The sequence below is a fragment of the Roseiconus lacunae genome, assembly GCF_008312935.1.
Lineage (GTDB): Bacteria > Planctomycetota > Planctomycetia > Pirellulales > Pirellulaceae > Stieleria > Stieleria lacunae.
In genome coordinates, this window is the sequence record NZ_VSZO01000079.1 from 115,344 (window position 1) to 173,014 (window position 57,671).

The 57,671-nt window shown below is 54.4% G+C and carries 47 protein-coding genes (2 of these 47 cut by a window edge); 23 read left to right on the forward strand and 24 right to left on the reverse strand.

Annotated elements, in window-relative coordinates; genetic code table 11:
- Together FYC48_RS26055 and FYC48_RS26060 are read right to left on the reverse strand one after the other, a co-directional pair.
- On the reverse strand, positions 1-219 hold the start of the coding sequence (locus FYC48_RS26055; protein ID WP_149499735.1) for a flavodoxin/ferredoxin-dependent (E)-4-hydroxy-3-methylbut-2-enyl-diphosphate synthase. It extends 927 nt beyond the left edge of the window; the window shows 219 of its 1,146 coding nt (coding positions 1-219); its start codon is at positions 217-219; its stop codon lies off the left edge, out of view.
- 194 nt (positions 220-413) lie between these two features.
- Positions 414-1,625 carry a glycosyltransferase gene (locus FYC48_RS26060; RefSeq protein WP_160149774.1) on the reverse strand — a complete coding sequence of 404 codons (1,212 nt, stop codon included), beginning with the start codon at positions 1,623-1,625 and terminating at the stop codon, positions 414-416.
- 659 nt (positions 1,626-2,284) lie between these two features.
- Here FYC48_RS26060 and FYC48_RS26065 point away from each other — a divergent pair.
- On the forward strand, positions 2,285-3,028 hold the full coding sequence (locus FYC48_RS26065; RefSeq protein ID WP_149499737.1) for a class I SAM-dependent methyltransferase: 744 nt from the start codon (positions 2,285-2,287) through the stop codon (positions 3,026-3,028).
- Positions 3,029-3,058: 30 nt separating this feature from the next.
- Here the strand turns inward: FYC48_RS26065 and FYC48_RS26070 are convergent, their stop codons facing one another.
- The 4 genes from FYC48_RS26070 to FYC48_RS26085 form a co-directional block, all read right to left on the reverse strand.
- Positions 3,059-4,834, reverse strand: a complete 1,776-nt coding sequence (locus tag FYC48_RS26070; protein WP_235034443.1) for a hypothetical protein — start codon at positions 4,832-4,834, stop codon at positions 3,059-3,061.
- Positions 4,821-5,666: a 3-deoxy-8-phosphooctulonate synthase gene (gene kdsA, locus FYC48_RS26075; protein ID WP_149499952.1), complete on the reverse strand. Its 846-nt coding sequence runs from the start codon at positions 5,664-5,666 to the stop codon at positions 4,821-4,823. The genes FYC48_RS26070 and kdsA overlap by 14 nt, the downstream gene beginning before the upstream one ends.
- Before the next feature lie 187 nt (positions 5,667-5,853).
- Positions 5,854-6,459, reverse strand: coding sequence for a lysophospholipid acyltransferase family protein (locus FYC48_RS26080; protein WP_149499738.1), 606 nt, complete (start codon positions 6,457-6,459; stop codon positions 5,854-5,856).
- A 91-nt stretch (positions 6,460-6,550) separates the two neighbouring features.
- Complete coding sequence (locus FYC48_RS26085; RefSeq protein ID WP_230775986.1) at positions 6,551-7,705, reverse strand: glycosyltransferase; 1,155 nt, start codon at positions 7,703-7,705, stop codon at positions 6,551-6,553.
- A gap of 624 nt (positions 7,706-8,329) precedes the next feature.
- On the opposite strand from FYC48_RS26085, the gene FYC48_RS26090 reads away from it, so the two are divergent.
- A complete protein-coding gene (locus FYC48_RS26090) occupies positions 8,330-9,259 on the forward strand; it encodes a hypothetical protein (RefSeq protein WP_149499740.1) in 930 nt (309 codons plus the stop codon).
- Between the two features lie 164 nt (positions 9,260-9,423).
- On the opposite strand, the gene FYC48_RS26095 is transcribed toward FYC48_RS26090, so the two are convergent.
- Together FYC48_RS26095 and FYC48_RS26100 are read right to left on the reverse strand one after the other, a co-directional pair.
- Entirely contained in the window at positions 9,424-10,452 is a 1,029-nt protein-coding gene (locus tag FYC48_RS26095) for a VanZ family protein (RefSeq protein WP_149499741.1), read from the reverse strand.
- A complete protein-coding gene (locus tag FYC48_RS26100; RefSeq protein WP_149499742.1) occupies positions 10,422-13,151 on the reverse strand; it encodes a protein kinase domain-containing protein in 2,730 nt (909 codons plus the stop codon). The genes FYC48_RS26095 and FYC48_RS26100 overlap by 31 nt, the downstream gene beginning before the upstream one ends.
- 277 nt (positions 13,152-13,428) lie before the next feature.
- On the opposite strand from FYC48_RS26100, the gene hemC reads away from it, so the two are divergent.
- The 3 genes from hemC to FYC48_RS26115 all read left to right on the forward strand — a co-directional run bounded on the left by hemC (position 13,429) and on the right by FYC48_RS26115 (position 16,678).
- On the forward strand, positions 13,429-14,418 hold the full coding sequence (hemC, locus tag FYC48_RS26105) for a hydroxymethylbilane synthase (RefSeq protein ID WP_261363495.1): 990 nt from the start codon (positions 13,429-13,431) through the stop codon (positions 14,416-14,418).
- 449 nt (positions 14,419-14,867) lie between these two features.
- The gene (locus FYC48_RS26110) at positions 14,868-15,821 is read left to right on the forward strand and encodes a sugar phosphate isomerase/epimerase family protein (RefSeq protein WP_235034444.1); all 954 of its coding nucleotides are present in this window, start codon (positions 14,868-14,870) and stop codon (positions 15,819-15,821) included.
- A 548-nt stretch (positions 15,822-16,369) separates the two neighbouring features.
- A complete protein-coding gene (locus FYC48_RS26115; protein ID WP_230775960.1) occupies positions 16,370-16,678 on the forward strand; it encodes a WYL domain-containing protein in 309 nt (102 codons plus the stop codon).
- A gap of 44 nt (positions 16,679-16,722) precedes the next feature.
- Here FYC48_RS26115 and FYC48_RS26120 read toward each other — a convergent pair whose 3' ends face one another.
- Positions 16,723-18,060, reverse strand: a complete 1,338-nt coding sequence (locus tag FYC48_RS26120) for an NAD(P)/FAD-dependent oxidoreductase (RefSeq protein ID WP_235034445.1) — start codon at positions 18,058-18,060, stop codon at positions 16,723-16,725.
- A 264-nt stretch (positions 18,061-18,324) separates the two neighbouring features.
- Here FYC48_RS26120 and FYC48_RS26125 point away from each other — a divergent pair, with 264 nt between their 5' ends.
- The 4 genes from FYC48_RS26125 (at position 18,325) to FYC48_RS26140 (ending at position 22,241) form a co-directional block, all read left to right on the forward strand.
- Complete coding sequence (locus tag FYC48_RS26125) at positions 18,325-19,458, forward strand: site-2 protease family protein (RefSeq protein ID WP_149499744.1); 1,134 nt, start codon at positions 18,325-18,327, stop codon at positions 19,456-19,458.
- A 183-nt stretch (positions 19,459-19,641) separates the two neighbouring features.
- Positions 19,642-20,034 carry a VOC family protein gene (locus FYC48_RS26130; RefSeq protein ID WP_149499745.1) on the forward strand — a complete coding sequence of 131 codons (393 nt, stop codon included), beginning with the start codon at positions 19,642-19,644 and terminating at the stop codon, positions 20,032-20,034.
- Between the two features lie 357 nt (positions 20,035-20,391).
- Positions 20,392-21,870 carry a sulfatase family protein gene (locus FYC48_RS26135; RefSeq protein WP_149499746.1) on the forward strand — a complete coding sequence of 493 codons (1,479 nt, stop codon included), beginning with the start codon at positions 20,392-20,394 and terminating at the stop codon, positions 21,868-21,870.
- Positions 21,871-21,878: 8 nt separating this feature from the next.
- A complete protein-coding gene (locus FYC48_RS26140) occupies positions 21,879-22,241 on the forward strand; it encodes a DUF952 domain-containing protein (protein ID WP_200836706.1) in 363 nt (120 codons plus the stop codon).
- A 140-nt stretch (positions 22,242-22,381) separates the two neighbouring features.
- Here FYC48_RS26140 and FYC48_RS26145 read toward each other — a convergent pair whose 3' ends face one another.
- From FYC48_RS26145 to FYC48_RS26160, 4 genes are all read right to left on the reverse strand, one after another.
- The gene (locus FYC48_RS26145; RefSeq protein WP_149499747.1) at positions 22,382-22,960 is read right to left on the reverse strand and encodes a flavin reductase family protein; all 579 of its coding nucleotides are present in this window, start codon (positions 22,958-22,960) and stop codon (positions 22,382-22,384) included.
- Between the two features lie 3 nt (positions 22,961-22,963).
- Complete coding sequence (locus FYC48_RS26150; RefSeq protein WP_149499748.1) at positions 22,964-23,764, reverse strand: inositol monophosphatase family protein; 801 nt, start codon at positions 23,762-23,764, stop codon at positions 22,964-22,966.
- Positions 23,761-24,882, reverse strand: a complete 1,122-nt coding sequence (locus FYC48_RS26155; RefSeq protein WP_149499749.1) for a serine/threonine protein kinase — start codon at positions 24,880-24,882, stop codon at positions 23,761-23,763. Before FYC48_RS26155 ends, FYC48_RS26150 begins: the two co-directional genes overlap by 4 nt.
- Positions 24,883-25,205: 323 nt before the next feature.
- A complete protein-coding gene (locus FYC48_RS26160) occupies positions 25,206-26,642 on the reverse strand; it encodes a DUF6513 domain-containing protein (protein ID WP_149499750.1) in 1,437 nt (478 codons plus the stop codon).
- An 852-nt stretch (positions 26,643-27,494) separates the two neighbouring features.
- Between FYC48_RS26160 and FYC48_RS26165 the strand changes: the two genes are divergently transcribed.
- From FYC48_RS26165 to FYC48_RS26195, 7 genes are all read left to right on the forward strand, one after another.
- Positions 27,495-28,208, forward strand: a complete 714-nt coding sequence (locus FYC48_RS26165) for an RluA family pseudouridine synthase (protein ID WP_235034446.1) — start codon at positions 27,495-27,497, stop codon at positions 28,206-28,208.
- 174 nt (positions 28,209-28,382) lie between these two features.
- Positions 28,383-29,183, forward strand: coding sequence for a menaquinone biosynthetic enzyme MqnA/MqnD family protein (locus FYC48_RS26170; RefSeq protein WP_149499751.1), 801 nt, complete (start codon positions 28,383-28,385; stop codon positions 29,181-29,183).
- 126 nt (positions 29,184-29,309) lie between these two features.
- Positions 29,310-30,467 (forward strand): cyclic dehypoxanthinyl futalosine synthase, encoded by a 1,158-nt coding sequence (gene mqnC / locus FYC48_RS26175; RefSeq protein ID WP_149499752.1) that lies wholly within the window; start codon positions 29,310-29,312, stop codon positions 30,465-30,467.
- Between the two features lie 267 nt (positions 30,468-30,734).
- Positions 30,735-31,544 (forward strand): segregation and condensation protein A, encoded by an 810-nt coding sequence (locus FYC48_RS26180; protein ID WP_149499753.1) that lies wholly within the window; start codon positions 30,735-30,737, stop codon positions 31,542-31,544.
- Between the two features lie 43 nt (positions 31,545-31,587).
- A complete protein-coding gene (locus FYC48_RS26185) occupies positions 31,588-33,231 on the forward strand; it encodes a glycosyltransferase family protein (protein ID WP_149499754.1) in 1,644 nt (547 codons plus the stop codon).
- Positions 33,231-34,097 carry an HAD family hydrolase gene (locus FYC48_RS26190; RefSeq protein ID WP_149499755.1) on the forward strand — a complete coding sequence of 289 codons (867 nt, stop codon included), beginning with the start codon at positions 33,231-33,233 and terminating at the stop codon, positions 34,095-34,097. Before FYC48_RS26185 ends, FYC48_RS26190 begins: the two co-directional genes overlap by 1 nt.
- 67 nt (positions 34,098-34,164) lie before the next feature.
- Positions 34,165-35,430 carry a glycosyltransferase family 4 protein gene (locus FYC48_RS26195; protein ID WP_149499756.1) on the forward strand — a complete coding sequence of 422 codons (1,266 nt, stop codon included), beginning with the start codon at positions 34,165-34,167 and terminating at the stop codon, positions 35,428-35,430.
- Positions 35,431-35,517: 87 nt separating this feature from the next.
- Here FYC48_RS26195 and FYC48_RS26200 read toward each other — a convergent pair whose 3' ends face one another.
- A complete protein-coding gene (locus FYC48_RS26200) occupies positions 35,518-36,210 on the reverse strand; it encodes a peroxiredoxin-like family protein (RefSeq protein WP_235034447.1) in 693 nt (230 codons plus the stop codon).
- A gap of 473 nt (positions 36,211-36,683) precedes the next feature.
- Here FYC48_RS26200 and FYC48_RS26205 point away from each other — a divergent pair, with 473 nt between their 5' ends.
- The 3 genes from FYC48_RS26205 (at position 36,684) to FYC48_RS26215 (ending at position 41,639) form a co-directional block, all read left to right on the forward strand.
- The gene (locus FYC48_RS26205; RefSeq protein ID WP_149499758.1) at positions 36,684-37,862 is read left to right on the forward strand and encodes a M12 family metallopeptidase; all 1,179 of its coding nucleotides are present in this window, start codon (positions 36,684-36,686) and stop codon (positions 37,860-37,862) included.
- 113 nt (positions 37,863-37,975) lie between these two features.
- Positions 37,976-39,532 (forward strand): ArnT family glycosyltransferase, encoded by a 1,557-nt coding sequence (locus tag FYC48_RS26210; protein ID WP_149499759.1) that lies wholly within the window; start codon positions 37,976-37,978, stop codon positions 39,530-39,532.
- 157 nt (positions 39,533-39,689) lie between these two features.
- Positions 39,690-41,639, forward strand: a complete 1,950-nt coding sequence (locus FYC48_RS26215; RefSeq protein ID WP_149499760.1) for an SHD1 domain-containing protein — start codon at positions 39,690-39,692, stop codon at positions 41,637-41,639.
- A gap of 73 nt (positions 41,640-41,712) precedes the next feature.
- Here FYC48_RS26215 and FYC48_RS26220 read toward each other — a convergent pair whose 3' ends face one another.
- From FYC48_RS26220 to FYC48_RS26230, 3 genes are read right to left on the reverse strand one after another with little or no spacing between them, the layout of a single operon-like run.
- Positions 41,713-42,888 carry a hypothetical protein gene (locus tag FYC48_RS26220; RefSeq protein WP_149499761.1) on the reverse strand — a complete coding sequence of 392 codons (1,176 nt, stop codon included), beginning with the start codon at positions 42,886-42,888 and terminating at the stop codon, positions 41,713-41,715.
- Positions 42,885-44,276, reverse strand: a complete 1,392-nt coding sequence (locus FYC48_RS26225) for an outer membrane protein assembly factor BamB family protein (RefSeq protein WP_160149775.1) — start codon at positions 44,274-44,276, stop codon at positions 42,885-42,887. Before FYC48_RS26225 ends, FYC48_RS26220 begins: the two co-directional genes overlap by 4 nt.
- Positions 44,273-46,336 carry an outer membrane protein assembly factor BamB family protein gene (locus FYC48_RS26230; protein WP_160149776.1) on the reverse strand — a complete coding sequence of 688 codons (2,064 nt, stop codon included), beginning with the start codon at positions 46,334-46,336 and terminating at the stop codon, positions 44,273-44,275. Before FYC48_RS26230 ends, FYC48_RS26225 begins: the two co-directional genes overlap by 4 nt.
- 616 nt (positions 46,337-46,952) lie before the next feature.
- On the opposite strand from FYC48_RS26230, the gene FYC48_RS26235 reads away from it, so the two are divergent.
- Complete coding sequence (locus tag FYC48_RS26235; protein WP_149499764.1) at positions 46,953-48,173, forward strand: substrate-binding domain-containing protein; 1,221 nt, start codon at positions 46,953-46,955, stop codon at positions 48,171-48,173.
- A gap of 71 nt (positions 48,174-48,244) precedes the next feature.
- Here the strand turns inward: FYC48_RS26235 and FYC48_RS26240 are convergent, their stop codons facing one another.
- The 4 genes from FYC48_RS26240 to FYC48_RS26255 form a co-directional block, all read right to left on the reverse strand.
- Entirely contained in the window at positions 48,245-48,868 is a 624-nt protein-coding gene (locus FYC48_RS26240) for a PEP-CTERM sorting domain-containing protein (protein WP_149499765.1), read from the reverse strand.
- A gap of 29 nt (positions 48,869-48,897) precedes the next feature.
- Positions 48,898-50,667 (reverse strand): hypothetical protein, encoded by a 1,770-nt coding sequence (locus FYC48_RS26245; protein WP_160149777.1) that lies wholly within the window; start codon positions 50,665-50,667, stop codon positions 48,898-48,900.
- Between the two features lie 90 nt (positions 50,668-50,757).
- A complete protein-coding gene (locus tag FYC48_RS26250) occupies positions 50,758-51,855 on the reverse strand; it encodes a DUF1559 domain-containing protein (protein ID WP_149499767.1) in 1,098 nt (365 codons plus the stop codon).
- Positions 51,856-51,926: 71 nt separating this feature from the next.
- Entirely contained in the window at positions 51,927-52,376 is a 450-nt protein-coding gene (locus FYC48_RS26255) for a hypothetical protein (RefSeq protein ID WP_149499768.1), read from the reverse strand.
- 504 nt (positions 52,377-52,880) lie between these two features.
- Here FYC48_RS26255 and FYC48_RS26260 point away from each other — a divergent pair.
- A complete protein-coding gene (locus FYC48_RS26260; RefSeq protein ID WP_149499769.1) occupies positions 52,881-53,450 on the forward strand; it encodes an HD domain-containing protein in 570 nt (189 codons plus the stop codon).
- On the opposite strand, the gene FYC48_RS28885 is transcribed toward FYC48_RS26260, so the two are convergent.
- Positions 53,451-53,726 (reverse strand): CZB domain-containing protein, encoded by a 276-nt coding sequence (locus tag FYC48_RS28885; RefSeq protein ID WP_149499958.1) that lies wholly within the window; start codon positions 53,724-53,726, stop codon positions 53,451-53,453.
- A complete protein-coding gene (locus tag FYC48_RS28030) occupies positions 53,727-53,900 on the reverse strand; it encodes a hypothetical protein (protein WP_160149778.1) in 174 nt (57 codons plus the stop codon).
- Between the two features lie 469 nt (positions 53,901-54,369).
- Here FYC48_RS28030 and FYC48_RS26270 point away from each other — a divergent pair, with 469 nt between their 5' ends.
- Both FYC48_RS26270 and FYC48_RS26275 read left to right on the forward strand, forming a co-directional pair.
- A complete protein-coding gene (locus tag FYC48_RS26270) occupies positions 54,370-55,041 on the forward strand; it encodes a nitroreductase family protein (protein ID WP_149499770.1) in 672 nt (223 codons plus the stop codon).
- 120 nt (positions 55,042-55,161) lie between these two features.
- Entirely contained in the window at positions 55,162-55,572 is a 411-nt protein-coding gene (locus FYC48_RS26275) for a DUF2784 domain-containing protein (protein WP_149499771.1), read from the forward strand.
- Between the two features lie 194 nt (positions 55,573-55,766).
- On the opposite strand, the gene FYC48_RS26280 is transcribed toward FYC48_RS26275, so the two are convergent.
- Positions 55,767-57,671: the 3' portion of a mechanosensitive ion channel domain-containing protein gene (locus FYC48_RS26280; RefSeq protein ID WP_149499772.1), read on the reverse strand. 1,542 nt of this gene lie beyond the right edge of the window; only the last 1,905 of its 3,447 coding nucleotides appear in the window; the start codon falls outside the window, past its right edge; it ends in the stop codon at positions 55,767-55,769.

Consider the following 57,671-nt stretch of genomic DNA (forward strand, 5'->3'; position numbering starts at 1 on the left):
GCTGCGGATTTCGGCGAGCGCGGCCGCGTCTTTGGGGCTATCGACCGCGATGCGAACCACGCCAGCACCGGCACCGCGATAGGCTTCCGCCTGTGCGACCGTTGCGTCGATGTCTTGCGTTTTCGTTGCCGTCATGCTCTGGACCGCAATCGGATTGAAGTCGCCGACGATGATGTCGCCGATCGATACCGGTCGGGTCGCGTTTCGTTTAATTTCCATGGATCGTTTGTATCGGTGGTCCACAAGGTTGGTGCGGTCGCAGTATTGTAGGGCGAAGGGCGAACATCGCCATCGGTCGAATTTGGGCAGTCATTGAACGCCGAATCACAGCGCCATTGAGCCGGGATTGCCAAGTTCCGTCGAATTGCCGACCCGTCAACTCGGCGTAAAACCAGCGTCAATTCGGGGCTGATTCATTGCCTCACCCCGCGAACGAGTGAGGCGTAAAGCGTTTCGTAGCGGTCGACCATAGTCTCAACAGTGAAAAAACGTTCGACGTAACGACGATTCGCCTGTCCAAATGATTCACGCAGTGAATCGTCACGCAGCAAATCGAGTAAACGCGCTGACATCGCGTCGCCATCACCCCGTTCGAAAGTCTGATATTGGCGACGCTGGAGGTCGATCGAATCCTGTGGTACGTCCGATATACCCTCGGGAATGCCGGCTGTCTGCGTAGCCGCCGAGGGAACTGGGGGAAACAGTTCTGCGGTCCCTTCGATACGGCTGCAAACGACTGCCTTCTCCATCGCCATCGCCTCCAAAATCACGTTTGGCATCCCCTCGTAGTGGCTGGGAAGCACCAGGACTTCGCATGCGGCATAAAACGGTCGCAAATCCGTTTGAAACGGCAGCAACCGAACTCGGTCGTCGGGGAGATTTTGGATCCAGGTTTCCAGATCCGACTTCAGCGGTCCTTGGCCGATCAGAACCAACCGAGTCCGGGGATCACTCGCAACGATCGATGTGATCTGCTGCTGTAATAATTCCAAGCCTTTTTGCGGGTGCAGACGTCCGACGAACAGAATGACGCGGCTATCGCTAGGGAGTCCGATCGTCGACCACTCGAAACGGGCCTGATGGCCGCGATCGTCAATCTCGATACCATTGGGAATCACACTCAACCGATCCGGCGAAACACGCATGTCACGTTCGCTGAAGGAGCGAACAGCCTCGCTCACGCAGACGACGTGACTCATCCGCTTCAGCGCGATCGATTCCAGCTTGCATCGAAGCGGGCGATGCTCCGCGACACGAATTCCGCCGACCAAGGGCACCGGACCCGAGGAATCTGAACTTACCCGACCGAGTGCCGCCGCAGCGGTGAGGCAGTTGGCGTGGAATAAGAACGACTGGCGAATGTCGGCGGGGTGCCGTTTGAATTGCTTGTGGAGCCAACGGCGGGCTTGCAAGAACTGACGCGCCGAATCGCAATCGCCGAACGCAATCGGAATCTCTGCTGATCGCAATTGATCGACCAAGGCGTGGTGTTCTTCTTTTGGCTCCGATCCGATCGACAGAACTCGCACCGAATGATCGCGTTTTGTTAAGCCGATGGCGAGGCGCGTGAGTGCTTTCTCGGCACCGCCGACATTCAGCTCCGTGATGATCAGATCGACATTCATAATCACCGCTACGTCGATTGCAGACGTTTGGTTTTCCCTCAACCTACTGGCGTGCTCGATGCGACCGGCGCAACCGATCATCCTGGAGGTTTGATCAAGTTGTTTGATGTTGGCCGATTCCAGCCCACCAATCGGATGTAGGCGAAACTGAAGTGTTCGCCCAAGCGATGCATTCGCCGGAACGAACCGTTGCCTTTTGATCCTAGCTTTCCCCCTTATCGGCTCAGCAACTGAATCTCATGATCACCGCACCTTGCACGACCTCTACGCCAGTGATGACGATCGAATCCGTTCACGGAATCAAGGAGACCATCTGGGTCGGACCGGAGGACTGTAGCCAGATAACCCGGACTGAGGGTGGGGAGCGGCCGCGGGTTGATCGTGACCCCGGCGATTCGTTGCGTCCAACCGTCGCAGGAACGTCACGATAATTCTCTGAATTGTATCGTAAACGTAATAAATCGCTCGATTTGGCCCCGTCAAGCCGGGCCAGAAACGGTCGTAACTCCTTTGTCAGAAACAGCTTTGGTGTAGTGAACGCTTGATTCACGCATGTTTGACGGCGCTGCGATTTTTGCAATGCTTGTCTGGTGTGATCGTCCGAAGAGAACGTTAGGCGAAACGTTTTCAGACGTTCCCCATCGAATGAGCGATTGTTGATGAGCACGGTTACGCCAAGCGATAACGATTCTAAACACAGCGATTCCGAACGAAATGGCGCAAGCCGTCGCGGCCCCGACCGCAACGGCAGCAGCGTTCGGTCACCGAAACGCCGCCGGCTAGGCGTCCCGCACGCGGCAAAGCTGTACCATAATTTGGTCCCGGCTTACCAAGCGGTTTGGCCAGCGGTCGCGGGTAAGAATATCCGCACGGCGATTGGGCGAATGCAGATGATGTCGGGCTCAAAGGTGCTCGAAGTCGGCGTTGGCACCGGTTTATCACTGCCTAATTACCCACGGCACGTCGAGTTAACCGGCATCGATCTTTCGGAATCCATGTTGGCCGAAGCGGAGGCCTTGATCCATCGCAATGGTTGGGATCACATTGGCGTTCGAGCGATGAACGCGGAGAATCTGGACTTCGAAGATAACCAGTTCGACGTGGTGACTTCGTTTCACACCGTGAGTGTAGTTTCAAACCCGGCTCGTATGATGCGCGAGATTGTTCGGGTTTGCCGGCCCGGCGGGCAAATCTTGATCATCAATCACTTCCGCAGCGAGAACCCTCTGATAGCCAAGGTCGTCGACTCGGCGGGCAACGTGACCCGTCGTTTGGGCTGGCGCACCGACCTGGAGCTGCAGGAAATCATGAAAGAACTGCCGATTCAGATCGAGGAACGCTACAAACCCAATCCGTTTTCGTTCTTTACGATCATGCGGGCGACTTGCAAGCCTGCGGCATAAATAACGCGACGATCAACTAACCGGCTGTAATCAATCGTCAGTTTGCTTGGCGACCAGCCGTGCCCGAATACGGCTGCCGTGCTCTTGTGGTGCGTTCTCGCGTTTATAGATTTCGATGGCCCGGTCGGTGTCTCCTAGGGCCTCTGCCAACCGGCCTAAGTTGTAGCGGGCCGGCTCGACCCAGATTGAGGCTTGCGATTCATCGAGAACTCGGTCATCGATCCAGTTTTGCGCCGTTTCGGTGCGGTCATCATCGGCTTGCAGCAAGCTTAGCCAGTAGGTGGCCGTTCGCTTTCCCAGCCGCATCATCGTTTGGATTTCCGCGATCCGTTGGTCAAACTGTTCGGAGCTAACATCCAAGTCGGCGCGTCTGATTCCGTAGGCAGCCTGCAAGTCGACATCGATTCGCAAATCCTCGATTTCGAATTCTGGCGCCCGTTGTTCAAGGTACAGCGTTCGGGCACCCTTGATGTTTTCTTCCTCAACATCAGAAAATTGCCCGAGCAGGTGAAGCCAACGACCGTGGGCAAGATTCTTGGCGCTATCGAAATCCGCTTCCAGCATTGCCCAGCGTGCGACGTACCAGAAGTTAAAGATCGGGTCACGCTCGGCGTGCTGCTCGCAGATCGCTCGGTACATCTCGGCAAGGACGGGCACATTCCAAAGCCGGGTACTCGCAACGCCTGTGACCGCATCAAATCGTTTGGCCAGTTCATCGGCGTCGGCGTAAACGCTCATCCGCCGATTTCCCGTGAGCCCGTTTTGCAGCAGCTCCATTCGGGGGCTAACCGTGACAGGCGAGAAATTGAACAGCGCCACGCATTGCTGGACATCCGACTTTGAAATGGGGTATGTGAACTCGTCCAAACCGGCGATGCTTAGCCGACGCAGTACTAGTTCATCGCGACGCGCCTGTGCGAGGGTTGCGATTCCGACTTGACCAGGGCCGGGAACAAAGATGCCCAATCGCGGCTCGAACAAATAAATCTCTTCGCCGACCAGGACACCGACAAAATAGGGTGTCACCGCCCCGGAGGTTCCATCGATCGTTCCGATCACGGCGGCTGCGATGTTGGCTTGGCGGCAGAGTTGTGTGAACACCCCGGCACGTTGCAGCCCGTCACCGGTTCCGCGCATCAGTGTTTGGTAATCGGTTTGTCGGTAACCGGGGCCTCGAAACGTCATACCGGCCGGAAATTGAGGCCCGGGTGGGGCCCCGGTCGTCGGCACATCTGGCTCGAAGGCGACGTTTCGAACCGTCCAATCAAAAAGGCGGGTTGCCGTCTTTAATTGATCGATTTGGTCTTCAGGAATTGTCTTGGCAAGATCAGTGAACCAGTCGGCGAGCAGCCTTTCGTCGAGGTGCTCGGCATCGATCCACGAGTAAAGCGAATGGAATAGAAAGCAGTCGCGGAGGTGTTCGGCATCACCGGGCTGGTACGTGGAGTCGTCGACTAATTTTTCAAGCTCCTGCGGCGGAAACAGGTCTTCGATGGTCTTCACCAAGTCGGCGCGTTCGGTCGCGGTCGCGGGCTGACTTTCACTCCACCGGTTCAGATGGTATGCGATTTGACGCCGCGCCTTTTTTGGCTCGAGTTCGACATACTGTTCCAGCAACGCAAACACATCGCCCAGATGATCTTGTTGTGATTGCGACTGTTGCTCGACCTGCCGTTTGTATTGGATTTTCCGGACCAATGCGGTGTCGTCTTGGCATCCGGTCAACGACAGAAGTGACACGAACAAAGCGATCGCGGGGATCGCGAATGGGAGCGATCGAGGCAAGGTTAATTTACGATGTGCCATGAATGGGACGGATAGATTGAATCGTCTCTCGGATTGCAAGCAGTCGCCGAACCAACGCGCCGAATTGATCGAGAGGGACCATGTTGGCCCCATCGCTGGGGGAGGTTTCCGGGGCGGGATGGGTTTCGAAAAAGACTGCGTCGATACCCACTGCTACGGCAGCACGGGCCAATGGTTCGACCATTTCTCGGTTTCCCCCCGTACTGCCTTGGCCGGATCCGGGCCGCTGGACACTGTGGGTGGCATCGAACACGACGGGGACGCCGAATTGCCGCATGATCGGCAGCGACTGCATGTCATTGACCAACCTTCCGTAGCCAAAGAACGTGCCTCGTTCGCAGAGCAACACCCCGCCCTCGCCGGCGGCACGAGCTTTTTCGACGACATAACGCATGTCCTCCGGTGCCATGAACTGGCCCTTCTTGATATTCACCGGTTTGCCCGTCTGGGCGGCGGCGACGACCAGGTCCGTCTGGCGGGCCAGAAACGCCGGGATCTGCAATAGGTCACACGCTTCCCCAACCGGCGCCGCTTGTTCGGGCAAGTGAATATCGGTGGTCGTCGGCAGTCCAAACTCTTTCCCGATTTGAGAAAGCATCTCCAAGCCTTCGTGCAGTCCCGGACCACGGATTGCTGTCGCGCTCGTTCGATTCGCTTTATCAAACGATGCCTTAAACACCACGTTAATATCGAGAGAGTCGTTCAAGCCAGCGAGTGTTTCGGCGATTTGCGACGAGATCTCATGGTTCTGCAGCACGCACGGGCCGGCGATCAACAACAGCGGCTGATCGTCGCCACAGCGATAAGGCCCGATCTTGACCGGCCGAACCATCGCAGGGCCCCCGGGCTGATGAAGATCGCTCCCTTGAAGATCAGCGGAGTTGACTGAGGCAGACGCCGTTTCGGAAGATTGATTGTTTTGGCTCATTCGTGCAGTTTCGGCGATCGATCGGTCCAACGCAATCGGACGCCCGGCGCAACAGTCAGAGCGTAGCGGCGGAATGATCCCGGCAGTTCTGTCAATGTTCTTTTAGATCGGCGACGGCTTGCCGTGCTCGTTTAAGAAACGCCTGCTTAGGTTCGCCCGTTTCCAAAAAGATTGGAGCGCCGATCGTAATGCAGCTAAGCAGCGGCACGGGCAAGACTTCTCCCCGCGGCAGGATCCGATTGACGTTGTCAATATAAACCGGCACCAATTCCAGATCGGGACGTTTCTTGCTCATGTAGTACAGCCCGCTTTTGAACTGTCCCATTTCTTCGCCAGAACTTCGCCCTCCTTCGGGGAAGACGATCAGCGAGTAGATGTCGCTCATTTCTTCGAGCATCACATCGATCGGGCTGCGATGGACCTTGATTTCCTTTCGGTCGATCAGTAACGCGTTAAAGCTGGCCGCCATATGAGGCTTGATCCAACCCGAGCTCCAATAGTCCTTCGCCGCGACCGGGCGAGTGACCGCGCGGATTTCTCGGGGCAGCGCGGACCACAACACCACCGCGTCGAGGTGACTGGTGTGATTGGCGAAATAAATTCGTTGGCACGTGTCCGGCTGGCAATCAACCCACCGCACCGTGAACCCACTGAATAGCTTCGCAAGCAGAACGATTACATGACTCGTCAATGTCATGGCGTCAGTCTACTCAGACAAGTTTGACTATGGCAGTGGGGGCAAGTCGAATGATTCTGCGAACCAAATCACGCGTGACGGCAACGTGGTGTTACCGGTTCAGCGGTGGCTGTGAGTGCATTTCGAAACCAGGCAACTCCGACGGTGCGGTTTCCTTCATGCGTTTGGCCTTGGCTGACGCGCGGTCGTAGATCGTTAACATCAAATTTTGATATCCGGTCACCATCGACTGAAGCGATCCGGTCTCTAGCACCAAACGACGCCCTTCCTGTCCCATCACTTTGCAGGCTTGTGGATCGCCGAGCATTTGATCGATCGCCCGGGTCATCGCTTCCAGGTCTTCGGATGGGAACAGCAATCCGGTTTGATTGGGGATAATGGATTCGCTGATCGATCCGACATCACTCGATGCAACGGGCACTTGGCAAGCCAAAGCTTCCAGGATCGAGACTGGTGAAGCTTCATTCAACGAACAAAGGGTAAAAATATCGAGGGCCGAAACCAAACGCGGTGTGTCATGCCGGGTGCCAAGCAAATGAATCCGATCCCGGATCTTTAGCTCATCCGCCAACGATTCGATCGCGGTTCGTTCGGGGCCGTCACCGACAATCAACCAGTGCAAGTCGGGATGACGTTGCCGAAGTTTGGCGGCAGCCTTGACCAACAGCAAATGATTCTTTTCTTCACGGAGGGCGGCAACGATGCCGACCAGCGGGGTGTTACTCGCCAGACCCAACTCTTGACGCACGCCCTCGCGAGCTTCCGGATCGGCCCTAAAACGCTGGCAGTCAACGCCATTGCGAATCACGTGGACTTTAGATTCCGGAAACCGTTCAAAGTCGTGGAGAAACTTGCCGTGCGAGTCGGCGACGGCGATGAACGCGTCAGTGATCGGAGTCAACAAACGATTCAGCCGCCCGACACCATCAGGCCATCCCGTGCTGTGCAATGCGGATGCGATGACCGGAACGCCGGCAATGTAGGCAGCCAATCGTCCCCAAAACATCTTGTCGCCGGCACCGACCGTGATCACCGCGTCGGCAGAACGCATCCGTTTTGCCAATCGAATCACGACGCCGGCATCCCATTTTCCACCGATCAGGTGACTGTGAACGGGAAACTCATCGGCGATTTGCTCTCCAAGTGGTCCAGGTTCCTTCAAGCAGACGACCTCCGGTTGAACCAACGCAGGGTCCAATCGTCGCAGCAAATTTACCAAGAGTGTTTCGGCCCCACCAACGGGCATGCTGGTGATCACGAACTGGCAACGAAGCGGTCCACGCTCGCGTCGTGGTGGAACAGAACGCCAAAGTTTTCGGAGGATCATCGAAGTCGACTAAGAGGGAATCGCGGTAGACGTTGAGGCTGGGGCGAATGATGGTCCAGCTGACGAAATCACGGTTTTGTGACAGGCACAAGGTCGAAGCAATCACCGTGCCGGCATAGTCGGCTAGTGCATCGTTCCATCTGAAGATACGGGGTCGAGTCATCAGCCGACGGGTATTAGTCCGGTTGTTTCACCGAAACCGTGGCTAAGGCCATGCGGCTAATCCTGGTCTCAAACGTTGACGAAGCGCTAGGTTCTGCACCGAGAATGTCGGCGGACTCGGAAGCCTAGCTCACGTCTTGCGGGGTGGCTGGGGCATTGAAGTGACGGAATGAATTCGGGCAAGCACACGCTTCAATGTTGGTCTGTTCAGATCCGAATGAGGGGGGAGAGAAGAGCATTTGCTGGCGGTATTTTGGGCTACTTAAGCCAATCTTGCGAATTGAAGTCGAATTGTCCGCTTTTTCTTGAGGTTGCACTTTCCGCAAAATGACAGCTTTTGTTAAAGCCAGCCTGAACCCTCTTCCTCAGCAGGCTTTCAAAATGCGTCGACTCCACAGCCGAACCTCACCTTCCGCCGCCGTGATCGCGATTGCGACCGCGACAATCATGGCCGGTGGATGCAGAAACACGACCACCGCTCCGGTCGGTCCGCTGGGCCAATCGACAACGCTCGCACCGGTTCAGGGAGGCGTACCACTCTCACCGATCCAGCCGACTTCGGGAATCAGCGCGTTTGGTGCACCGACCCGTGTGCCACCTCCTTCGACCGGGTCATACACCGTCCCAGGCGGATACGGCTCGCCATCAGGATCGACTTACGCCCCGAATCCATCGACGTCATCGGTACCTTCGGGGGCACATTACGGCCAAGCTGGGTTCACTAGCGGTGTGACGAATCTATCGCCGACGGGAAATTTGAGCAGTCCCGTTCGACAAACCGGTTGGGTGGCCGATGATCCACAAGGGTTGCCGGTGCAGCCGGCATATCAAGCACCGCCGGCGACGCCCGCAAGTGCCATTCGATCAGGCGGAATGCAAGTGATCGACTTGACCGGGTCGCCTTATCCGCCTGGTTACGTCCCGCCTCAAAACCGACCGGGGGTGAGCTTTGATAGCACCGGGGCTTCGTTACCGCAGACGGCACCTTACCCGAATGCGACGGGCAGCAATTTTACCCAGACGCAGTACACACAAACACAATACAGCGCCCCTCCACAATACAACCTGCAGAGTCAATGGAGCGGACCGGACCAAACTCAAAACGCGATCTCATCCGGAAACGCAGCCTTAGGTCAACCTCAGAATTCGACCTTCGTGTCATCGTCGAATTCGTTTTCCGACCAAAGTGCAGAACACACCGCATCACTTCCACCAGCGAATCTGCCTTCGGCAAACCTGCCGACAACCGATCCATTGGTCCCTGCCGACGATTCTTCGTTGCAGTGGCGCCGTCCCTCCCCACGGTTCTAGTGATTCGTCAACATTTGAAATCAGAATTAACCGATTGGCGTCAGTCACGGTTGTCACGTAATCATCGGAAATTAAATCTCGATCGGCAGATCACCGCGAGTTCTCAATCTTGATGCTGCATTTGATCGCCGTCGATTCAATCAAACCGACCTGCCTTCGAATGGTCATCGCGGAAGCAAGCGAACGTTGTCGATCCATAGACGCGTTGGCTGCTTCGGAGCGACGATGCCGATGTCGACGAAACGAAGCTGTTTCAAATTGATTCCTTGTTTTGCCATCGAGTCGAACGCCGCAGGAGAGATGTCCACCGTTTGTCGGACGCCAGGCGTTAGGTGTACTTCGCGTTGATAATTGCCGCTTTCTCCATGGACGTCGATCAGCTTGACAACCATCAGCACGGGCTGCGCGCTGTCATCTGGTTTGGCTAAGTAGACATCGGCAGTGAACGATTGGTAGCCACTCCAGTCACCGGCGAAATCGATCAGGGTGATCGCCGGAAAGTCCGTCGCCGCGAAATCGATCTCGCCGCTAAATCGTCCTTCGGTCACCCGCGATCGGGAACGCCGCAGTTCGCAATCTCGGCAGTACCAGCGTGTGAGTTCGACGTCGGACTCGAAAGAAGCCAGTTGTGGGAATTGCGTGTAAATCGCTGCTCCGTCGAGCAGAATGCGAACAGGTGCGGCCCAGGAAAAGCCCACCGCGGTCATGGCGACTGCCAAACAGAACAGTGCGAGTGAACGTTGCTGTTGTCGAAAGCAGCACCAGCCCGTATACGCGACCAAAGCCGCCGCCGCCCCCAGTGAATTGGAGATCGCATCGTGCCGTGACATGCTGCGTCCCATCACGTCTTGGGCGAATTCCATCGCCACGCCGAATCCGCTTAGGCACACCCAGACAGTCATGCTACGCCAAGCGAGGATACCCAAGGGCCGCCAGTGCTGTGCGGTCGTGGTCGGCCAAAGCCGTTGCCAAACGGCAATCCAAACAAGGGCTAACGATCCGAACAACGGTGCGTGAACGAGGTCTCCCAATGCGCTCGCCGAACGGCCGGTGAACGGGATCGGAATCAATAGCGCCAGGACAACCAACAGAATCACGCATCCGGTCCAGGTCACGACTTTTTCCAGCGAGGCGACCGAATGGTAATTTCGCGTGTTGTTCTCTACTCGTTCGCCGCCATCCATCGGGTCCATTCCGTTTCGTCTTTCAACGGTAGTGTCGGTTCGGGGATCACGGTCAAACGTTTACTGTTGGGTGAACCGGGGGTTTGAGCGCGGACGGTCAGTAACCCATCCACGTTTAGCTCAAAAGCAACCATCCAGGTCCGTTTGACTTGACCGTCAGCTTGTCGCTCGACTTCGAAAGTGTAACGTCCGAGTGAATGCCAACTTTCAGAACGGATTCCTGACGATTCCACCACCGACAACGTCATCGATTCGCGTTCTTTGGCGATCGAAAGTTTCCGGTTTGTTCGTGCCGGTAGTCGTTCGCCTCGCTTGATAATCGGCAAAATCCTGCGTCGACGATTGGAATCTTCGATGACGATCCCGATCGATTGACCCGCGACTGATTTCGGCGGCACAAGCACTTGCGTTCGTTGCGGTAACTCGGCTTCCAGGCTTGCCGCCGCACCGCGAGCGATGTCACTACGATCGGTGACACGAACCGGCATCTCGTTTGGCAATCGGTTAAACAGTCGCTTGCGAAGCGGGACGATTTTCAAAAGCGACCCCAGGGTAACGGCCGTGTCAATTTTCTTGGGATGAACTCCGGACGCTTTACAAACCTGGTGCATGTCTTGTCTGATCCCGTGAATGAGATCCGAGCAGTGTTCGAGCCATCGATCCCGAGATACAGAGATTGAGTAAAGCTGTTCTTCAAATTCGATACTGACATTCACGTCAGGAAGCAACAACAGTGACTGGAGCGCGCGTTCACACGACATCTGCAATCGCGACGCAGTAATCGATTTTCGTCGTGGATCAAAGCCGTGTTGATTGCGAAAAGCTTCGGATGCTAACTCAACCAACCGGTGTTGCCAGGTGAGCATTCCGTTGTGCCAGTGCCCCGCGGTGGCAAGCTGACGCAATTGAGTTCCGTCGCGGTCGATCAAAGCCACTTCGGTCGCCTGCCCCGACAGTCCGACGAATAGAATTGTTTCTTTGGCATTCAGATCTAGCGGCGGGTCTTCATCGGAAACCCCCATGTCGACCGCGGAAAGCAACGATTGCACGGCGGCTAGATTTCGATCGACGAGGCGGACAGAGTCTAGTCCCGCCAAACGACAGGCTTGTTTGATACTGCGTCGGTGAAACTGGTCGTAGCTTGCGGGGACACTGACCGCGGTTAATTTCGGTAGATCATCGTTGGGATAGCTATTGGCAATCGCGCGGCGAATCGACATCGCGATCAAGACTTCCGGTGGGCATTTCCTGCCGGCGACCTCGCGCTCGACAACGTCTTTGCCGATGTACATAGGCAAACAATGCACCACGCGACGAGGCATTGCCATTCGTGTTTGATTGGCATCAACGTCATAGAGAATGCCGTAATCGCCGTTGGCAATCGAAAGTCGATAGAGCGGTTGCCCGTCCGCCCCGGCGCTCAAGTTATGGATTCCCATTCCCGGGATCGCTTCGGCAGTTGCGATGTAGGTCATGCCAAGATCCATCCCGAAGATCGGCAGATTCGCGATCGCCGTTGAGCTCCCCGAAAGCGTTGACGCATCGATGGAAGATTGACGCTGGACGAATTCAGAAAGCCACGCTGGGCTGTGCGATTCTTCGGCATAGTTGGCGAGGTCTTCGATCACTTCGTCAAGCGAACCGTAACGTTCGCTTAACTTTTTCGCCATCATTCGCCGCAAGATGTTGGCAAACCCAAGGTCCACATCGTCGCGCAACTGCATCAGGTCAGGCACGTCACCGTGGCGATGTCCGTAGACTTGATCGAGGTATTCGCCTTGATAAGGTGGTTTACCGATCAGCAAGAAATACATCACCGCGCCGAGCGAATAAATGTCGCTTCGTGGGTCAACCTCGTCGGGACGTTCGAGCTGTTCGGGAGACATGTAGGCCAATGTCCCAACGAGCTTGCCTTTGCGTTTGTGGAACGATCCGGGATCTTGAATGCGGCCGATTTCACGGCCGTCGTCGGACCACAGGACATTACTTATTTGAGCCAGTCCCAGGTCAAGCAGCTTGATCGTGCCGTCGTTGGCGCGGATCAGGTTGCCGGGTTTGACATCTCGGTGAACGATGCCGGTTCGATGAGCATGCAGTAGTCCGAGTGCGGCTTGACGGATCATCGCGGCGGCCATGCCGGGGGTGAGCGGTCCGTTTTTGGAAACAAACCGAGTCAACGTCATCCCTTCGACGTATTCCATCACAAGGTAATGAATCGATTCATGCTCTCCGGCGTCAAACGCCGTGACGACGTTGGGATGCATCACACGCGAAGCGGCACGGACCTCGTCATAAAATCGCTCAACCGATGCCGAATCACGGATCCGATCGCCACGCAGCATTTTGACCGCGACCAGTCGTTGCATGCGGACGTGTTCGGCAAGATAAACTTGGCCCATACCGCCGGCGCCGATCAATTTCTTAATGCGATAGTCACCGATTTGTTCCGGTAGATCCGGATTCGGCGTGTGCTTGCTGCTCGCGTTTGCACCCTTTGCCTGGTGTTGTGGGGCTGAGCCCGATTCCATCACCGAAAGCGAAGCGATCGAATCGGCAGCGTCATCGAACTCCCGGGTCGCTCCGTCAGGCAACATCGCCGATTCGGGTAAGTCTTCCGAAGAGAGTCGCCACAGCGCCGACGAATCGCTCGCCGGTCGATCTTCAATCGCGTCGTCGTCGGAGGCTGGTTGGGATGATTCGGGGGACAACGTTCAGTTCCCGTCCGTAAGGATTTAATCCGAGGGATGATGACTAAAATTTCGCCGGCGGGCACATCGTCCTATTCTATTTCTTTCCCGTCCAGGGATGCACGCCGAATCTCGGCAGAGTTGCGTTAGGTGTTGCCACCAAGGTTGCTTCCCCTGGTGTCGGAGAGCGTGAGGGGACGGTAAGTTGGGAAGGTTTCAGAACGTACGCTTTGCGTAAGCATTTTGCCGCGTCGGGCGGTAGCGTCCCCTCCAAAACTCTTTCCCCCCTTCCGACGTTTTGCCAAAGCCGGACCAATCGTCATTATCGTCACCTCAGCCCGCAACGTCTGAGCGTCGAGTTTTACGAATCGCGACCCGTGAAAGTCCACTCGCGATGTGGCAAGCCGAACACGTCGCCGGCCTTCTGGCCGAATTGACCGAACGGCCGATAATCGTGCCGATGGTCAGCAGCGGGGATGTCGATATGCGTCCGATCGATGGCAAACGGTCTGTCGGCGTGTTTACCAAACGCATCCAGCAAGGATTGATCGACGACGAGGGTGATGTTGCCGTCCATTCGATGAAAGACCTGCCGACGGAACCTCATCCTGATTTGATCATGGTCGCATCACCCGACCGGGAGACGGTCGCGGATTGCCTTGTCTCGCCGACCGGATTAAAACTCGACGAACTGCGCCAAACGGCACGCGTCGGTACGGGAAGCCGTCGTCGCGCCGCCCAACTCAAGCGTCTCCGTCCCGATTTGGATGTCCAGTCGATCCGTGGGAACGTCCAGACACGCTTGCAAAAAATGCGGGACGGTGAGTTCGACGCGATTGTCTTGGCCGCCGCGGGGATCGAACGTTTGGAGATGCATGATCTTCCACGGGTCGAACTGCCACTTGAGATGATGTTGCCAGCCCCCGGTCAAGGTGCGCTAGCGATCGAAGTGCGAAGAAATGATTCCTGGGCCAGTCAGATTGTTTCGCAAATCAATCAACCACGTTCACACGCCTGCACGCTCGCCGAACGAACGATGCTTGCCGATCTGCACGGCGGTTGCTTGGCACCAATCGCCGCGTTGGCGACGATCGACCGATCGGACAAACTGACACTCAAAGCGCGTGTGCTTTCGTTGGACGGAAAAGTTTGCCTGGAACAGTCAGCAAGCTGCGCGATTGAATTGGATAGCAGCGATTGGTTCGATTCGGCGCAGGAACTGGGCAAGCGAGTCAGCGAAACACTGATCGAACAGGGGGCGCGGGAATTGATCGAAGCGGCCCGCTAGAGCTTCGTTCCAACGCGGTAGAAGGGCTAGCCGAATGGCGTTAGCCACGCTTCCCGAGCTATCACCGGGGCAAACGCCCGTCGGCCGAAGACTCGCACTCGTACCTTCAAATGGAACGAGGCGGTCGAGACAAATTCCGCGCGTCTCGGTTTTCGCCAATGTGCCGAAGACTTCGCACCGATGTGAACCGGTGATGCTCGTTTGACGTTCACCTTCGGCTCTCGATTCGGCAAGTTTACATGGTAGCTAGCCTTGGGGACGGCGCAGTGTGACATCGTGTCCGGTCCGCAGAGATCGATCGCCGACGGTGCCGTTTTCCTCCTGGCGCGGCAGTCGATCAGGTGGAAGTGAGTACAATAGCGGCCACGATTGGTTTCAGCTTGCCAACATGATTGGTGTTCTGTCATCTGCGTCCCACGATTTCCTTCCCCTTCGACCGCGTTTGACCCATGCCTCAACAAACTTCCACGTCGCGTCGTCAGTTCATTTCCTCCGCAGCCTTTTCGTCAACAGCGATGATTGCCGGAGCCGGCGGACTCGCTTCGACGCAGTCTTCACTCGATGCGGCCGAAGCGTTCGCACGAAAGGGAGGTCCGCGATTTCAAATCGGATTGGCGGCCTATTCGCTGCGCAATTACTTTTCGTTCATGAAGGGCAAGGAGAAGAAGCCGGCTGATTTGGAAAAGGCGATCGACATGATTGGATTCCTCGACTATTGCGTCGCTCAGGGTTTCCAAGCGGCCGAGCTGACCAGCTACTTCTTTAAGCCTGATGCCGACGACGCTTACTTTTTGGAACTCAAGCGACAAGCATTTCTCAAGGGCGTCACGATTTCAGGGACCGCAATTGGAAACAACTTCACCCGCGGGGCTGGCGACAAGCTGGACCAAGAAATCGATTCGGCTATCAAGTGGATCGATCACGCGGCGGTGTTGGGGGCTCCTCATATTCGCTTTTTCGCGGGAACAGGCAAGGAACTTGACGAGCACCCAGAGCGATTTGATGAAGCCGTCGAGGCGATGAAACGCTGTGCCGATCATGCCGCTAAACGAGGTGTCTTTTTGGGAATCGAAAATCACGGTAATCTTCGTGCCGAGCAATTGCTTTCGCTAATCGAGGCGATTGACCACCCGTGGGTCGGTATCAATCTCGATACCGGCAACTTCTTTACGGACGATCCCTACGGCGATCTTCAGCGGTGTGTTCCGTATGCGGTCAACGTCCAGGTGAAAGTCAGCATGCGGCGTCCCGATCGCTCGAAATACCCGGCGGATCTGACGCGGGTCGGAAAAATCCTCAAGGACGCGGGCTACCAAGGGTTTGTCGTCTTGGAATACGAAGACGAGGCTCCGTACGAAAACATTCCCGACGCCCACCGAAAGCTTCGCGAGGCACTCGTGTAGGCGACCTGGCGGGAAGCGATGAGCAGCGTGTCCCCACGCAGCGTGTTCCCAGGTAACGCTGCGTCTCCAACGCAATCGATGCGATCGCTACAGACCGCAAGGATTCTGAGAGCGGAATTCGAAATCCAACCCATTTATTCAAGTTGACGCCTCGTCCGGGACAGACTCGGACTAGTTTCTTGATGTGCGAGGGACGTGTCTCACCGCGACTGCCACAACAAGATATTAAGCGTCCCCCCGTGCGAGGCGTGGTCGGTTCTTCGGAACTGGCCTCGCCTTTTTTTGTGCGCCCGCCCCTGATCTGGCCCGCCCCACCGCAGCCTTGGGATTTGGCTTCTAAGTTAGCATCTCCGGCGGAGTGTCGATCTCGCCTGCGGTCGAAAGAAAGGCGTATTGCGGCGGTCAGGTGGCGTAAATCGTCGAGTTCTTCTCGGAGTGACCGGATGTGTCCGGGGCCCGCTGATACTTCTCCTGCAGGCGAAAACGAGTCCCGCGATAAAACTCGAACAAGTCGCCTGAGTCCCGATTTTGATTCGAAGGAGACAGAGATGAAAGAAATTCTACGACGAGCAATGATCGACTCGGAAACATTTGTAGTCGAACTTGAGTATGCCGATGCGAAAGGCAATCGGACGCGCCGGGTCGTCAGCCCGATTCGTTTTGTCGGAAACGACCGTGTGTTGGCGTTGTGCCTCTGCCGCGAAGAGCCGCGTCAGTTCTATCTGTCGCGTTGTTCAAACTTGCGATTAATTCCTGCCGCCGAAGTCATCATGCCTGTTCCGATGCAGCCGGTCGAAGCGGTTGCGGCGGTGGCGGCATCATCAGCGTCGACGGGAATGCAGGCCTGTTTGGCGTAAACGAACGGGATACGTGACGGTAACCAATGTTGACACCTCGCTGATCACGCCGAACGGGCTTGCTCCGAAGGAGACGTTTGAGAATGGATTCGACTTGGTCCCGTGATCAATCTCGCTGATCTATCGCGAGTGAAAAACGCCCATCCCCATTGAACCAAAACCAACACGCGATTTCGAAAGCGGGTGATGTACATCAGGTGTATCATCAGCCAAATGGACCAGGCAACGAACCCGTGCAATTTGAATCGCCCAATGCTGCCGACCGCATGCAAGCGGCCGATTACCGCCAAGCTTCCTTTGTCGAAGTAACGGAATGGCTTTCGAGGTTTCCCTTTAAGATCCGCCTGAACGCACTTAGCGGCGTGGCGTCCCATTTGACTTGCGACCGGAGCAAGTCCTGGCAAGTCACCTTTCTCGGGGTCATCAAACTTTGCCAAGTCGCCGCAAACAAACACGCGTTCATTTCCTTCGATGCTACAGTCGGATTGAACCGGAACACGCCCGCCACGGGCAGGCGACAATTCCGCTTGCTGACAGAGTTGTTCACCCAGTGGCGAGGCCTTGACTCCCGCTGCCCAAATCACCGTCCGTGTCTGAATCGTTCGAGTCGATGCGTCGTGGGATGCCTTCAACGTCACGCTACAGTCGTCAACGTCAGTGACGTGGTAACCAGTGACGACGTCGACCCCAAGTCCACTAAGTGCTTCGGCAGCTTTTGTCGGCAATGGGCTGGGATAAAAATGCAACGGAGCCGCGGAGGGTTCAACCAGCATGACTTTCGCTTGTGCGGGATCGATTTTCCGAAACTCATGCTTCAAAGTTCGATGGGCGACTTCGGCGAGTGCCCCGGCGAGCTCGCAACCCGTTGGACCGCCTCCGACGATCACAAACGTCAGCAATGCGTTGATCACGTTCGGGTCATCTTCCAACTCCGCCGCTTCAAATGCCTCCAGGATCTTGGCTCGAATCTCTGTCGCATCCTCTACCGTTTTCAAGCCGGGCGCGAATTGCCGCCAATGCTCATTGCCGAAGTAATGATGCGTCGATCCGGTCGCAACCACCAAATAGTCGAACGAGAGTTCGGCGTCACTCAAACACACCCGCCGGTTCTCCAGATCCAGCCGCTCGATTTCGCTCAGCAGTACCTCCACGTTTTTGTTTCGTTCCAAAATCGCCCGCAACGGACTGGCGATATTCGCGGGCGAAAGCTCGCCGGTTGCAACTTGATAGAGCAGCGGTTGAAAAAGGTGAAAGTTACGCCGATCGACCAGGGTAATCCTTACATCGGTCCGCTTGAGCTGTTGGGCGACCGCAAGCCCGGCAAATCCGCCACCGAGTATCACGACATGAGGCAGGGATTCGCTTTCGTGGGTGTCGTTCATTTTTCAGAAGTGGGGTACGTAAATCGATGACCGTGTGTGGTTTTCCGAACGTTAGTTTCGAGGCCGAAAGCCGGTTGATCAATCGGCAGGCATGGACGCTGTGCGCCGAGGATATCGTTGGCGATTAAATCAACTTGAACGTTTTTCGCCCAAGGGTTCACCGTACGGTACGAATGTGCTGAAACAAGCATTCGTTCGGCACATTATCTGCATTGAGGAACCCGTGACGTTTTTGACTGACAAAAGTGAAGAAGGTTTGGTCTGATGAATGGTTCATATCGCCTGGGGAAATTTGCCGAAATCGACGTGTATGTCCACTGGACATTCCTGTTGTTGCTCGCCTGGGTCGGCGGCTCAGCGGTCTGGGGTGGTGCAACGCTGGCGGCCGCAATCGCTAATATCGTGCTGGTCATTTGCGTCTTCGCGTGCGTGCTCGCACACGAATACGGCCATGCGCTAGCGGCGCGTTTTTATGGGATTCCGACGCATGACATCACACTGCTTCCGATTGGTGGTGTCGCCCGACTTCGCGAAATTCCCGAACGCCCACGCGAAGAGTTGGTGGTCGCCATTGCCGGTCCGGCTGTCAATGTCGTTATCGCAGGTGCGCTCGCTATTGTCCTCGCGGTCTTGGGCAGCCCGCTGATCCCCGCCGCCATTCTTGAAGGGGCGGGCGGCTTTGTGCCGTTCTTACAAAGCTTGATGGTGATCAACGTGATGTTGGTCGCGTTCAACTTGATACCCGCATTTCCGATGGATGGCGGTAGGATGCTTCGTGCTGCCCTGGCGATGAAGCTAAACCGGATTCGGGCGACAGATATCGCCGCGAGCGTCGGCCAAGTCCTGGCGTTTGGCTTGGGATTCTTAGGGCTATTCGGAAATCCCTTTCTTATCTTGATCGCGGTCTTTGTATTCTTCGGTGCTCGCGCCGAAGCCCAGCACGTGCGGTCGACCACTTTAGTTCGAGACCTTCCCGTTCGGGCAGCGATGATTGCACACATGCAGACAGCCCAGGGCGACGATCATTTGTTGCACCTGCGTGATTTGTTGCTCGATGGTTCGCAACAGGATTTCCCGGTGCTCGACGAGCACGGTCAAGTGATCGGATTGATTTACCGCAGCGACATTGTTTCAGGTCTTCAAAGAGGGATGTTGCATGCCTGCGTTCACACCATGATGCGGCCGGCCGAAGATGTGGCTGCCGCTCCTTCAGACTCATTGAGATCTGCGATGGTTCGTCTGCAGGAATCGGATGTCCCCGCCTTGTTGGTGATTAACGACGGGCGACTCGTAGGGCTACTAACCCGGGAAAACATCGCAGAGCTTTTGATCTTTCGTGAAACCGATCCCGAATTCGTTCCCCCGGTCACTTTTCAGCGGGACTACGTGACCCACTGATCTTATCCTCATCGATTTCGTGCTGGGCGAAGCTATTGTTGGCGTCCGAAGAAACAACCCCACGGCCGCACTGTACGCCAGTCACACCGACAGCTCTCAGGGATCGAATCGGTTAAGTTTAGAACTCGTGTTCTAAACCCTCATCTTCTGAAACTCGAATACTCTCGGTTTACGGTGGCAACGATGGGCTCAAATTCTCTGGAAAGCTTTCCGGCCGGGTGCACTCGAATTCGGCCATTCCTTGGTGCGGCCGACTTCGAACTTTCGCGGTCGTTTTATCGTGAACTCGGATTTGTAGAGCGAACGATCTCAGACCAGATGTCGGCGTTTCATTCTCAGTCGGTCTGGTTCTATCTCCAGCGATACTACGTCAAGGATTGGGTTGATAACACGATGGTGTTCCTGGAGGTCGATGATGTCGCGCGGCGGCGTTCGGAAATCGTCGCCCTGGGGATCGTCGATCGGTTTCCCAGCGTGCGTCTGAGTGAGATTCAAGAGAACGATTGGGGACGGGAATTCTTCTTGCACGACCCTTCGGGGAATCTTTGGCACATTGGGTCATTCAAAGTCGGCTAATGTGATCGTGTTGGACTACCGCCGCAGCGATCATCGAAGGAGCAAACGGCGGCAACTTCGATTCTCCGTGATGAATTGTTCCGTCGCCCAAGCCATGCTAATTTCAAATGGCTAGACTGAAGCTTTGCCCATTTGGTCATTCGGTTTTGATTGGTCTGCTGGCGAGCGTACACCCACGGTGATGGCCACGCCGCTGTGCCAAACGCCATGCGGCTCAACCGCCAATTCTTTTTTGAACAAAATACTAGAACCGGCGTCCTGTACCGTCTGAGTGATTCGTCCGTTTCGAGTTTTGACGAATGCTGCTTTCGAGCGGACAGACGCGATTGTCGTTCTCTAATCCAGGATAAAACATCGATGAAAGTCGTCACTCTTGTTCTTCTCGTCAGCGCAACATTCGGGGCCGTGCGGTTTTCATGTGCGGAGTCAACGAAGCCGAACGTCTTGCTCTTAATCACAGACGAACACAACTTTCGCACTCTCGGCTGCTATCGCGAGTTAATGTCGCGTCCCCAAGCGGAAATGTGGGGTGAGGGGGCGATCGTCGAAACTCCCAATTTAGATCGTATCGCGAAGGAGGGAGTCATCGGTACACGGGCATACGCGACGGCGCCGGTATGTACGCCATGCCGGGCGGCAATGATCACGGGGCGGTATCCGCATCATACCGGTGCACCGCAAAACAACATGGTACTTGACCGACGGGTTCCGACACTTGCAGACCGGCTCGGAGACGCCGGCTATCGAACCGCGTTCATCGGAAAGTGGCATCTCGGTGGCCCCGGAAAGCCGGAATGGAAGCCCAAGGTTGATGGTGGCTTTCAATCCACCGAGTACATGTTTAACCGTGGACATTGGAAGAAGTTTGAAATCGTCGACGGGAAGCCACGAGTCGGTGCGAGAAAGAATGGCAAGCCGACTTATGGTGTCGATGATGCCAACGAGAAAACGTTCGCAACCGACTGGCTTACCGATCGTGCGATTGAATTTATCGAGCAACCCCAAGACACACCGTTTTTGACTGTCATAAGTTACCCAGACCCGCACGGGCCCAATACCGTTCGCGCCCCATACGATCACCGGTTCGATGATCTGCCCTTCGCGCCACCACGCACTTATCAAACGGGTGTCGCGCCACCGAAATGGCTCGGTGGCGAAACGAAACATCCCGTTTTTCGTGGCAGCGATATGTCACGCTACTTTGGAATGGTTCAGTGTATCGATGACAACATCGGACGATTGCTCGATCGCTTGGAACAGTCTGGCCAATTGGATAATACATTGATCGTGATGACCAGTGACCACGGTGACTTGTGCTACGAACATGACCGACAGAACAAAGGCAACTCCTATGAAGGTTCTGCCCGTGTACCAATGCTGATGCGTTTCCCCGGTACAATCCCTGCCGGTACGGTGTACCGCAAACCGATGGGAACCGTTGATGTTACCCCGACAGTGATCGGCCTGCTGGGACTCTCTGGAAATCCTGACGACGAGGGGCGTGATCTGTCCCAAGAACTGAAATCAGCCGATTCGGAAAACACAAGCTCCATCACTTTCCTGCGCAACGCCGGAACGAAAGCAGGCTGGGTCGCAGCCGTCGACGAACGTTACAAGCTGATTATCTCGATCAATGACCGCCCGTGGTTGTTTGATGCCGAACAAGACCCCGATGAACTGTTGAATTTTTACAATCGGCCCGGCACCGATGGCGTCGCCGAACGTTTGGCGACCGCGTTGCTAGAATATTCCAGGCGAACCGATGATCCGTATTTCGCTAACCAGCGAATCAGTGATTCGCTGGACATGATCCTGCAAGCCGATGGAGAGCAATGATGTCGGGGGTGATCTACAAAATATTGCCGCGATCGGTTTGGGAGTTGGCGAAACAGGATGGTGTTTTTTCGGGGCATGGGATCGATCTTGATGATGGATTCATTCATCTATCGGATGTGTCGCAGGTCGCCGGAACGTTGGAACGCTACTTTATGGGGCATGGCGATTTGCTCCTGTTGGAAGTCCTTACGCAACCACTGGGGGCGTCACTTCGCTGGGAAGCTTCACGCAACGGAGAAAAGTTTCCGCATGTGTACGGCGACATCCCAATCGAAGCGATCGTCACTGTGCATCAGTTGCCCCTGGACGACCAGGGACACCATCGATTGCCAGGTGGCTTGAACCGTGTCGACAAGGGGCACGGGAATTAGCGATCGATCACAGCTTTCTTGGAATAGCCAGAGCCCTGTCATCGGAAGGGGCTCCTGCGTTTAGGCTGGCGCCGCCACGTGAATTGCCTGATTGCCAACTTCTGATGCAAGGCAAACGCGAACCGCCCAAGAGGCGTCTTTCAAAGCTGAAACGTTTGGTCGACTTTCGTGTAGTGTCGTCGCCCGACACGGCCGATGGTTTTTAGGACTTTTTCGTCGGCCAAGGCATCATCGAGATGAAAGTAGACGACATTTCCGATGACCAAGTTGGCACCGCCCGGACCGGTTCCAAGTCCAATCGTTGAGTGAAGTGTGCATTCCATCGTCGCGATTGCTTGTTCGACACGGGGGACCGCAATCTTAACGCACCGAATTCCGCCGACCCCGACGAGTTCGAACTCGTCGACTTCGGGGGCAACAGGATCGGCGGACTGATGCATCGCCTCCGCCGTCGCTTCACTGACGATGTTAACGGCAAATTGGCCGGTCTGACGGATGTTCTCCAACGTGTCCTTCGGAGATCCGTCGGGATTATTAGCCGGTGCGAAGCACAGCGTCGGGGGATTCGCACCGATACCACTAAAGAATGAAAACGGGGCAAGGTTGGCGACGCCGTCTTTTGATTCAGTCGACACCCACGCGATCGGTCGCGGCGTGATCATCTGAACCATTCGCAGGTACGTTTCCTGGACCGAAAGTTCTGAAACGTCAAGTTCCATCGATCAGTCCTCGCCAAGCAAATCGACCATCGTCTGTTGAATTGGCTTCGACGCGGTGACGCAAAAACGTGGCAACCAGTCATCGAATTCCGAGCCGTCGTAAGCGGTCAGTTCCGCCCCGGCCTCGCGGGCAATCACGGTTCCCGCGGCAGAGTCCCAGGCACTCACGTTCGTCGCCCAGTAACCGTCTAGACGTCCGGCCGCGACGTAGCACATGTTGAGCGCACACGAGCCAAGTCGGCGCAGCGAACGGCACCGTTCGAGCACTTTGACAAAACGAGTCACTTCGGGCGAGTCACCTTTGACACCGGCGGGGAAACTGCAAGCGATTAGCGCTTGAGACAAATCGGTGCAGTCACTGGTTTTGATCGGTAAACCGTTTAAGTGCGCCCCCTGGCCGTCGACAGCAGAGTACAGCTCGTTGGAAACCGGATCCAAAATCACGCCCAGTCGCATCTTGCCGTTGTGGTACAAGCCGATCGAGACGGCAAACGATTGCAAACGATGGACATAGTTGACGGTTCCGTCGAGCGGATCAACGACCCAGCATGGCGGGGCGTCCGCATCGCCGGCCCGGACATTCGCCGGCGGATCGTTCTCGCCCTCTTCTTCGCCGACGAATGCATAGTCGTCAAAGGCGTTCATCAGAATCGAACGGACAGCTTTTTGTGAGGCAAGATCGGCATCGGTCACCAAGTCCTTAGGGGCTTTTTCGGTGACCGTTCGACTGCCCCAGCGGCTAATTAGCTCTGCGGCGCCAGCCTTGGCGGCTTCGATGGCAACGTCCAGGTGTTGTTGATTCACGGTTCAATTTCAAGTCGTCGTAGTTCTTCCAGCCATAAACGGATGTCATTGTTGTACTCGGTAGCCATGTCGCCGATAACCAGTTGACGGTGAAAAGCCGCCGCTCCGGTATCGACGTGCTCGGCTGCCTCGGCGTTGGGGAAACGACGCGTTGGGTCGGGTGAGATCAAGCCTAACAGGAATTGCATCAACAATTCGTTACGGCAAACCTCGCTCGGCAACAGATCGCGCAGTCGCCCAGGTAGTTCGATTTTCGCGTTGATCAGATCTCGAAGTTTTTCGTTGCCGGCAAAGATATTGCGTCCACTGAGCAGCTCAATCAAGACATAGCCGACGCTGGCCAAATCGCTACGTGGCGTCGCGCGTTCGTTTTCAAGCACCTCCGGGGCGGCGTACAGCGGGGTGCACTCTCGTTCGCGAGGCGGGTTTTTGTATTCGATCGCAGACCCCATGTCGATTAGCTTCGCGTGACCGCTTCGCTTAAGCATGATGTTCGCCGGTTTCACGTCCCCGTGCACAATGCCTTCGCGATGCAAGGCCGCCAGTGCAGCCAAACAGTCTCGCATGATGGCGACCGCGACGCCCGCTTTGAAACGCAAAAAATCATGTCCGTGCGTGATGATGACATCGTTAATGTATCGATAGCGGCGGTTGTCCAGGTTGCGTTTGAGCAGCGTCAAACCATCCGGCGACAACAGTTGACGCAAGTCATAGCCATCGATCCACTCCATCATCATGACACGGATACGATTGCGTTCAAAAAAGTTCTGCACGGCCAACAGATTGTCATGCTGGATCAGCGCGACTTTTGACGCGATCGTCGCGATCCGATGCATCGCGTCCTCGTACGCTCGCGCGGTCTGGTAGTGTTCCGGCGAAAAGATTTTCATCGCGACGGGAACGGTAAAGTTGTCCGTCCCGCGATACTCGGTCAAATAGACTTCGCCCTGACCGCCACGGCCGAGTAGGCGAATCATGTGATGGTGGCCGGTCCAACTGACTTTCCGGCGATCGATCAGTTGGTCGTACCAATGGACGAGATCGGCATCGCCAGCGGGGCGTGGCTGGCCGTCGTGAGTAATCGTCAGATTAGGTTCGAAGCGGGTGGTCGACTCCATCGAAGCGACGTTCCATCGTATTGGTAGCGGCGGACCGAGTCTCGGTGACTGGGGAGGGAACCGAGATCAGCAAATTGACGATCCGACAGGGAGAAAAGTTCCGTGGTGTGTGACACCACGTCCCAACGCACAGTGTACACCGCCGAGGCCTTAGAAAAAGGCTTCCGCAAATTGAAAATCGCCTCCTTCAAACGGGGATTTAGACATACCTATCACTGCTGAAACCAGGGCCGTGATCCTTTCGATCGTGACGTGCACGAAAGCCGATCACGACGAGTATCGGACCAGCCTGAGTTACCTTACCCGGAAGGAGCTTGCCCGAATCACTGGTCCGATTCTTGCGAGCGACGATGGCGATTGGTGCGTTCAAGTCGGTGCGAACGTTCTTCCTGGGTTAAAATCCCCCATCGCAGCGCGCGATCCTGGTCGTACTGCTTGCCCAATTGTAGCGCGATCGTCGCCTTGGCCATCTCAAATCCTAAATAGAACGCGTGCCCCGGATCGACGTTGTCCGAAATTGGCTGTTCCAGCAGTTGGGCGAATAAACCGAACGCATCCTCGTCTTGAAGGTGAAGCTGACGAGAAACCAAGTGGATCTGATCGTCTTGGGCAAACAGACGGTAGTTATTGTCTTTGATCGCTACGGCGAGTTCCTCGAACATCTCGGGTGAGTATGGCACTTGCCGATGATCTCGCAACATCACCAATCCGTCGGACATGTTTTTGGGAGGCGTTCGCCGCCGGACAGACGCACGCACGATTCGCCGAGCCAAATCGCATTCGCGGACGCTGGTCCGTGCCCAGTTGATCACTTGCGTCGTCAAAACGCTTTCGATGCGCAGCTCTTGGCAGATCCCCAGCAGTATCAAATTGATACCGGCAGAATCGACATCCGAAAGCTCGGTTAAATTTCCGATGCCCATCATCATCGCAAGTTCTGGATAACGCCGCCGCGTTTCCGCATACCGCACCAGGCTCTCAGCAAGTCCGGCACCAATTGGCTCGAGAATCGGGTCCAATCGCATGGCAACATTTCTTCGCGATAAGAATTCGACCGTCGCATCCAAACTGTCCAGGTCACTCGGTGTATCCGGAATCACGACGACTTCGGCTGGCCAATCGACAGCTTTGTCACGATTGCCAGAATTGACACTCAAGACCAACGAGGCGCCCGCTTGAATTGCCCGCTCCGCTTCGCCCGGATCGAACGTGTCGATACTGACCTGGATCCCCAGTTCAACCAACGCCGAAACGTACCCGTCGATTGATTCCGATGGTGCAGACGGATCACACCCCAGGTCAATCCGATTCGCCCCGTCGGCGACAAGTCGCTTGGCTTGTCGAACGACTTCTGCGATGGTCAATCGTGGCGCGTGGTTGATCTCGGCGATGATTTCGATGTCATATTGATCAAGGTTCAGCGGAGGTCGCTGCTGGCCGAATAATTGACCCATATCGCGGCAATCTTTAGGGCCAACAACCAATTCCGCTTGGCCCATTTCGTCCAAGCGTTGCGTTAACGCGTCAAGTTCGCGATCGCAGTAACCGGGAACTACCACATGTGTCGTCGACTCCGGTGGTGACACGCGTTTGGCGATCCATTTGGCGGTCATCAATGCTGCGACTGTGATCGGCAACACGTCAATCGAGTAGCCAAACCCATAACGCTCGGACAACTTCGAGACGATATCACCAACGGCAGACGCTGCAAGTTTCCCAGTGACGAAATGGTAGTGTCGTGCGGAGTAGTTCGGGTTCATGCGGAAAGCTTGACGGGCAGCGTCGCAAAGACAAGTGCGGTAAACCGATCGCTCATCGGAAGCGGCGGTCGTTCATCGAATCGTTGGTGTTTCACTTTATCGTAATCGAGGATTCTTTGTGACCGAGAAGCAAATGGAAGATCAATCAACCACCGTTGATTCGTAACTTTTGAACCCTACAACGTTGGACAAGCTCGCACCGCAGAACGCGGCCGCATCGTGTTCGTTTGGAAATCGATAGCGGGTTTGGTATTCGTTGAACGATTCAGAGCATGCGAACAACGTAACGCGAATGCGATACCAAATTTTGAGCGAGTCCGTAGGAACCAAGTCTGGGTTTTTGGCAACCGAAACTGATCATGCTGGGTTGTAATGCAGTTGCTTGGAGCGCACGCGCGACAAAGTTTTTGCTGGCATCCGCTTGACATGCTATTGACGTTGACGAGGTACGACGTACAACATCGGTAGCGAGAGATCCGTGTTCGATTCTTGTAAGCCGATAGGAGATTGGCGAATGAGTTTCGACGTGGCCGGGATCTCTCGTTTTTTTATGCGCTGGCACCAAGTGGAGCCCATCGCAATGGTGATCACGCCGTGCTGCCGGGGTACGTTACTCGATTGGTCTCGGTTGCCGAACGGTTGTGATCACGGGGCACCCTCAACGGTACGCACGGTCGACCGACTCGTTTAGCGACGTCTGTGATGTGTGTTGGCATAGTCGTTCAGCACTGTATTGAATCAGCACTGCATTGAATCAGCGCTGCATTAAATCAACGCTGTATTAAACTGCGAACTGTGGCAGGTGTGAACGGCCGGAATCATCTAAACACGCGCGACGATCCTCGATCACCGATGAACCATCCACCAAAGAACACGGCGACCAAGACTGACAGCATGTCTTCGGACTCTCTCTCGCCGATCGAAGTGATTTGGAGATGCGATAACGCGATCGCGATCAACAAACCAAGCGGCTTGGCAACACAAGCGCCAGCCGGAATCGAGAGCGTGGAAAGTCGTTTGATCGCGCAGCTTTCACGCCAAGATGCTTACTTGGCATTTCCACATCGTCTGGACCGTGCCGTGAGTGGCGTTTTGCTTGTCGCACTTACCAAACGCGCCGCTCGGTTACTTAGCGGGCAATTCGCATCACGCAAAACAACGAAGCACTACGTCGCGATTGTTCAAGGGCAAGCGATGCTCGACGAAGTCTGGGAGGACTACCTTTGTAAGACCAAAGGTAAGCCACGAACGGAAGTGGTTGAGCAGAATTCCGAAGGTGCGAAGCTCGCTTCGACAATCGTACGGACGATCGATATGGACGCGAATCGTGACCAGACACGGTTGGAGCTTCAGCCATTGACAGGCCGAATGCATCAGTTGCGTGTGCAAACGTCATCGCGTGGATTTCCGATCGTCGGTGATAATCTGTACGGAGGCAGAGCAATCCCGGTCGAACAAGTCAAACCACCTTTGGTCGATCGGATTTTGCTGCACGCGGCAAAACTGGAATTTTTTAACCCGACCAGTGGGAAACGTGAAAGCGTGGTCGCGAGTTGTTCGTTCTGATTGTGGGAAAATGAACCACCCAGAAAGTAATGAAAGTGCTCTCCATATCCGCGACTGACGCCAATCATCATCCCTCGGGTTGTTTGCGAGGCGCATTCTGCGGTATCAAAAGTAGTCGTTGAGGGCCGCCGTTGTCCCTCAAATTAGATCGCCTTTCGTAAACCAGGCAGTCGGATGACCCGCATCGGTGCAGTTTCTTACCTGAATACCAAACCGTTGATTCACGGTTTGCGCGACGCACTGCCGGAGGGCGATACACTCTCGCTGAATTTGCCCAGCAGGCTCGCCGAACAGCTCGATCATGGAGAGTTAGATGTCGCGTTGATCCCCTCGGTCGAGTACTTTCGAGGACTTGCGCGGCACACCACTTCTGATCATTATCAAATCATTTCAGACGCCGTCATCGCGTGTCGCGGACCCGTTTGGAGCGTACGATTGGTTAGTCGGGTACCCGTCAGTGAAATTCGCACCCTGGCGCTCGACGAGGGGAGCCGCACGAGCGCCGCGCTCGTGCGAGTTTTGCTTTGGCAACTACACAAGATTCGACCTCAGACAACGATCTTGCCGATCGAGCAGCCACCCGAAGCTGCCGATGCCGACGCGGTGTTGATCATTGGTGACCGCGCGATGCGCCCGGAGACGGGATTGTACGAAGAAATCTGGGATCTTGGCGATCGATGGTGCCGACACACCGAGCTTCCCTTTGTGTTCGCGATGTGGATTGCGCGACCGGGGGTGGACGTCAATTACCTCGTCCCGATTTTGGAATCCTGTCGGGATCGAGGCCTGGAGGCGTCGGAGACGATTGCGCGGCAGTACGCCGCATCGCACGGCCTGACAACCGAAGACCTATATCGATATTTTGCAGAGAACTTACACTTTACCTTGGGGCCGAAAGAACGCGCCGGTCTGGCCAGCTTTCGTCAGGGCTGCGAAGAACTGGGACTGATCAGTGACGGCCGCACAGTCGGCTAGTCTTTCGCCTTACCTTTGTTTTCCAGTCGACACTGTTGCCAGACGCGATTTCTCGCGCCCTGGCGAGCACAACGGCTGGAAAATCATACTGGGGCGGACGCAAGTCTGCCTCAGCGTCAAACTTGTTTGAACCAACGATTGAGTGCAGTGATGATCACGGACATTTTGGAAAAGGCTGTTGCCGGAGAACGCATTAGCGGTGAGGAAGCCCACCAATTGCTCGAAAGTCGTGATTTAGCGGCGATCGGCTCGGCTGCCGATCAGGTCTCGCGGCGAATGCATCCCGAACCGTACCGAACGTACAACGTCGATCGGAACATCAACTACACCAACGTCTGCACCGCCGTTTGCAATTTTTGTGCGTTCTACCGTGGTCCAAAAAGCGATGAAGGCTACGTTCTGCCTCGCGAAGAGCTGTTCAAGAAAATCGAGGAGACCGTTGCCGTCGGTGGCAATCAGATCTTGCTCCAAGGTGGTTTGCATCCCAAGTACAAGTTGGACTGGTACGAAGAGATGTTGCGGGACATCAAGTCTCGCTTTCCGATGGTCAACATTCACGGTTTTAGCCCCCCAGAGCTGCACCACTTTACGAAAGTCAACAAACTCCCGATTGAGGAGGTACTCGCCCGGCTTAAAGAGGCAGGGTTGGGAAGTATTCCCGGTGGGGGCGCCGAAATCCTGGTCGATCGCGTTCGCCACGAACTGACCCGCGGCAAAGTGATGAGCGACGATTGGCTGAACGTGATGCGCGTCTGGCACAAGCTCGGTGGCATCAGCACCGCGACGATGATGTTTGGACACGTTGAAACGCTGGCCGAACGTGTCGAACACTTGCAACGGGTGCGAGACCTTCAAGACGAGACGGCTGGATTTACGGCGTTCATTTGTTGGACCTTCCAGCCCGAAAACACTGATTTGAGTGATATCCCTGCGGCAGGGTCGTTTGAGTATCTGAAAACACAAGCCGTCTCGCGATTGTTTCTTGATAACGTCCCCAATATCCAAAGCAGCTGGGTGACACAGGGCTTGAAAATGGGACAACTCGCCATGCTCTACGGTGCTAACGACATGGGGAGTTTGATGCTGGAAGAAAACGTGGTCGCCGAGGCGGGCACGGTGCACTTTCTGTCGCTACTTCAGATCCGCGAAGCGATCGAAGAGTTGGGCTTCCAGCCTCGTCAGCGCGACGTTTTCTACAACCTCGTTGACGAGGATTTGGAGAGGCAAGCGATCGAGGCGAACGGGGGGCCGGGGCCGAAGGACGTCGTCCAACTGGCTGTCTAGGGCGGCCTCGCTCGCAATTGGAGACGGTCGCGCCCCGTTAGCGTATAATGCCTCGTGGGTGATGAACTAAAATCAGATCTCATGGTTCCCACATGGCGTTGGTTCACTGTTGAGACCAAACGCGCAGCCGATCAGCCGAGGGCGTGAGCTCGGTCCGTAAACTCTGTCGCTGAACGGAAACCGTAGCCAACACCATGCGGCTACCCAGTATTTTACAGATCGTTGAAACACGCCCGCGATCGTTCGACTCCTTGCCATCGGCCTTGCATGACCTTTCGAGTTCAATTGGCGACATACAACGGGCCGATGGACCTGTTGCTTTATTTGGCGCGACGGCAGGAAGTAAGTCTGTCCGAGTTATCGCTTGCCAAGGTGATCGATCAATACGGCGAGTACCTTGAGCTACTGCAAGAGCTCGATCTGACCGACATCGGCGATTTTTTGGACCTGGCCAGCACACTCGTCGAGCTGAAAAGTCAGATGGTGCTTCCGAAGACGGTCGAAGAGGAGGAGCCACAGACCGAGCAGCTCGACGACCCGCAGTCCGAATTGGTCGAACGTCTTCTACAGTACAAGGAGATCCGCGATGCGGCGTCGGTACTCGACGAAATGGCCCATCGTTGGCAAATGCGCTACCCCCGTCTTTCCGATGATTTGCCCAAGCGTCGCATCGATCCAGGCGATCAACCGATTGCCGATTTGGAGATTTGGGATTTGGTCAGCGCCTTCGGACGGATCATGCGCGAATCCGCCGGCCCGCCGCCGACCGAAGTGATTTACGATGATACGCCGATCCACGTTTACATGAAGCGTATTCACCAGCACCTTTCATCGAATCCGCGGGTGCCGTTGATGGACCTGGTTGACATGGGGCTACACAAGTCGGCCGTCATTGGTTGGTTCCTCGCGACGTTGGAATTGACACGCCACCACGGCGCCGCGGTAGAAGAAGACGAGGGTGGTGACATTGTGATCGTCAAGACGGATCATTATTCTTCGGACCTGTCGGTCAACGAAGTCGATAACTACGGTAGCAACGGGAAGGTCGCTACTAACTTGCCGAACCAACCACGTTGACGTTCCGCCGCTCGCTTCCTTTTTGTCGTATCGAACGGATTTCGTGTCTATTCCCAACGTCGCTTTTCTCCATTGCCACTTTCGACGCGGCGGGGTAACTCAGGTCGTCGAAAACCAGGTTGCGGCACTCGTTCGGCACGGCACGGCCAACATTTGCTTGTTATCCGGTGGCCGAAACGAAGGGCTATCGGCGTCGACCGAGACGCACGCGGATGTTCGTCGCATCGAAGGACTCGATTATGACAGTGTCATGCAAACGCAGGCCGGGGGGACTCTTGAAAGCGACTTACTGTCGCGCGGATTGGAACTCGCCAAATTGATTCATGCATCGCTCAGCGGCATCGGCTGGGTCCCCGATCGATCGGTCCTTCATTGGCATAACCATTCGTTAGGGAAAAATGTCGCCATTCCGATCGCCATCGGTGTTCTGGCAAACCGATTTGGTTACCGACAGGTACTTCAGATCCACGACTTCGCCGAAGATTTTCGTCCGGAAAACTATGGCAGGTTGATTCAAGCGGCGATGGACGCTGGCTATGCGAACCCAGCAGGCAAAACGAACGAACACGAGTTGCCCGGACCGGCGAGTGTCAACCGATTCCTGTTCCCCGTTGCGGCCTCGATCCGTTATGCCACGTTAACCTCCGGCGACGCGACCTTGCTTTCACAAATTGGTGTGGAAGCCAACTCGATCGATGTCTTACCTAACGGGGTTGCGTTGGATATTCATTCGATGATGGGGCGTGAAGAGGCAAGGAAGAAGCTTCTATCGGCCGCCGCTCTTCCCAGTGAAGCGACGTGGTGTGTTTATCCGGTACGCGGTATCCGCCGAAAAAACGTAGGCGAGTTCTTGCTGCTTTCACGTCTAATGCCGGAAGGTTTGCATTCCGGGCTAACTCTGCCACCGACGACGCCGATTGAACTCGCATCTTACGAGCGATGGAAAGCGGTCGCCGATCGCTTCGCACCACGGGCGGTATTTGATGCGGGCATCATTCCCGGTGTTTCATTTGTCGACAACTTGGCGGCCTGCTCCTTTGTCTTGTCGACCAGTGCGGCAGAAGGATTTGGCATGGCTTTCTTGGAACCGTGGTTGGCAAGACGTGGGGTGGTCGCGCGGCGGCTGTCTCACGTAACCGATGATTTTCAACGTGCGGGCGTGGATCTTGATCGTCTCTATGACGCAGTGGAGATTCCCGGATCGGCCGCATGGGTCACCGAGTGTCTTCAAGAATCGGGCGAAGCCTATCGAAACGCCTGGAAACCGATTCGTGACCGGTTTGGTGATCAGTTTGTCGGGGCATCGACGTCGGAATCAGATCGCGCAATCGCTACTCACCACATTGATTTCGCGCGATTAATACCCAAACGGCAAATCGAAGTCTTACGACGAATGGACGCAGACAAAGGCTTCGAAGACGAAATCCGGGCGGCAAACCCGGTGCTGGGGCGTTCGATCTCAACACCATTTGCCGACCAGCAGCTAGAACGCAATCACGATCAGATCGGGCACGCGTATTCGATCGAGGCGACCGCACAACGTCTCGTGCGAGTCTATCAACGGTTCGGTGATTCATCAGGATCCGAATCGTTCCTACACGCTTCACACTCCGATCAATCGCTGGCAACCCTGATCAATCGGTCACGTCCATTTTTTCCATGTCGTGTTGAATCGGAGATCGCTTAATGGGACATCCTTGGTATCAACCCGTCTTGGATCACCGTCAACCGATCGATCCGATCCCGACCGATTATTCGGCACAACTACAGCATCTCGATGGCATTCGCGCCGTGATATTTGATGTTTACGGGACGTTAGTCATCAGCGGCAGCGGCGATGTCGGCTCTGCCGACGCAACAGATCGTGGAACGTTTTTCGACGAGGCGTTCAAGGCGGCGGGGATTGATTGTTCGGCCGGGCGTCAGCCAACGATCGAAGACCTTCATCGACAAATTCAAATCAGTAACGAGAGTCGGTTGAGTGAATCGTGTACGAAGCCGGAGGTGGACATAGTCGATGTCTGGCGGTCCACACTGGTCGAATGCGGCGTCGCCGTTGATTCGGTCACATCGTTGCACCGATTGGCGGCCGAATACGAAGCTCGCGCCAACCCGACTTGGCCCATGCCGAACGCCAAATCACTGTTGGCCGAATTGCACGGTCGTGGGCTTCATCTGGGAATCGTTAGCAACGCTCAGGGATTCACATTGCCACTAATCGAAGAAATTGCGGGGGACTTTGGCGGCAATTCGGTATTTGACCTCGACTTGTGCGTGTTTTCATACCGCTATCGTCATGCCAAGCCGGACGTGTGTTTGTTTGACGTATTGTGTGACAGGCTTTCGGGCCTACAAATCGATCCCGGCGAGGCGGTTTACGTCGGAAACGACCGTTTGAACGATATCTGGGCTGCCGCGACGGCGGGCTTGAAAACGGCGTGGTTTACAGGGGATAGTCGAAGTTGTCGCCCACGGGATGACGATAGTCGCGTCACCGGACTGACCCAAAATATTGTTTTAACGGACTTGCAAGAATTATCACGCTGCGTTTAATCGGCCGAGTGAGGATCGGCCTTTGCCGGACGCGCCGCCTACGTATTGCCTAAAAAATTGACGAGATATGGGTGTTCAAATCGGATTTGTCGGGACTCGATTCGCCGGGACCGATGGTGTTTCGCTTGAAAGTGCGAAGTGGGCGCAGGTGTTGTGGGATCACCGCCATGTGAGCCATTGGTATTCGGGATTGAGCGATCGCGATCGGGATACCTCGATGGTCGTGCCCCACGCTTATTTCGGTCATCCCGATATTGAATGGATCAATCGTCGCGCTTTCGGAACAAGGACGCGAACCCCCGATGTGACACGGCGGATCTATGCACTCGCGGATTATCTTAAAGGAACCCTCTACGAATTCACGCGGCGCTACGACCTGGATCTACTGATCGTTCAAAACGCCCTGTGTATTCCGATGAACATCCCGCTCGGCGTGGCGCTGACGCACTTCATCGCCGAAACCGGATTCCCGACGATCGCTCATCACCACGATTTTTATTGGGAACGGGATCGATTTAGTGTTTCGGCGGTGACCGACATGCTATGGACCGCGTTTCCGCCGGCATTACCACAGATTCAAAATGTGACGATCAATTCGTTTGCCCAGGAAGACTTGGCGCACCGCCGTGGCGTTTCGTCCATCCTTGTCCCAAATGTGTTGGACTTCGAAAACGAACCCGAAGAGGCAGATGATTACGCACGTGGATTTCGACAAGACATCGGCCTTGAAGACGATGATATCCTGTTCCTTCAACCAACTCGCGTTGTTCCTCGCAAAGGGATCGAACACTCGATCAGTTTGGTCGCGGCGCTGAAGAACGACAAATGCAAGCTGGTTATCTCGCATGCTAGCGGCGACGAAGGAAACGAGTATTTGGCCGCACTGAAGGATCTTGCCGAATCAAGCGGCGTCCACCTGCTTCTGTGCGACAAGCAAGTCGGTGACAAACGCGGCTATAACGATGACGGCAGCAAAATTTATACGCTCGCCGACGCTTATTCCCAAGCCGATTTCATCACCTACCCCAGCCTCTACGAAGGCTTTGGCAACGCTCTGCTAGAAGCGTTTTACTTCCGCAAGCCGGTTTTGGTTAATCGCTATTCGATCTATGTCGCCGATATCGAACCAAAGGGTGCCAAAGTCATTGCGATGCAAGGGTATCTGACCAAGGATGTCGTCGCCAAGGTTCAACGCATCATCGATGATCGTGACTACCGCGAGTCAATGGTCGACTTCAACTATGAAATCGGAAAGGCTTTCTTTAGTTACAGTGTCCTGCGTCGCAAGCTGCGAGCCTTGGTGACCAACTTCACCGGGCAAGACAACCTTTAGGGCGGCAGTGGTTCCAATCGCTCTGTTCTTCGAACCGGCTGCGAATACCGACATCGTAACGATCGAGTCGTGGCCTGGTATTGATCGTTACCGCTTCGGTGTCGTCAGTTTCAAAATTTCGTCGACGACGACTGAAGGTTCCGCTCGCTTTTTGTAGTCTGCATCTAAGAATGCGTAGCGGATCACTCCATCGGTATCAATGACGTAGGTCGCCGAAAGCGGCAATTCCATCGCATCATTGTCGTTGAACTCGTTCAATTTCAAACGGTCTCGATAGATCGGGACGATTGGGTCGGGAAGTTTGAAAACCAACCCGTACTTCCGGGCGACGTCGTTGTTGGAATCGAACAAGGAAACGAACGCCAGATCATTCTTGCTCGCTGTCTCTTTGGCCTTTTCAGGAATCTCGGGGGTCAGCACAACTAACTGTGCGCCGGCGCCTTCGATTGCCTGAAGTTTCTGTTGCATCGCTCGGAGCTGGATATTGCAGTAGGGGCACCAACCACCGCGGTACCACATCAAGACAATCGGGCCATTTTTCCAAAGGTCACTCAGTCGCACCGATTCGTCTTTCCAGTTTTTCAGTTCGGCATCGATGGCCTGGTCGCCAACCTGCTTGGCCTTCGATTCGATCTCTGACTGCCGCACCGTTTCAACCGCATCTTGCATGGTGCGGATCATTTCGGCGGGCATCCGTTTGACTGAATTTTTCGCCGTCGCTTGAAGCTGCTCGGCAAGTGTATCGGCATGATTTTGGGCAAATACCTGAGGAACGGACATGGTAAGAAGCAAAAGAGAGTAGAGGGTAAGTTTCATCGCGGTGCCGGATGCTTTGGGCGAGTGTCGAGGGCTGTCGCTGGTGATGGTCTGACAGATTCATTGACGTACCTGCCGTGTCGCCAACCAGGCGTTCATTCGGAAATGTCGCTTCACTATCCAGGTCCGTCATCGACAATCGTTAATTCGGCAAAACGTCAGTCGTCTGTGCCCAGTTGAAGAGATGTCTTGAAATCGCGAATTCACCTTCCCGCGTACGCAGCTCGCCCCTCCCGGAAGACCGTGAAGTAAATCCCGTCTTTCGGTAAACGTGGATGGACACTTTCCCGGGCACCCAGGGGGAGATATCACAAAGAATCCGTGTCGCTTCAAAAATTTGCTTCCCGCCGACAGGAGGGCCTTGGTACCATCCTGAAGGGCTGGTCGTTGCCCGCCCGTGGTTGGTCTTCGCTTCATGGCTTTTGGGAGAATCAGTGATGGCTGAAAAATCGCAGTCGGTGCAGTCTCAATTGAGTCAAATTTTGCGTCGTTTGGACAAGTTAGAGGTCGCCCACCGAATCGGCGCCGGCGGTGGCTCGTCAACTGTCACCGGCAGTAGCGGTGATCGGGCAGAAGGAGTTGGGTCGTGCACCTTGCCCGCCGTTCCCGAACGGATCTTCAGTTCGAATGTATCACCGTATCGCGAAGGGTTGATTCGCTACATTGGAAAGAAATGGGTCAACGGAACACGCTTGAAGTATTACTTTTTCGAGGATGCTCCGCTGAAAGGAGATGCCAGCAATGTGGATCTTGTTCGTCAAGGATTTCAAGTTTGGGAAGATGTCGGGATCGGAATCGAATTCGAAGAAGTCACGAACATCGATGACGCAAATGTCCGAATCGGTTTTAAGCGTGGCGACGGAGCTTGGTCGTACGTAGGACGAGACGTCATTGACATTCCCGGACGACATGAACGGACGATGAATTTCGGTTGGGATTTAACATTAGATCCACGCGGCGGTGGAGTGGATACGCCGGTCCATGAAATCGGTCACACGTTGGGATTTCCCCATGAGCATCAGAATCCATTCGCGGGCATTGTTTGGAATGAAGAGGCGGTCTACGACTACTTTGCCGGGGCGCCAAACTATTGGTCGCGACAACAAACGTTCCACAACGTGCTAAGAAAACTCGGCCCTTCAGAGGTCGAAGGTTCCCAGTGGGATCCAAACTCGATCATGCACTATAGCTTCGCGGCAGGCTTGATTCTCGAACCGGCGGAGTATCGCGTTGGGTTGAACCCGTCAGACGGTTTGACGGAGGCTGACAAAGAGCAGGCGAGAAAGTTCTATCCTGACAAACCTCCACGCTACAAGAATTTAGAGCCTTTTGAGCTTGAGTTTTTGTCGATCGCTCCAGGCGAACAAAAAGACTTCGTCATTGAGCCAACACGTTCGGACGAATTCACGATTCAAACGTTTGGTCGATCTGATGTTGTGATGGTCCTATTCGAAGACGTTGATGGCGAGATGGAATTCGTCGCCGGTGACGATGACAGCGGGACCGATCTAAACGCAAAGATTACAATTCGCCTGGTTCGCGGACGCCGATATATTCTGAGGATTCGGCTGTACCTGAATTGGTCTTCAGGTGACACCGCGGTCATGATGTGGTGACGCGTCAGGTCCCCGGCGACAAATCGATGGTGGGGATTGAAGCGGGGCAATCGCCTTGTAATCTGTGATCTCCGTTTCATTCCTCCACCACAATTACTCGCCCTAGATTCACCGTGATCCGAAAATGCAATGCGTGGTTGATCGTCGCGATCACACTCTTTCTCGTGCTGCGAATCCCACTGATCACGCATCAATCGGGCATCCAAGATGAGCATTGGTTCGCAGTTCCGGGATACACGCTTTGGGAAGAAGGTGTGCCCAGGATCCCGTATGTACCCTCACGAATTCGCGATTCGTTTTTTGAGAACGCCGATGTTTGCTTGATGACGCTACCGCCAGGTTTAGCGCTGGCACAAGCTCCCTTTTTTGCGGTCTTTCAAGCTGGCTATCCAACCGCTCGTTTGCCATCGTTACTCGCCGCACTCGCAACGATCGTTGTCACCTATTCTCTGGTGAGACGTTTCGGGGGTGATCGGAGCATCGCCGGATTCGCGTCCCTCGTCGTCGCACTCTCTCGCCCATTGCTTTTCGCCGGGATCACTTCGCGCCCCGACGCCCTGTGTATCCTGTTTGGATTGTTATGCGCAGATCGGATCGTGAAAGTGGCCCATCAGGCTCGGGCTGAGTCAGAAGACCAGATGTCTGAAACGAGATCCAAGCCACTGCCAGACAATCAACTTAGGTCGGTGAGTGTCGCGGGGGTATTTTGTGGCTTCGCTGCATTATGCCATCCGCTAGGCATCGTGTTTGCGATGCAATCCGCGTTGGTGATCTTGATCATCCGGGGTGGATTTCGCAAGGTGCTTCGTCGCTGGTGCGTCTTTGCGATCGGATCGGTGCTTGGTATCTCGCCATGGTTGCCGTACATCGTGATGTTTCCTTATGAGTTCCGCGCCCAGTTCGTGACTAACGTTCTAGACCGGGCAGGTCCAGGACTGTTTTCCAGACTCACATGGCCAATTCCATCGCTCATCCACCACTCTCGAATCCTGTACGAGCTTTTAGGGTCGTTGCAGTTGACCCTGTTTGGCATCGCTTTGGTACTTGGCACGCTGTTGGTCTTTCGCTCACGCCGAAATTCCGTACCGGTGCGTTGGCTGTTGCCACTTAATGCCTGGGCGGCAGTCTATCTGACCGCGACCGCTGCGGGTTTGCATCCGATCCAGCTTTACTGGGCGTATGCGTTTGTCTGGTCGATCGTCCTTGGGGCGATCGCTTTGGGGGAACTGAGTGAGGTCATTCGGCGACGGCTTTCGCCGGCTTCATTCAAACTGACTCAATTCGCTTTTTGCATCGGCGTTCTGGTTCTGCTGCTGCCCGGCGGGGGCTTGCGAAGTTGGCACGTCTACGTGACTCACTGGAATGATCCACGCTACAACGCTTCACGCTTCATCGCCAATGTGCTTTCGGAAATCCCCGAGGACGCGTTGTGTTACTCAGATTTAAGTTACGTCTTTGACATCTACCTTAGTGGTCGACCAACCCGTTTGTGCGCCGAGCGAGAACTCTTCTGGGGCGACGATGCGATCGAATACGACTACTTGCTGCTCTCTTGGGAAGGGCGTGATGCTGACTGGGCACAACAGTACGACGCCGTCAAATTTCGCTCATTCGGTTCCGATGCCACGCCGCAGCACTGCTACGTCGACGTATTCCGTCACGAAGAATAAGAATTTCGTTGAACGCGTAATCACAGTTTCGATACACTGTTAAATCGTTCAACAATTGAACGTCGGTCTTCTCTGGGCAGAATTTGTTTGCAAACATCGTTGCCCGACTTTTCTTATTTCCGAAGCCGTTCATTTTCGGTGTTGAGGTCAAATCAACATGGTTTCATTCCGTTCTGTTCGTTCACTGGCTTTTATCGCTGCAGCTTTTTACCTTTCGGCCGAAAATTGGAATTCGATTGCCATCGCCGATGAAACGCGTACATGGTCAGATACGTCAGGCCGTTTCAAATTGCAGGCGACATTGATCGAAGTGAAAGGGAGCGACGTCTATTTGAAGCGGACGGACGGGAAAACTGTCAAAGTCCCGCTGCAGCGACTGAGCGAAATCGATCGGCAATTTTTGACTGAATTAGAGAATCCATTCGAGATGGTCGATGAGGTTCCCGCCGAAGGTCAGCCTACATCGCCGGTCGCCAATCGTAGTCGACCCCCGCGCCGGTCCACCGGATCTTCAGGTTGGGATCATCCGCCCGTCAACGAGTGGGACAATATCAAAACCGTCGGCGTAGGTTTCAATAACCAGTCCTGGAATTACACGCCACCGAAGAGCAACCGGCTACCGTTCGAACCCAAGCAAGCGATGCTGCCCAAGAAGAACAATTTCTTCGAGGGGATGCGTCGAGTCGAAATCAATCCACTCGCCGCTTCTGCCGTAGCAGGCTACACCTGGACCTTCAGTACGCCGACGCACCAAAGTCGCGTCTCGTTGATCGATTTGAAAACGGGGCGTTCGGTCAATTCGGGTTTGGTGACTGGGAATATGTCACCGCTAGCCGTCTTAAACGACGGGCAGACAATTTTGATGCAGGGAACCGGATCGGACCGAGATGAGTATGAAACCGGCGATCAGCTGCAGCTTTGGACGATCGATGGACTGGAAGTCACGCGATCACAGAGTTGGATTCCTTTTCCTGATGAGAAGAAGTCATTTGGTAAGACGACCAATGCCAATGTTCGTCAAGCTATACCGATCCAAGACAATCGTGTTCTGATTCTTGCCGATAGCGGACACCTCGCATGCTTCGATATCCGCACGTTGCGTGCAAGTTGGCACATGCGACTTCCGAGTCATCATGCGATCACGTTGACCACTGATCGAAAGCAATTGTTTGTTTATCAAGATCATCAACTGTTGCATCTTGACCCCAGTTCAGGAACCGTGCGGGGACAATTGACGCTGACTGAAAAACCACGTTTGGGATGGACGAAGATTCGATTGAATGAATCCGGCGATCGGATGATGATCACCTTTGTCAATCAATTGCGCGTGATTGATTTGTCCAACGGGGAAACGGTCGATGATTATGAAACGGCCGGTAACTCACCGTTGTCTCCGAGGGGACTCGGCTATCCGGCGGAAGGTTTTGCCCTGCTGGACAACCATTTACTCGTTCACATTCCATCGCGAATCCGAGTCTGTGACTACAAGGATGCCGCAGTGATTTGCTGTGAAGGCGGAACTGAATTTATCGGCTTGTTAACTGACAAAGGTGGCCTTTTGGTTCCCACTTCGATGCCGCATCCCAAGGCCGAAGCTGTTCTGAAGCAGGCGATGGACGACCCTTCCGTTTTCCTGATCTACCCCGGGGTAGAAGTCTCGCTCGATGTTTCCGGAGTGCCGGAACAATACCACGCTTCCGTGAAAGACAACCTGGAGGAATCGATCAAGCGCGCAGGATACCTGTTGAAACCTTCTGCCGCGATTGAGATCAAAGCATCGGTCTCGGGGCCGGAACAGGAAGCCATATCCTACATTGCCCGCGGATCCTACGTCGCCAATAAGTTCACTTCGAACGTCACGATTCATGCCAATGGCAAAGAAGTTTGGACGCGATCGTCGAGTAACATCCCTGGTGTCTTGATGACCAAACGCGGCCAGTCGATCCAAGAAAGAATCGATGAGCTAGGACAAGGTCCCAACCTTTCCTACTTCAAATCAATCACGTTGCCGAATCTGATGCAAAAGCCATCGGAAAGCCCGCAAGGAAACTTGCAAAATACGTTGATGGTTTCAAAGTTCACGATGCAAGGCTTAGTCGACAATTGATGTCACCGGCGCGGAAATCATTCACGGTAGCCGATCTGGTACGTTCGGCTCACAGTGCATTTTCGATAGGTCCTCACTGCCGCTTCCACAACGAAAGCGAAAATGCAATCGCGATTGTCGCAACAAATCCACCGCTGACGACCCACCAATGCGTCCCGGATGTTCGTCGGTCAGCAATTTTGTTTTCTTGGCGAACCGATTGAACCTGCCCATGTGAATGTGTTTGGGATGGTTCACACGTCACCGTTTCGTCCGATTTCGTTGGTGTTTTTCCCGGTGGGATTGTGATCAACTGCGGCTCAGTATTTTCAATGGGATCGGAAACCACGACATGATCGCCCAGCGTTTCGATCCAATCGGCTGCCAGAAGGATATCGATACCTGGATTAAGCGCCTTGACGCTACAGCTACATTCTCCGAATAGATAGTGGCAAGCTTTTAGGATTGCGTCATCGTCAAGCTGAGCCGCTGGCAGCGGTTCGATCATTCTCCCACGTCCGAAGATTGGAACAAAAAACGGCGGATGTTGCTCCCTGGCAATCCCGGCAATCATCGCATTGAACGCGATTTCATTGGGATCGTCTTTGGCAAGCACTCGGCTATTGAATTTAACCAACAGGGGAATGTCACAGCGCAGAACATCATCCATCGACGCGCCTGGAACCTCTGCTAGTGCCTTGGAGGCATCTTTTCGGCGAATCACTCCGTCAGGCAAAGTGACACTTGATTCGGCCCGCCGCAACGTCTCATCCAATCGACGTTTTAGACGTAGGTTTTCGTCTGCATCATCGCCTTCGACGAGCAACCAAACCACTGAGACACCTTCGCTAAGATCGTTGACGATTTCGGTCCGCAGTGGTGAATGGATCCATCGGCGAACGTTCTGGACGGTTAGCGGTCCTTTCCAGCACAGTTTCTTTTGGCCTGGGTAAAAGGCTTGTAACATCGGCACTTCACCCGTGTCATCGATGCCTTCCAGTGACCACAGTTCCGCTTCGCTGAGGGTTGATAGATCGATGACCTCGGTGGCGACGTTAGCCTTCGAATTTTCGAGTTGCTGTAGTTCTTCGAATGCCTTTTTGGGAGCTCCTGTCAGATCGCCATCAACAATCGCTACAAGTTGATAGTCGTCTGCCGGCCATCGCTCCAAAGCGTATCGGAATACCGGAATCTTGCACGCCCAAACCGCCACCGGCGCAGATAGGCATGCGACCAGAGAAAGGGAGATGATCCAACGAACTCGTGTCAATTGTTTGCCCCGAAAGCGTAGATGTGCCCAAGTCCGGTACTGACAAACAGGTGACCATCGGCGACGGCCAGTCCATGGGCGATACCTTCGACGGCATGTTGCCAGACCAATTTGCCAGACTTAGCCGAGTAAGCGCGGACTTCATGGTCGAGCCCGGCAACGATCACGTCACCAGCTTTAATGAATCCTTTCGGTGCGGGGCAATCGACTTCCCATTTCCACGCAGCGTTTTCGGCGGATTTGGCGGCTTTGTAGTCGGCCGACGCCTTCTCGAGGACACTCGGTTCGATCTCGTCTTTCTTGCGTTTTCCCTTTTCGATGATGGCAAGACTTTGGTTTGCTTTGATCTGCGCATCGACGTATGCCGAGCGGGCAAGCAGCTTGAGTTTACCACCAGTCGGGATCCACGCTTGGTCACCTTCTAGCAGGATTCGATTCGTTCCGCTAAATGTCGCCAAACGCTCTCGATTTTCGCCATCGGCGAGCCGTAACTGTGTGTCCGACGATTTCTGGTTTTGAGGGCCTGCGAGCAGCATTTCATCTTCGGTCAACACACAAAAGACTCCGCCGGCTTCGCCGATCGCACCTTCCATCGTTCCGTCTTGTCGGTCGAATGAAAGTGGTGCCGCCCGTCCCTGAGGCACATAGATTCGATCCGATGACGTGAGCAATGCGCCCTGTAGCGTCACGCCTTCCGCGGTTGACTGGAAACAGTCGTCAAGCTCGGTACCGCCGTCCTGTGAGTTGACCTTCCAAAGGTACGACGGCTCCCAGGGAACCAGAGAGCCACCGAAGATCGCGCGACCGTCTTCGACAACCACACCGGTTCGAACCGGCCACATCGAGATGATCTTTCGGTTACTCGTCACATAGCGATTGCGAGGAGACGCACATCGCTTCCAAACAAGCTCACCGGTGAATTGGTCACAACAGTAGACAAAACCGTCATCGGAGCCGAAAAACACACGGCCTTCGGCGATCGTCGGCGGAAACCGAACGGCCGACTCTGTAAAGTAAACCCAACGTTCGGTCCCTGATTTAATCTCGATCGCGTGGACCGCATCATCGGCAGATGATCCGAAATAGAGAATCCCTTGCGACGCCGTGACATAAAAACAGGGGTCGAAGTTTCGCATCGACTGCAATCCACTGTTTCCAGAGTACGCATCCCATTTCGCTGGTCCAGTCCATGCGGTTTGTGGGACGACGGCAGACTTCATGATCCACGATTGTCGCAATGGAAAACGCAAGGTTTCTTTCGTCACGCCGCTACGGCGAACATCGTGGCGATACGTCGACCAATCTTCGGCGACACTCGATGTGACACCATTCAAGGCAACGATGCCAACCATGAGTAACAGGACGCATTTTAAATCATCGGATTTCATTGCACGTCTCCTTTGTTCGTGACCGGTACGTTCGTGACCGGTGCGAACCCGATCGAAGTTTCCATCCAGCCACCGCACGAGCATCCGCCACCACCCTCGGGAGAAAATAACATGCCCTGAGCTGGTACGGTGCTGAGCCAACAACTCGGACGCAGCCGAGCGAATTCGCTCGTCGTGTCGCTATCGAGTGACCAGAGCGTCAACGGCCCCGACCCTCCTCGGTAGATGATCGAGTTGCCGGCACCGATGGGTGTCGCACAGCCGCGGCGTTTTCCCAAAGTTCCCGACTTTAAAATTGTGCCATCAACCGCATCAATAATGTGTGGTTGCACCATCAATTTACCTTTCATCAGCACCGCGTGTTGAACGTGCGCACCATGATGATCTTCCGGCCATTGGGCAGATTGATTCCAGCGTGAGCTACCGGAATTCGCGTCGAAGGAAGCGAAGTGAAATTGATTCTTCCCAGATGTTTGAAGCACGAACTGATCTTCGTCAGCGATTCCAAAGCTGACAATCGCTTCGTGATCCTGTGGCGGTACCTTCGCTTTCCAAAGTTGCTTGCCGGTTTTCAAGTCCAGGCAGACCACTGATGCCGCATTCCAAATCTTCGCGTTGACAAGTTTTCCCGTGCTTAGCTTCTTCAACGCCGGGTCATCGACCTGGACGAAATAAACGTGCGATCCATGAACGGTGATTGTTGAATTGACCACCGCGTCGGCGGGATGCTCCCACGCGATGCTGCCATATTCTTTGTCATAGGCGACGACCGCGTTGCCACAGACCTTGGCAGTTGCGGCGTCGTCTTTGCCGTCGTACCAAGATGCTTTGTCCCAAAAATTTGTGTACGTGCTGCCTTCTTTGACCGGTGTCCCGATCACAAATTCATCGGTCACACCGACATAACCCCATTCGCAGGTGCCTTGAAACTGCTCGGGCAACGTCAGCGTGCGTCTCATTTCACCGGTCGCCGCGTCAATTTCCCAGAGCATCTCTTTGACCGCCGCATAGACTGTTCTTTCGTCGGCACACCAGTTAGCGGCATCGCGGGGAATATTGACTCGCCTAAGATCAGGTATTTCGAGTGACCAAAGGACAGCGCCGTTGAACGCATCTAACGCGATCATCCGATTCATACCTTGATGGAAAAGACGACCGCCAACGGCAAGGGGGGCCGGCATCCGTGGATTTCGGTCGATCCCAAAGTCCGCGCCGGGTTTACCGATCCATTTGACTTTCAAATTTGCCGTGTCGTCAACTCCGCCCAGATCTTCACCCGAATAAGACGCGTTGGCAATCGATCCATACTGATGTCCCCAAGCGGCAAGCTCGGGGGGCTGGGATCGGGTTCCAAATGAGAGATTTTCGGAAAGCTTTTTCCACTGAAATTCATCGTCACCGGGGGTTTTACCAATTGTGATCGCTTCTCCCAGAGGCGCGATCAGGGTTGAATGGAAAGTGAATTCGTTCGCAGGGACGACAATCAAATTGGCGAACTCTGCCGGCACGGTCTCTCTCTCTTGGACCGATAGCCGGATGCCGTACAAGTCTTGTTTGTACCAGCGGTGTCGCAGTGTCTGTTTCTGATCGGAATCACTCGCGAGTACGATCACCGTCATCTGAGTTTGGGCGGCGATCATTTCGGCGATCACCGGATCAAGATCTCCAGAGACAACTGCATAGCCACCACGCTGTCGCAATTGTGGGATCGCTGCGTTGATGATTTCAGACGCCAGCGGATTGCCTCCATGCTGAGTCTCGATCTGGGGCGGCGTGTAGTTCAGCTTTCCTTCAAGTTCATAGAACTCGCTGAACAGACGGCGTCCGTCCTGATTGGTGCCGAATCGATACCAATAGGTCTTTCCTGGTTTTAGGTCGTCGATCACGACTTCATGAAACGTGCCGCTCGCATCCGAAATCGCGATCTCCCCAAGTTTTCGTGTCGTTCCATATGCAACGACTGATTGTCCCGGCAAGTTGGATTCCCAGCGAAACTCTGCCGTGGTAGGTGTCAGAAAACGCACCCCGGGGCGAACTTCGTACGTCATCTGCGAAGACATGTCCACGGATTGCTGGGCATGACTTGGAGAGATTGAAAAGCAAGCAGTGCTCCAGAGGCACACGGCGAACACAGTGGCTCTCGAAGTCAGCTTGGCAAAGAAAAATTGAAAGTTCATGGGCGATTGATGTTGCAGTCCGAATGCAAATTGTCATTGACGAACGTGAGCTATCGATGCGTTGGCGAATGTGAGCGTAGGAAATGTTAACCGATCGGTTGACTGAATTTGGATGCTTTTATCGCCGATTGTTGTTGCGGCATTTTTTACTGGATTAGCTCTGATTATGTCGTCATTTCTTGCCGCTTTTGACATGATGGGGCAGTCAACAAAATCGTCCTCAACCAATATTCATGAATTCTTGATATTGTCCAAGGCAAACGGTTACGTCGACCTGATTTACTTTGGCGCACCCGAATAAGAGCCACAGGCTGCTTCCGACAGACGCAATGATTGCCAGAACGCGCCTGACACGGAGCATTCTAGGTACGGTTGCATGTGTCGACATGCCCGACGATGGAGCGGTTGATGCTCGTTAATTGTCATCGCAGCGTTTGCCGCGCGCTCTGATTCACAAATCTGGTCTGACCTTCCGTTGATGCGTTTGGAAACGTAACACATGAGCATGATCACTTCGCCGACTTTACCATCGCCTGGTAAAAGTTGGTTCAAGCCACCGTACCGGATCGCAGTTTTGATCCAGGCCGCGAACAACTTCAGCCGCGGAATTATTTTGGGAGCTTCGGCATATAGCCGGCAACACGGTGGTTGGGATTTTCTGTATCCGGCGACCTCGATCAATGGTTTGCTTTTTCCGAAGGGCGAAGTTCCGCTTCCCGAGGGCTGGCACGGCGAAGGGATTTTGTTCCGCAGTACCAGTGATTCGCTTTGGCAAACGATTCGCGATTCGGGAATTCCGGCGGTCAATGTTTCGTGGCGAGGGTTGCAGTACGATGAATTGATTAGTGTGGTAGCCGACCCAACTCGGTGTGGCGAATTGGCTGCCGACTACATCGCGTCGAAGCAGCATGAGTTCTTTGGTTACGTCGGGGTACCACATTGGCAAGGTTATACTTCCGAGCTTTATGATGCGATCCGGAGGCGACTGGGGGCCGACTTGATCACGTTTGAGTTCCCAAGTCAGAAAGACTATCAATCGTGTTTGCGCCATCGTCTTTCCGAGTGGATTAAGCATTTACCAAAGCCGATCGGAATCATTACATGGTCAACCGATCAGGCACGTATCTTGATTTCAATTTGTCATTCGTTGGGAGTGTCCGTTCCCAATGAAGTTTCGTTGGTGACTTGCGAATACGACGAACTCTCCGCCGCGCTTTCGCCGATCCCGATTTCCGGTGTTTACCAGAATCCTCAAGGGGTTGGTTTCGAAGCGGCACGGATGTTGGAAGGGGTGATCTCGGGTCAGCAAGCGACTCATTCGAATCAACTCGTCCCTCCGATCGACGTGATCGAGCGAGAGTCGTCGAATGTTGTTGCGTTTTACGACGAATTTTTGCAGCAGTGTTTGAAATTGATCGATCATCACTTAGCTAGCGGTATCAATGCGACAAAACTTGCCAGTGAGATGGACGTCTCGCGACGAACGTTGGAAATGAAGTTCTCTAAGTTCACCGACAAGACGCCTTCGGCCGTGATCGATGAATCCAAGATTCGAGTGGCCAAGCAATTGCTGTGCGATACCGATCTTTTTTTGGAAGACATCGCCAAGCGAACCGGCTTTTCTTCGACGTCTGCATTCACGCGTTTTTTTAAACGTAATCTGGGATGCTCACCGAGTACGTATCGCAATTCTCATGCGTTCGGTGATGCCAGTTGGTGATAGCCCCGCTTCTCCCCCGACAATACGTACTTCGCCAGGGGAGAAGTGGAAACTACCTCAGGTCTGAACTGTTAACGTCGACGACGGCGGGTTACCAACCCTGCCATTGCCAGCGTCCCCAATGCGGCGAACGATGAAGGCTCGGGAATTGCGGTGACGTCTAAAACGTTCAGCGAACGTCCGCCGACCGCGAAACCTGTGATCCCACCGGTCGCATCGTTGACGCCGTTGCTTCCGGGGCTGAATGCCAAATTGGTCGAACCGACCGTGTCGGCTGAGATATCGATCGTGCCTAAGCGAACCGCGGGCGATGCGGCGGTGAAAGTTACTCCGGTGCCGGCAAACGAACCGAGCGTTGCGCCTTGTGCATTGTCAATCAACAATCCAGTTGCCGATTGCCCAGTCCAATCCGCCGTCGCGTTGTTCAGCGGCCAACGGGTTGTCAATTCGTCGAACAGTAAATTCGATGAATTGACAATCCCGACGTTGTCACTGTTTAGATTGATCGAGAGGGCTCGAATATTTTGATCGACCGCGCCGCTCATCCAGATTTCTAATGTCGAACTGGTTCCCAGATTGAGGTTCAGTTCCGTTCCAGATTGGGCGTCAGCTAAATCAAGACCGATAAAGATCTCGGCGCGAACGACTGCGGGGGCGATGACCAGCATCGTCAAAGCGAAGAACAACGTTTTCATAACAAAGACTCCTAGATTGGGTTGGCAAATTAGTTAAAAAGTTCTGCGGCGAATCCGTCGATGTCGTCAAAGTTGATGACTCCGTCGGCTTTGAAATCGAATCGCGCGTCATACGGAGCCGCACCGAAAAGTGCATTTGCGAATCCGTCGATGTCGCTGAAGTCAACGTTTCCGTCACCAGTCGAATCGCCCATCACGTAGGTTTGGGTGTCGGCACTGACACGGACATCGTCGACTGCGAACCACCAGTCATTGCCGGTGTCCAAGCATCCGAAACGGAGCTTTAGCGTGTTACTCTTTGATGCCGGCAAAGCACTCGATGCATTTCCGAATACGAATTGTTGTGGGCCGACGAATGTGTTCACGACGTCCTCACCATCCGCGTCGACGTAGCCGTTGCCGTTGTTGTCGTTGAAAAGGAAGTCGTAGAGAGTGGCTTCGTAGGCTGCATCTTCGGGCAGGCCGTCGCCGTCGAGGTTCAACCGATCAGAGTCAACATCCAGAATCGTGGTCCAGGTTGTCCCGTAGTCGAACGAGACCTGTGCGACGGCCCGTTGTGAGGCGTACAATCGTGACTCCCACATGAATTCGATTTGCAGTGTGGTGTTGTCGTAGCCACTCATGTCGAACGTGCGTTCGATGAACGAGTTGAACTGCTTTTCGCCTTCCGGAGGAGCATCTTCGTCGCCGACCAGGTTGTCTTCGTGAGCGTCCCCGTCGCAGAGAAGAATGGTGTTTCGAGCGGGGAAGTTGAAGAAGCCACGTTGTTGGTCGCCTTGTTGGTCAAACCAAGACAACGCATCAACGGCAGACCAGCCCTGGAAAGCGTCTTCCTGGCTGGTGTAATACATTTTCTTCAGCGGCAGGTCCGGAGTCCCGTCGTTGTAGATCACCCAGTTTGGGATGTCTTTCGTATAGTCAGTTCCGTCGGATGGATCGAACGGTTCGGTGGGACCGGCATTGACCGCATCGAATGCCTGCATGTCGGTGGTGTCTTCGAAGTCTTCAAAAGCGATCACGCTGTTTTGGTCAGCCAGACCGATGTTGTCGACACAGAACCACCAATCGTTGCTTGCGTTGATGCACCCGAAACGCAGGACAACCTGAGTCGCGGCGAGATCCGATGTGAAGTCGACTCCGGCGACAAAGCTGCCTTGGTCGCCGAGCTCGGTGCTGATCGCGCCGCTGTCGACGGTCGAGTCGATCGTCAGCAAGTTCTGCCAAGTCGTCCCGCCATCGAACGAGATGTCGACGACGCCGGTTTGGGTATCTTCGCAGACAAAGTCGAAATCGAAGTCGACCATCAATGACGCCAAGTCACGACCGCTTACGTCGTAGGTACGCGAGATGTACGAGTTGTAGAGTGGGTTTTCGGGGCTACCTAGATCGGCGTTCCCGCCGTCGTCCGCTTCGTCAGGATCGGCAACAAGAGCAATGTTACGATCGGTGCTTCCGAAAAAGCAGCGGTCTCGGCCGGCTTGCACGTCGGCATGTCCGATCCAAGAGGCTACGTCCATCAGCGACCAGCCGTCAAATTCACCCGGCATGGTGTCGTTGTTGTACGTGTTGCCTGAATTGTCCAACGTCCATCCGGTTGGAAAATTCTTGGTCCAATCGGTACCGTCGGTGAAGTAAGGCGAGCTATAGTCGATTGTAAACGGCAGCATCGTAAGACCTTCGAAATCGTCAAACGAGATTTCGACGGCTTGTGTTTGCTGAGACTGAGTCGGGAGAGTGCATGCACCCAGGAGAGCTAACAACGCCGCAAGAGCACGTCGCCTCGGGAGGAAGCGTTTCATAAGTTGATACTCCAAAGTAAATAATGGGAAACCTTCGAGACACGGAATGGTGAGTGGGGCAACGGGAGAGGTGAGGATTCAAGCCGTGGATTACTCCGGCATGTGAGCGTCATCCTCGTTCCCGTTTCGCGATCCGAGTGCACTGAATAGTTCCGCATCAATGCTTTCGGAAATCATTCGGACAGATCCATCTCCGGCACAGAAATTCGCGCCGCCGGGATGATTGCTTCCGAAGCTCACTTCGTATGCGGCCCATTCGGGAGACGCATCACTAAAGCGAATGTCGGTCGGGCGTTGATAATTGATGGGGACGGCCGTTGACCCGCCTTGCTCGGACCAGTCGGTGCCCTCCCAGTTGTCGAAGTCATCGCCTCCGATCGCCCAGTGGTCCTTGCGTCCGGTGTTCTGGTTTTCTTGGCGAGATGATTCGATGCTATGAACGAAATCCGGCTCGGCTTCGCCGTACATCAAGGTATTTGACAAGCCATCGGTCACGTCCCTGAATTTGGCACCGGCCATGCCGCCTTGATTGATGCGAGCTTTTTCTGGCGGGCGGGTAATGATCATCCCATCGAGTTCACTGTGATGCAGTGTGGGCGTGCGGTCGGGGCCCCAAGTCGGACGATTAGTGCGTCCCCAACCAAACTGTGGCTTCCAATCATTCGGCTGGATGCCGGTTACGACGCCGAGGTAATTCGCTGGTTCGCGAGCGGAAACAAACCACGGCGGCGAATAGCATGAGGCGTCAAAGACGGGGCCCTGCATCACCGAAGACGGGCATTTGTATGGCCCGACGACTGATTCGCAGGCAGCGATTTGACGTTCTTCGGGATTGCCCGATGCGATCGTCGCGCTATCGCGAGCGACCGAGGCGGCCCAGTTGATTGATCCGAATGAAAGACGCTCGAACAACGCATCTTGTTCGATGAAAGGGAGAATGAAGGCACTCCAATGACCGCCTTCTTGAGCTTCTCCGAGCATCGGTAATCCCTTATGGACCAACTCAAAATTGTGAGTCGCGAGACCGATTTGCTTGAGTTTATTTGAGCATTGCATGCGTCGGCTCGCCTCACGAGCAGACTGAACGGCCGGCAGCAATAGTCCGACCATCACTCCAATGATCGCGATCACGACTAACAGTTCCACAAGCGTGAATGCCGATCGATCTTTGGTTCGTTTGGTTTTCATGGTTCCGGTACGTTTCGTCACTCGAAGAAGTGGAAACGTCAACTCCTTGGATACTAAATGTGAATGGGTGTCTATTCGCTTGGGATATCGAAAATGAATTCGTTCGGATCGCTGCCTCCGATTTCAAATTCAACCGGGCTGTCGATATCACTTGCGTACGGCAACGGAACCAATTCTTCGGTGATCAGTTTGGGGTTGTCATCGTGCTTTTCGTTTGGGTTGAGCCCCATCTCGTCGTTCCCCTTGGGCACCATGCAGGAAAACGAAACTCGATACTTTCCCGATGCCAATCCGTCACCGGCACTGCTACGTAACGTCAGCACCCCTTTGGCATCTGTTTCTCCGACGCCCATGCGGAATTTGTCGACCTGCTCATCGATCGGGCGCATGTAGACAAGTAGCCGCTGATAAGGCTTGCCACCCAAAGTTACTTTTCCGGTAACTTGATGAAGCTGCGGATCCCCGCAGCCGATCAGGCAGAGAACGAAGCATGAAGAAAATAAGAAGGTGAGTCTGTTCATAACGATGGGCGATTGATACCGCTGGCAGAGCTTCCGTACGACTGAAAGAACGTGCACGGTTTAACTGACGAGCGATCGACACCAATCGTTAGATGTTCACGCTTGCCGTGCGGGCAGCAGTAAACGGGATTGGAAGACACTAAGAAAGCGAGTTGCGCGATCGGTTGAGAGGATTGCGCTATTGATCAACAAGCTTCTCGAAACGCTTATCAAGCTGTTTGAATTGTCTATCGAAACGATGAGGATCGTGTTAATGAATTCATGTCCCAAACCGGAAAAAAGGGGTCAGGACTCAAAAAACTCAGGTCACGAAAAGGCGTCATGAGTCGATTAGCCGGAACGGATCTACGGACGCTACGCACTATTGAGTCCTGACCCCCTTTTGCGGTCGGGAGAGATCGATGTCACCGCATTGACTTGCAAGGCATCTTCGTTGAATGCTATTTTCAACGCCAATGTTTCTTCAATCGATCACGGATCCTCCTTCTTAACTCAAGCGATTCCATGCACGCCATTGTCGATCAAATCGTCGAAGTCTTTGCCACCCGCGGCGCCGAAAGCTATGGAAGTGAAGATGTCACACAATTGGAACACGCGATGCAGTGCGGAGATCTTGCACGCAGTTCAAAAGCAACCGATGAATTGGTGGTCGCCGCGGTGTTGCACGATATCGGACACCTACTTCTGGACACGCCACTACCGACGGCGGATGCTTCTGACTATGACGATAGCCATGAAACAATTGGCTATCAGTTTTTGGAACAGAATTTCGGTGCAGCCGTTGCAGACCCTGTTCGGCTTCATGTTGCCGCCAAACGGTATCTCTGTACGACTCGCCCGAGCTACGAACAGCAACTCTCGCCGACATCTTATAAGAGCTACCTCGACCAAGGCGGCAAGATGTCAAAAGACGAACTCGCGGCCTTTGAGTCGGAGCCGCATTGCGAAGCGGCATTGGTCTTGCGAAGCTGGGATGACTCGGCCAAAAACATGGATGCTAAAATGCCGACCATCGAAGATTTTAAACCCTACTTCTTCGCTGTACTCCAACAACAGCGGCAAATCGATTCGTGATCAGTGACCTTTGTTTTGAAGGATGATCTGGTCAAGAACTTGCAGTACTTGCTCGCTTCCCTTTTCCATTTCTTCCAACGACTCTGCGATTGCTGTGTCGTTCGTTGAAATGGATGCACTGAGCAAATCAAGGACTCGTTCTGTGGATCGGTGAACAGTTGCGTGTGGGGCTTCGAGCATCCGATATGAGGGCGTATGGGCGAAGGACGCCTGACCGTCTCTTTCGTAATACCATTTCGCTAAGCGGCAGTGGTGGCAATCAACGACCTCAAAGATTCATTCGCCTTCAAGGACACTTCGGTAGCTGTTCACTTTCCAAACGATATGGTCCAGTTTCGCCAGACTGGTGATCGCCAAGTTGTTCGCATCGGTGACTTGAACCAGCGAATCGCCGTTGCTGTGGTTGGTTTCCATGACCCGGTCATTCTGAATAGATCGATTCAGATTCATCTGCCAACTGAGAACAGTTTCTCTCGATCCGCCTACAGATTTCAATATTCTAAACGCTAACCGACGCCGCCTCGGTTAGGCTCGCTTGGATATTCGTCAGTCCAGCCTTGAATTTCAGGTTTTCCTGCTTCAGGATTTCCGCTGCTGTCGACGAACCAAGATCTGATTCAAGAAAAGTATGGTGTTTCGTCTCGACCAAATCAGTGGGGACGCTGCATCAGCCGCTGGGCGTTGACTCCGAATGTTTTAGAGAAACCGCGACCAACGCCATTCAGCTAACCCTGAAGTCAGATGACAGCGAGCCACCAGCCAGAATGGCTTCACCCTTCCAAGGGCATCCGGCGAAGCAAGTCAGCGACAACGGTTAATCACCGGCAGAGGCCAATCGTACGATTGATGACTGTGCTATATGCTTCTCATATCGGAAAGCATGCTAACCAGCCGTGATAAGAAATAGACGAGCCATTCAATGACAATCAATGATCAAAATCGCGACGACTTCGCTGCCGTAAAAAGAACGATTGAGAAACGTAAAACGTTGAAGGTCCTTGGCGATCTTGGTTCACCGGTGGAAATCAATACTACAGTTGCGCAAAACAACGACGCTTCGATCAGGGAAGCACTCCGCACCGCCGGAATGGCCCCTTTTCACTATGACCGTGCGATCGATTCGATTGCCGAGCCATGGCGAGCACATTTGCTTTTTCATCAGAATTGCCGGCAAGTCGCGGAGCTTCTCGAACAGTGGACTCCACCGGGCCTGTCCGCCGGGAAATTACCGGCGATGTTTTCCGCTTGCGGTGCCGCGATCTTGGTGACGTGGTTGCCCCAATTTCGTAGTGGCAGCGAATCAAAGCCTGAGCAAATCGATGTTGACGATGAACACCTCGCAGCGGCATCAGCGATGGTGCAGAATCTGCTCCTGCTGCTAACCGCGAAAGGGATGGGGACGTACTGGTCCAGTGGAGGCGTACTAAAGCAAACCGGCGTATCGGCGCATCTGGGAGTGAACGAAGGAGAGAAATTGCTAGCCGTTGTGTTCGTCGAATACCCAGAAACACAGACACTGGAAATTGATCGAAAGCCAGGCAAACATCGCGACAGCCGAAGTGATGGATGGATTCGAGAGGTCGTCCTCTAGTACGAAGGACGTCGTCCTCTCACATCACTTGGTAGAAAATGTCAGGAATTCGAAATCTACCGACCGACTTCGCTCGTCTTAAGCCTGCTAGCCGTGTTTCCACTGTTGACGGGGAGATTGATGATCGATTTTAGTTTCCTGGCTGACGTTACCGTCACGATTCATTTTGCTTACGTCGCTTTCGTCGTTCTGGGGCTGCCATTAATTCTTGTTGGAGGCCTGTGCCGATGGCAATGGATCAGGAATCCTTGGTTTCGCGGTCTACATTTAGCAATGATCTTGATCGTCGTTCTTGAAGCTTGGGCGGGGATCACCTGTCCATTGACGACGCTCGAAAACGATTTCCGACTTGCCGCCGGCGGGAGCTCCAACGAAGGAAGTTTTATTGCCGCATGGCTTCATGACCTGATGTTTTTTCACGCACCTCCGTGGGTGTTTACGTTTGCCTACAGCTTGTTCGGTGCAGTCGTCATCGCAACGCTGGTGTTCATCCCGCCGCGTTTGCGCAAGGCACCATCGGCGAATCACTAGGCGACGATCCAAAAGGCAGCGTTCAACGCAGGTGATGGTGGGTGGGAACCGAGATTCCAAAACTCAACTTGCACGACCATCAAGCGAAACTTTTGCTCTACTTCCCCGGGTCAAGAGTGGAACAGCGCAAGCGACTACTCCGATTCTAGAAAGTTGGTGTCATCATTCGCGTACGGTCGCCTTGGAGACGCTGGTTAACGTGCACCACGGGCCAACGAGGCAATTTCGGTACCGTCGGCGAAGGAGAAATTGACGTCCCGCTGCGGGAATGGAATTTCGATATTCGATTTGGCAAACTCGTTGCAGATCGCCGTGTTCAACTGATGGGTGATTTCAATTCGATTGTCGAGTTTCTCTAGGTATAGCCGGACGACAAAGTTCAGTGAGCTATCTCCAAAGGTGTCGAAGTTGATCAGCGGCGGTGGATCTTCCATCACTTCTGGATGGCTGGTCACAATTTTGAATAGGATCTCACGCACCTGATTTGGGTTGGATCCATACGCGACACCGACTGTCAGTGTGAGACGGTTGACGACGTTGGTTAGCGACCAGTTAAGTAGCTTTTGCGTGATTAAGTCTTTGTTTGGAATCACCAACTCTTTGCGATCCCAATTGGTAACCGTCGTGGCACGCATCTGAATTCGTGAAACGATCCCCGTCGTGTCATCGATCGTCACGACGTCGCCAACGCGAACCGGTCGTTCGAGCAATAGGATGATCCCGGAAACAAAGTTTGCCACGATCTCCTGAAGACCGAAACCAAGACCGACCGAGGCCGCCGCGAGCAACCAACCCAATTTATCGTACGGAACGCTAAGCAAGTTCATTACGAAAATCGAGCCGATAATGATTAGGGCATATCGCAGTAGCGTTGAAATCGCGTAACGAGCCCCCGAGTCGAGGCTTGTTTTGCCGAGAACGAGTAGATCAAAAAGGCCCGGCAATACGCGAGTGATGTAGATTGTGACCGTGACAAAGATCAACGCGATTCCGACATCAAGCAGACTAACCCGACTCGCGTCTTCACCTGATCCGAAGGTGATCGCGTAGTCTTCGGTGTCAAACACTTGAAGGGCCGGCAGCATGTCGCCCCAAATGTAAACCAAGCCGAAAATAGCCAAGATCGAGGAGATGACAAAAGACGTTTGCCGCGATTGCTGGTCAATGGTCCCAAAGTCGATCGTTTCTTCTTCATGCAGAACGATCCCCGCTTCTTTCGCCGCCGAACTTGGTGATCCATCGTCCTGCAGTTCGGCGATTCGCATGGCTCGCAATTCTTTCGCTTTCTTCCGTGCCAGATCACGTTTTTTCAGCATCATCCATCGCGATGTCAGACCGGAGGAAATGACCACCACCACCAGTAGCAAGAAAGTCGACTGCAGTGATCTGCCAAGCCGAAATGTCGTGTCCATATAACCGGCCATCGCTAAAATCGAGAACACGATTGGCACCGAGATCCCCAAAATCCAAAGCAACTTTCGCAGTCGATACAGATTGGAATAGGGATTGTGCCTGACGACTTCGGCATGCAGCGGGCTGTTGGATCGCAAAATGATGTGATGGAAAACAGCGGTTAGGCAGAACAGAAACGTCGCGACCATTCGGGTCGCGAAGGCGCGTGTTCCCGTATCGGGATGTTCGTAAAAGATACCCATCGCCAAAACACAGATACTGCCCAGGAGCGTGTACCAGCGTAGGTGCCGCCGCAAGTATTTCCGAAACGAGTCGCCCCAATCAAAGTGCGCCATCGCCAATCCCTTCTCGCGACAGACTTGGCGCAATAGTTCACGTGAGGCGACATAAAGAGCCGCGACGCCTGCACCGATGCCCAAGCCGCGAACGAATGGGTCGCCAGGCCCGGATTTGGTCAATAAGAAGCAGAGGTATAGAAATACCAGCGGCCAACAAAATGCATCTGCGATCGTACCGATCAACGCAAGGATGGTGGCTCGATAGGTCGCGTTACTGCGGCAAGCTTGATCGCCCTCTTTGTCAATTCCTCGACGAATCCGCGAACGTCCGGCTAGCAATGCCATCACCAAAACGCCGAAGACGATGGAGCGGAGCGGATTGCTGGAGACGGTGATCAGCATCTGAGT

Excerpts from the sequence above, each read along its gene's own strand:
- FYC48_RS26130 (WP_149499745.1), top strand. The coding sequence starts at position 19,642 with ATGGGCTCAAATTCTCTGGAAAGCTTTCCGGCCGGGTGCACTCGAATT.
- FYC48_RS26120 (WP_235034445.1), bottom strand. The coding sequence starts at position 18,060 with ATGAACGACACCCACGAAAGCGAATCCCTGCCTCATGTCGTGATACTC.
- FYC48_RS26065 (WP_149499737.1), top strand. The coding sequence starts at position 2,285 with ATGAGCACGGTTACGCCAAGCGATAACGATTCTAAACACAGCGATTCC.
- FYC48_RS26060 (WP_160149774.1), bottom strand. The coding sequence starts at position 1,625 with ATGAATGTCGATCTGATCATCACGGAGCTGAATGTCGGCGGTGCCGAG.
- FYC48_RS26245 (WP_160149777.1), bottom strand. The coding sequence starts at position 50,667 with ATGAAACGCTTCCTCCCGAGGCGACGTGCTCTTGCGGCGTTGTTAGCT.
- FYC48_RS26235 (WP_149499764.1), top strand. The coding sequence starts at position 46,953 with ATGAGCATGATCACTTCGCCGACTTTACCATCGCCTGGTAAAAGTTGG.
- FYC48_RS26200 (WP_235034447.1), bottom strand. The coding sequence starts at position 36,210 with ATGTCCGTTCCTCAGGTATTTGCCCAAAATCATGCCGATACACTTGCC.
- FYC48_RS26110 (WP_235034444.1), top strand. The coding sequence starts at position 14,868 with ATGCCTCAACAAACTTCCACGTCGCGTCGTCAGTTCATTTCCTCCGCA.
- FYC48_RS26275 (WP_149499771.1), top strand. The coding sequence starts at position 55,162 with ATGATCGATTTTAGTTTCCTGGCTGACGTTACCGTCACGATTCATTTT.
- FYC48_RS26070 (WP_235034443.1), bottom strand. The coding sequence starts at position 4,834 with ATGGCACATCGTAAATTAACCTTGCCTCGATCGCTCCCATTCGCGATC.
- FYC48_RS26215 (WP_149499760.1), top strand. The coding sequence starts at position 39,690 with ATGGTTTCATTCCGTTCTGTTCGTTCACTGGCTTTTATCGCTGCAGCT.
- FYC48_RS26090 (WP_149499740.1), top strand. The coding sequence starts at position 8,330 with ATGCGTCGACTCCACAGCCGAACCTCACCTTCCGCCGCCGTGATCGCG.
- FYC48_RS28030 (WP_160149778.1), bottom strand. The coding sequence starts at position 53,900 with ATGAATCTGAATCGATCTATTCAGAATGACCGGGTCATGGAAACCAAC.
- FYC48_RS26165 (WP_235034446.1), top strand. The coding sequence starts at position 27,495 with ATGAACCATCCACCAAAGAACACGGCGACCAAGACTGACAGCATGTCT.
- FYC48_RS26115 (WP_230775960.1), top strand. The coding sequence starts at position 16,370 with ATGAAAGAAATTCTACGACGAGCAATGATCGACTCGGAAACATTTGTA.
- FYC48_RS26170 (WP_149499751.1), top strand. The coding sequence starts at position 28,383 with ATGACCCGCATCGGTGCAGTTTCTTACCTGAATACCAAACCGTTGATT.
- FYC48_RS26225 (WP_160149775.1), bottom strand. The coding sequence starts at position 44,276 with ATGAAATCCGATGATTTAAAATGCGTCCTGTTACTCATGGTTGGCATC.
- FYC48_RS26270 (WP_149499770.1), top strand. The coding sequence starts at position 54,370 with ATGACAATCAATGATCAAAATCGCGACGACTTCGCTGCCGTAAAAAGA.
- FYC48_RS26260 (WP_149499769.1), top strand. The coding sequence starts at position 52,881 with ATGCACGCCATTGTCGATCAAATCGTCGAAGTCTTTGCCACCCGCGGC.
- kdsA (WP_149499952.1), bottom strand. The coding sequence starts at position 5,666 with ATGGTTCGGCCGGTCAAGATCGGGCCTTATCGCTGTGGCGACGATCAG.
- FYC48_RS26180 (WP_149499753.1), top strand. The coding sequence starts at position 30,735 with ATGACCTTTCGAGTTCAATTGGCGACATACAACGGGCCGATGGACCTG.
- FYC48_RS26205 (WP_149499758.1), top strand. The coding sequence starts at position 36,684 with ATGGCTGAAAAATCGCAGTCGGTGCAGTCTCAATTGAGTCAAATTTTG.
- FYC48_RS26145 (WP_149499747.1), bottom strand. The coding sequence starts at position 22,960 with ATGGAACTTGACGTTTCAGAACTTTCGGTCCAGGAAACGTACCTGCGA.
- FYC48_RS26160 (WP_149499750.1), bottom strand. The coding sequence starts at position 26,642 with ATGAACCCGAACTACTCCGCACGACACTACCATTTCGTCACTGGGAAA.
- FYC48_RS26135 (WP_149499746.1), top strand. The coding sequence starts at position 20,392 with ATGAAAGTCGTCACTCTTGTTCTTCTCGTCAGCGCAACATTCGGGGCC.
- FYC48_RS26080 (WP_149499738.1), bottom strand. The coding sequence starts at position 6,459 with ATGACATTGACGAGTCATGTAATCGTTCTGCTTGCGAAGCTATTCAGT.
- FYC48_RS26085 (WP_230775986.1), bottom strand. The coding sequence starts at position 7,705 with ATGCCCGTTGGTGGGGCCGAAACACTCTTGGTAAATTTGCTGCGACGA.
- FYC48_RS26230 (WP_160149776.1), bottom strand. The coding sequence starts at position 46,336 with ATGTCTTCGCAGATGACGTACGAAGTTCGCCCCGGGGTGCGTTTTCTG.
- FYC48_RS26255 (WP_149499768.1), bottom strand. The coding sequence starts at position 52,376 with ATGAACAGACTCACCTTCTTATTTTCTTCATGCTTCGTTCTCTGCCTG.
- FYC48_RS26095 (WP_149499741.1), bottom strand. The coding sequence starts at position 10,452 with ATGGACCCGATGGATGGCGGCGAACGAGTAGAGAACAACACGCGAAAT.
- FYC48_RS26240 (WP_149499765.1), bottom strand. The coding sequence starts at position 48,868 with ATGAAAACGTTGTTCTTCGCTTTGACGATGCTGGTCATCGCCCCCGCA.
- FYC48_RS26250 (WP_149499767.1), bottom strand. The coding sequence starts at position 51,855 with ATGAAAACCAAACGAACCAAAGATCGATCGGCATTCACGCTTGTGGAA.
- FYC48_RS26125 (WP_149499744.1), top strand. The coding sequence starts at position 18,325 with ATGAATGGTTCATATCGCCTGGGGAAATTTGCCGAAATCGACGTGTAT.
- FYC48_RS26190 (WP_149499755.1), top strand. The coding sequence starts at position 33,231 with ATGGGACATCCTTGGTATCAACCCGTCTTGGATCACCGTCAACCGATC.
- FYC48_RS26195 (WP_149499756.1), top strand. The coding sequence starts at position 34,165 with ATGGGTGTTCAAATCGGATTTGTCGGGACTCGATTCGCCGGGACCGAT.
- FYC48_RS26155 (WP_149499749.1), bottom strand. The coding sequence starts at position 24,882 with ATGGAGTCGACCACCCGCTTCGAACCTAATCTGACGATTACTCACGAC.